This window comes from Sphingobium salicis subsp. salicis (assembly GCF_049472635.1).
GTDB lineage: Bacteria > Pseudomonadota > Alphaproteobacteria > Sphingomonadales > Sphingomonadaceae > Sphingobium > Sphingobium yanoikuyae_A.
Map to the genome: position 1 here is coordinate 336,663 of NZ_JAYRCS010000001.1, position 55,594 is coordinate 392,256.

The window sequence follows — 55,594 nt, forward strand, 5'->3', positions numbered from 1 at the left end:
CGATCCCGGCGGGCGAGACGCGCAGCTATGGTGAAATCGCCGCGGCGATCGGCCGGCCGGGCGCGGTGCGCGCGGCGGGGACGGCCTGTGGCGACAATGGCCTGGCAATATTGGTGCCGTGTCATCGTGTGCTGCGCAGCGACGGAAGCCTGGGCGGCTATGCCTATGGAGTCGACCGCAAGCGGAACCTACTGGAGCGGGAGCGACGTGCGAAGATGACAGCGAAGGCGACAGGTGAATGATCCTTTCTCGATCCGCTTGCGTCACAATATTCTCGTAATTTAACTTTTGATTAACTATAGGCTCGCGCCTTCTTCGATGGGGGCGGGTGGGCTTGCGTAGTCTGTTGTTCTGGCTGTTGCTGATGACACCGACCATGACAGTGGCCTTGCCGCTGGCGCGGCCGGTGGCGATGCCGATCGGCCCCGGTCCCGACCGGATGGCGGCCGGCGTGGCGCGCATGGTCGGATCCATCCTGGAATTTACCCGCTGGCCAACCGCGCGGCCGGTCGTGCGCATGTGCATGGCCGGTGTCGTCGCCCATGGCGACCAGTTGGATGAGATCAGCCTGACGAACGGGGCGCGGATCGCCACGGTGGCGCTGGCCGCCGACGAGGCCGTGCCGGCCGCGCGCTGTGATGCGCTTTATCTCGGAAGCCTGGACGCGGTGGTGCGCCAGCGTTTGATCGCCGCCATGCGTGGCAATGCGGTGGTGACCATCGCGGAAGATGATCGCGACTGTGCGGGCGGTGCGATGTTCTGCCTGTTGTTCGCGCCGCAGACCCTGTCCTTCCAGCTCAACATCGATGCGGTATCCCGATCCACGGTGCGGATAGATCCGCGCGTGCTGCGCGTGGCGAAGGGGGGCTATTGACCATGGCCGAACCAAGCCCGACCGCAATGCCGACCTTGCGCCAGTTGCTGGCGCGAGCGCATCTGCGCCTGATTTTGTTCGCCGTGTTGATGGCGGGCCTGACGCTGACGGTGACAGGTGTCACCGTCATTCGTGGCTATGCCGCACGCAACCTGACGCTGATCGCGCAGACCGTCGCCTATACGGTCGAGCCGGCCCTGGTGTTCGAGGATGTCGATGCGGCGCGGCGCGGGATCGCCACGGTGGCGGCATCCGAAAGCGTGCGATCGGTCGAGCTGCATGATCGTGACGGACGGTTGATCGCGGCCTGGAACCGGCCTGATCGCGGCATGGCCGGCAACCTGTTCCGGATCGTGGACGCGCTGTTCTGGCCCAGCCCGGTGCGGGTGCCGGTCCATCATGGGCCGGTCGTCGTCGCCGAAGTGCAGGTGTTCGGCGATGCCGGAGGGCTGGGGCGCTATATCCTGTCGGGGGTTGCCACTGCGCTGGCCTGCCTGGGGCTGACCATCGTCGCGACCCAGTTGCTGGCGCGGCGGTTGCAGCGCGACGTGACGGGACCGCTGGCTCATATCGCACAAGTCGCCCATGCAGTTCGCACTGACCGCCAGTTCGATCGGCGCGTGCCGGTCGCCGGCATTCATGAGGTCGATCAGTTCGCGCGCGATTTCAATGCGCTGTTGGATGAGCTGGACGAATGGCACACCGGCATTTTGAACGAGAATCGTATCCTGGAGCGCCAGGCGACCCGCGATCCGCTGACCGGCCTTGGCAATCGTGCGATGTTCGAGCGGGAGTTGGCGGCGACCATGGCGCAGGCCGATGAAGGCGACACATCCTTCGCGGTCATTTATGTCGATGTGAATCGGTTCAAGCAGGTCAATGACAGCCATGGCCATGATGCCGGCGACGTCATGCTGATCGTCATCGCGGCGCGGCTGCGCATGGCGTTGCGGCCGGGCGACATGGCCTTCCGCCTGGGCGGCGACGAATTTGCGCTGATCCTGGCGGCCGGGGCGACCCGAGCCGAAGCCGATCAGATGTCGGCCCAGATCGGGGCCGGCATGACCCAGCCGATCATGTTGCCGAGCGGCGTCAGCATCCGATCCTCGCTGAGCATCGGCAGCGCTCTCTATCCACAGGACAGTGTCGATCCGCGCGCACTGCTGCGCCATGCCGACGCGGCCATGTATGCGGCCAAGGCGCGGAGCGACGGCAGGAATTGATGATGAGGAACAATATGCGAAAGCTTCTTTCCCTCCTGGCGCTGACGTTGCTGGCGGCCTGTCAGACGGTGCAGCCGAATGATGGCTTCACCGAAGCACAGAAGACGGTGCTGCGCGCCAATGGCTTCCAGCCTGTCGGCAGCAACTGGGAATTCGGCATGGCCGACCGGCTGCTGTTCGCCACCGACCAGAGCGTGTTGATCCCGGCGCAGCGCGACGTGATCAGCCGGATCGCGAGCGCGCTGGTCGCCGTCGATGTGCGCGGCGCCAAGGTGGAGGGCCATACCGACAATACCGGAACGGCCGCCTATAATGAGCAATTGTCGCAGAAGCGGGCGCAGGCCGTCGCCGACGCGCTGGCAGCGGGCGGCATGGCACCAGCGGCTCTGCATCCGGTGGGCATGGGGCTACGGGCGCCGGTGGCGAGCAATGACAGCGAGGTCGGTCGCCAGGAAAACCGCCGCGTGGTCATCATTGTCGCACCAGGCGATGCGATGCCGCTTTAACGGCGGATCGGCTCGAAATCCTTCACCCGCGCCATGACGGCGGTGCTACGCGTCCCCGCTTGAGCTGAGTGCTCCGAATGAGGCTTCAGGGACGCATGTTAAGGAAGCGCAGCAGGCTGCTGATCCATAAGTCGGCCCCGCGATCCGGATGGATATGATGGTCGCCCAAATTGGGGTTTTTCAGATCATCCCGGATAAGCCGGGTTTGAGGGTCCAGCATTAGTTCTGCGATATCGAGAAAATCAATGCCTCTCGCGCGGCACCCCTGTTGCAATCTGTCATTATAGGTCAGTGTCAGATCCGTCCGCTCGCGTTGGGTCGCCTGGACTTCTTGCCGCAGGATATGAACCTCGCCCATTGTTGCAGGATTGTCGTCGATCGTCGGCAGAGTAGCGGACGTTACGATCTGTCGACAATAACCTGCGCTCTGCATTTCAGACAGGAAATTGAGGTAGGCGGCGAGGGAAGCATCGAGTTGTTGCTGAACCGACTCGCCGTGGCGTTGTGCCCTGACCCAGATCACAAAACCGCAATCCACCTCTCCAATTTGAAAAACTGGTATGCAATCCGGCCGAAAGGGGAGCAGCACATCGCGGAATCGTTGCAGCGCCTGGGTCTTTGACTTGGGATGTCGCAATCCGACGGCTGTTGCTCCCGGCACTTGGACGATGCGGCAATCATAGCCGCGGAGACGCCCCTCGGTGATTGGCTTCGCCAAACAGTTCATGTGGCTATCCCCCAGAAACAACAATTCTGTCATAGGGGTCCCGTCGTGTCGCTTGCCATGGTTGGCTCCGTAAATTTCCTACATGAAGCTGTAGGGGTCGACGTCCACCGCGACGCGGGTGGCGGATTTCCACACCAGATTGCCCAGCCATTCGCGGATCACCCACTGGATGTCGACCTGGCGCGTGGCATGGATCAGCAGCCGGTGGCGATGCCGGCCGCGCAGCACGGAAAGGGGAGCAGGGGCGGGGCCATAGACCCGCATGCCCTCCACCTGCGGCGCAGACTTGCCGATCAGTCGCGCAGTCTGTGCAGCTTCGTCGCTATCCTCGCTGGAAATGATGATCGCGGCGAAACGGCCGAAGGGCGGGGCATTGGCGCGGCGGCGGTTTTCGGTCTCGATCAGATAGAAGCGCTCGCTGTCGCCGGCGATAAGGGCCTGGATCACCTCTGCATCGGGCATGCGGGTCTGGATGAAGACATGGCCCGGCTTTTCGCCGCGCCCGGCGCGCCCGGCGACCTGCATGATCTGCTGGAAGGTGCGTTCGGACGCGCGCAAATCGCCACCCTCCAGCCCCAGGTCCGCGTCGATCACGCCGACCAGCGTCAGGTTGGGGAAATGATAGCCCTTGGTGATGAGCTGGGTGCCGACGATGATGTCGATGTCGCCGGCCTCTACCGACTTGACGAAATCGGCGGCGCGGGCGGGCGAGTGCAGCGTGTCGGACGTGGCGATGGCCACCCGCGCCTGTGGCCACAGTGCCTTTACCTCGTCGGCGATGCGCTCGACGCCGGGGCCGCAGGCGACCAGGCTGTCCTCTTCCTTGCACTCGGGGCAGAAGCGCGGCGCCGGGATGACATGGCCGCAATGATGGCAGGCCAGCCGCTTGGTCAGCCGATGCTCGACCATCCAGCTGGTGCAATTGGGGCATTGGAAGCGATAGCCGCAATGGCGGCACAGCGTTAGCGGGGCATAGCCGCGCCGGTTGAGGAAGAGCAGGCTCTGCTCGCCCTTGGCCAGGACTTCCTCCATCGCCACCACCAGCGGCGGCGCGATCCAGCGGCCGCGCTCGGGCGGATCGGTCAGCAGGTTGATGCCCTCGATATCGGGCATCTGTGCGCCGCCGAAACGGGCCGGCAGCTTGATCTCGCGATAGCGGCCAAGGTCGACCTGGTGCCGTGTCTCGATCGCCGGGGTGGCGGAGGCCAGAACGACCGGGAAATGTTCGATAAGGCCCCGCATCACGGCGACGTCGCGGGCGTGATAATGGACGCCTTCCTCCTGCTTGAAGCTCGCCTCATGCGCCTCGTCGACGACGATCAGGCCCAGATTGGGGTAGGGCAGGAACAAAGCGGAGCGGGCGCCGACGACGACCCGCGCCTCGCCCGCCGCGATCGCGCGCCAGGCGCGCCGGCGTTCGCTCTGGCGCAGGCCGCTATGCCAGTTGACCGGGGCCGTGCCGAAGCGTTTCTCGAACCGCTCCAGAAAGGGTTCGGTCAGGGCGATTTCGGGCAGCAGCACCAAGGTCTGTTTGCCGGCGCGGATGGCAGCGGCGATCGCCTCGAAATAGACCTCGGTCTTGCCCGATCCGGTGACGCCGTCGAGCAGGAAGGGGGCAAATTCATGGGCGTGCACCGCGTCCGCCATGTCGGTCGCGGCCGCCATCTGCTGATCGGACAGGGCCGGCGGCGCGTGGGCCGGGTCGGGCTCGGGGAAGGGGGTGTCGACGCTGACCTCGACCGGCTCGAACGCGCCGGCCTTCACCAGGCCGCGGATCACCGTATCGCTGACCCCGCCGATCATCGCCAGTTCGCGCACCAGCCCCTGCCGGTCGCCGATCCGCTCCATCGCCTGGGTCCGCTGTTCGGTCATGCGATCGGGCAACTGGCCGGTGGCACGATATTCGATGACGGTGCGCGTGCCCTCCAGCGCGGACATCGACGCCAGCGCCATGCGCAGCACGGCGGCCGGGGGGGCGAGATAATAGTCGGCGGTCCATTCGATCAGCCGGCGCAGCGTTTCGGGCAGAGGCGGCGCATCCAGCACTTCCAGCAGGTTGCGCAGGCGGTTGTCGCCGACCGTCTCGACATCCGGGAAGGATTCCTCGTCCCACACCACACCGACCAGCTGGCGGGGACCCAGCGGGGCGACCACGATGCTGCCCGGCCTGGCCGTCATGCCATGGGGGATGCGATAGTCGAGCGGGCCGAGGGCGGCATTGAGCAGGAGGACACGGGCGCGGGCCATTGAGCGTCCTTAACCGCTCTTGCCGTTCTGGCAAATCGTCAGAGCCGCCAGGCGATCGCCAGCCAGGGGACATGGACGACCTCATCGGGGCGGTCGTCGGGAAAACTATGCTGGCGCATATAGCTGAGCTGGATGCCGAGCTGCGGCGTCAGCACATGACGCAGGCCGATCAGTTGCCGCGTGGTGACAAGTTCGCTGTCCTGGACCGCGCTTGGCCTGTGCAGTTCGAAGAAAAATTCGGCGGAGGTCAGGAGGAACCATTTGCGCTGCTTTTCCAGCGGGATGTCGAGCTGGATGCGTTCGCGCAGGCGCCAGGCCGGACGGGCGGCGCTGTCGATATAGCGCTGCTCCAGCCGGGTGCGGCTCTGCAGCACGCCCAAGTCGATGATCAGCTGCTGGTGGAAGCGCATTTCCTTCTGCTTCCGGCTGGTAACGAAGGCGAAGCCGCCGCCCAGCTGCACGCCGTCGGCAATCCGATGATCCAGGGTGATCCGTTGCAGTAGCTGGTCGTCGGCCGGCCGCAGGCGATAGCTTGTTTCGATGCCGACGCGATCATTGTCGTCAATCTGCGCGACACCGCCAGCGCTGATCCAGGTCTGCGCCTCCTGATCCGCAGCGCGGGCAGAAAAGGGTAGGACGAGCATGGCGAGGGCAGTCGGGCAAATATATTCGCGCATCGCAAACATCATGGCCGCTCCCCCGTCACGGAAAAGGTAGAAGGCAGCGGGGGACAAGGCAATCGCCGTTCGCCCCGATGGCCAATCCATCGGTCAGCCGCTAAAGGGAGCCGATTCGCGAATCCTGCCCTGGAGCATCCCATGAAATTCTTCGTCGACACCGCCGACATTGCTGAAATCCGTGATCTGGCCGCCACCGGCCTGCTGGACGGCGTCACCACCAACCCGTCGCTGATCCACAAGTCGGGCCGCAAGTTTCTCGAAGTGATCGAGGAAATCTGTGGCGTCGTCGACGGCCCGGTATCGGCTGAGGTCGTCGCGCTCGACCATGAGACGATGATGAAGGAAGCCGCGGTCCTGCGGAAGATCGCGCCGAATGTCTGCATTAAGGTGCCGCTGACCATCGACGGCCTCAAGACCTGCAAGGCGCTGACCGACGATGGCGTGATGGTGAACGTCACCCTCTGCTTCTCGGCCAACCAGGCGCTGCTCGCGGCCAAGGCCGGCGCCAGCTTCATCTCGCCCTTCGTCGGCCGTCATGATGATAATGGCTTCGACGGCATGCAGCTGATCGAAGACATCCGCCTGATCTACGACAATTACGCGTTCGACACCGAAATCCTGGTCGCGTCGGTCCGTCACCCGATCCACGTGCTCGACAGCGCCAAGATCGGCGCCGACGTGATGACCGCGCCGCCGGCCGTCATCAAGGCCCTGTTCAACCATGTGCTGACCGACAAGGGCATTGCCGGCTTCATGTCGGATTGGGCCAAGACCGGCCAGTCGATCCTCTAAGCGACATTGCCGGCGGGCGGGCGATCGGCCTGCCCGCCGGAACTCCTGCCGCGGCCCGGCCATTGTCTCCGCACAAGGAGGTGGCCATGTTCGTTGCGGTCTATTGGTGGCGCGTCCACCCCGGCAAGGAGGAGCAGTTCCGCGCAGCCTGGCGCCGCGGCACCGACCTCATCCGTGAAAAATATGGCAGCTATGGATCGCGCCTGCACCGCGATGCGGACGGGCGGTTCGTGGGCTATGCGGAATGGCCGGACGAGGCGACCTGGCGCGCGGCGTTCGACGCGAAGATGGTCTATGATGATCCGGAAACCCGCGCCGCCTTTGTCGACGCAATCGCCGAGGTGCCTGCCGATGCCGATCCGATCTTTACCATGACGGTCACAGACGACCTGCTGGTTCGTGCGACGAGCTGAGCCGGACGGGAACCTTTTGTTCAGCATATTCGGCTAGATAGCACGCTCCTTTCCCCGATGAACCTGTCCATGCCGATCGACGCCGTCACCATGCTGCTCATGACCCAGGCCATCGCCCTCGTTGCGGCGCTGGTGCTGGCTGCCGAATGGCGTCTGGCGAAGGTGCGCTCGCTCGCCTGGTGGAGCGCGGGATTCGCGACCATCGTGGTGGGCAGCGGGATGTCGGTGCTGCGCACGGCGGACAGCTTCCTTCTCTATGTTTGGCTGGCCAACGGCCTGCTGGTGTTGGCGCATCTGTTGTTCGCCAAGGGCGCGGCGGCCTTTGCCGGGCGGCGCCTTCCTGGCATCTGGCTGGGCGTGCTGCTGGTCTGGGTGGCGCTGCTGGGCACCGATCCGGCAAGTGACCGCACCGCGCTGTTCGGCCTCGTCAATTCGGCGCTGGTCGCGATCCTGTCGCTCAAGGCCGCGTCTCTCCTGCTCTCACTCCGCCGCACCAGCGAGGTGCGCGATGCGGTGCGGCTGGGGCATATTTTCCTTGGCCATGGCATATTCTACCTCGCCAAGTCGGGGCTGATCTTCATGCCGGGCCTGTTCGTCAGCCTGGTCGGCTTCAAGGGGCTGCTGATCAAGGCTTCGCTCTATGAGGGCATATTGGTCGAGGTATCGCTGGCGCTGCTGATGCTGGCGGCGGTGCGGCACCGGCGCGAACGGCAGATCACGGCGCTGGCGGAGCGGGATTCGCTGACCGGCGCCTATAATCGCCGCGCGTTCGAGGCGAAGGCGGCCGCCGGGATGGCGCTGGCGCGGCGGGCCGGCCAGCCGGTGGCGCTGCTGCTGTGCGACGTCGATCATTTCAAGGCGGTCAATGACGGCTTTGGTCACGCCACCGGCGACCGGCTGCTGTCGGCGCTGGCCGGGATATTGACGGATTGCGTGCCCGCCGATGCACTGGTGGCGCGGCTGGGCGGCGACGAGTTCGCCGTTCTGCTCTTTGGCCTTCCGCCCGAAAATCTGCCGGCGCTCGGTCGCCGCATCTGCCATCGTTTCGCGCAGAGCGGGGCGGGTGTCGCCGGGGCGAGTTTGCAAGTGTCGACCAGCATCGGGGCGGCGGCCAGCATCACGGGCACGGAGGAACTGCCGCATCTGTTCGATCGAGCAGACCGCGCGCTCTACGACGCCAAGCGCAAGGGGCGCGATCGCATGTCGGTTGAATCGGGCGTGGACCTGAGCGTCGCGACTCCGCCGCTGCGCCTCGCCAAAGTGGCAAGTCGCGCCTGATTGGCGACCCCGAGTTATCTTTTCGTGTCGGTTGTCAGCAAGACTGCTCCTGACCCCCCAGAGTTTCCGGTGCTTTTGTCATCAGAGGATCACGGCTGATTTTCAACTTCTGCTCCTCTGGAAGGGGGGCATTGTCAACTTCTGCTCCGATCCTTGTTTTATGGGCGCGGCAAAGGGGTCTGCTGGCGGACAAGTGTCGCTGGCGGCCATGCCGACAAATCAGATTCACGAAGATCGCGGCGAGGTCCGGGGTAGATCGCGGACACGTTCGGCGCTCAGCGGCATCATATCAATGATGACGAATGACGGAGCGCTTCTGAGGTCCATGTAGGCATTGCCGATGAAGCGGCCTCACAAAGCCTCTGCCTGATGTGCTGTGTTATTCCGATGGTTCTGTAATGCCCATAAGACGGGGGTTGGCTATTTTGGCAAATTGCGCCTTGTGTCTGGGCTGGTATGTAAATTTATTCGCATGATACTTATCGGCGCCATGATGTATATTCGATCGCATCATAGTTTAGGTAAAGTTAATCCGTGATGATATGGTGTATCAGTGCGCTATCATGGCACAATGATCTGATGTAACATTCAGAAACAGTCCAATATGCCGCGATTTTACTTTTGCAGATGACATTCTGCGGAAAGCCTACTATGTAGCCTGTCATGCGCCGCTTGGGACGTTTCCTGCTCTGCCTGATTTCGTTGTCCATGCTGACGACGACGATGGTGCATGCTCAGGAAGTTCCTAACGCTCAGGCGCCCACGATCGAATGCTCCGGTTACGTGCATAGCGATGGCGATGCCGACCAGACGCAGGGTGATGCCGACAAGGGCATGCCGCACCATCATGGTGGTTGTCAGGGCGCTCCGGCGTTTGTGCCGGCTTCGGCCAGCGATGATATGCTCCCCTCCGCGGTGAACGCTCCTGCGTTCATTCCTGCGCCGATCCCGTCCAAGCGCTGGGCCATCGGTCCCGACCTACGCCCACCCATAGCCTGACAGAGCCATAGTGGACCGTTGCGCCTGAATTCAGGCCGCCGGTCGTCCATGACTCGTGTTCAGGATTCCTATTCATGTTCCGATCCATTGCAGCCTTATTGGCTGCCGTGTCCTGCGTCGCTGTGGCGCAGGCACAGGAGATGCCCGCTGCGGTAGCGGGGGCATCACCCTATACGCTTGATCAGGCGGTTGCCGCCGCTGGTGGCAGCGCCCCGGCGGCTGAAGCCGCGCAGGCCAATGTCGAAGCGGCCCGCGCCGCACGTACCGTCGCTGGTCTTCGTCCCAATCCCACCGTGCAGACGCAGGTGGAGAATATCGCAGGAAGCGGACCGTATCGCGGCGTTGGTAGCGCCGAGTCGACGGTCAGCATGGCTGTTCCCATAGAACTGGGTGGCAAGCGGTCCGCACGCATCGCGGTCGCTAATGCCCAGACCGACAAGGCGCTGCTAGTCTCGGCGATCACGCAGGCAGACATCAGGCTGCAGGTCACGCAGCTGTATATCGAAGCGGCTGCTGCCGAACGGCGTGTCCAGACGGCGCGCGATCAGGCGCGCATAGCCGGCGACGCCGCGAACGCTGCGAGTGTACGGGTAAAGGCCGGGCGGGCCTCTCCAATCGAGGAGCAGCGCGCCAATGTCGCGAAGATCAACGCCGATGCCGAACTGGTTCGGACTATCCGGCTGGCACAGGCCAGCCGCGCCAATCTCGAGCGTCGGATTGGGCAACCGATGGGCGGACCGCTCGATACGGCCTGGTTGGAGCGTTTGCCACGTGGTTATGGTCCCGAAGTCCCACCGAGCGCGGTAGGTACGCTGGCCCTGGCGGCCGCAGATGCGGACCTTGCCGTGGCTGATGCCAATGTTCGACTCGCCAATTCTCAACGAGTCCCCAATCTCGAAGCTGGCCCCGGTTTACGCAGGCTGTCAGCCACCAACGACACGGCCTTGATCTTCACGGTCACGATGCCGATCCCGATCTTCAATTCGGGCAAGGCAGCTGTCGCGCAGGCTCGCGCGCAGCGCAATCAGGTGGAAGCCCAGAAGCGGATGACAGTGCTCGATGTCGAGCAGGCAATCACCGACGCGCAGACATCGGCATCGAATGCCGCAGTCACTGCACAGACGGCTATTGGTCCTGCCCTTGAGGCGGCCCAGGAAGCAGCCCGTATTGCGCGCATCGGCTATCGCGAAGGCAAGTTCGGCCAGCTCGATCTGCTCGATGCCGAACGCACGCTGGCCCAGACGCGCCTCGCCGCCATCGACGCACTTGCCTCTTATCAGAATGCCCGCGCGCAACTGGAGCGCCTGACAGCGCCCGCGCCGGAACAGGGGAACTGATCCATGACATCCAAGAAGATCATCTACGCCGCCTTGCCCCTGTCCCTGATGCTGGCGCTCGCCGCTTGCGGAAGCGGTGCCGAGGAGAACCCGACCAACGAGGCGGCGCCCGCTGCTGAAGCAAAGACAGGGGATAAAGCCGAAGAGGGCAAGATCACGCTCTCGGCCGATCAGATCGCATCGGCTGGCATTCAGACGGCGCGCCCGATGATGGGCGGCTCGGGCACGATCGAGCTCCCCGCTACCATCGATGGCGACCCTCAGGGCACGCAGGTGGTATCGGCCGCGATCGGTGGCCGCGTGGTTTCGCTGACCCGTAACCTTGGGCAGTCGATCGGTCGCGGCCAGACGCTTGCCGTGATCGAGAGCCGCGAGGCCGCCTCGCTCAACGCCGAGACCGAAGCTGCTCGCGCACGGCTGTCTCTGGCGAACAGCAATCTCGCCCGCGAACAGCGTCTGTTTTCGCAGCGCGTCTCGCCTGAGCAGGATCTCATCGCTGCACGCACCGCAGCGACCGAAGCCCGCATCGCCCTTCGTCTGGCGCAGCAGCAGGTTTCTGCTGCGGGCACGGGTGGCGGCGGCCTCAATCGCATCGGCATCGTGGCGCCTATGTCGGGTCAGGTTATCGGCCGCAGCGTGGTGCTGGGGCAGACGGTCGCGGCGGATGCTGAATTGTTCCGCGTCGCCAACCTTTCGAGCGTGTCGCTTTCGCTCAACCTGCAGCCGCAGGATGCGGGCCGGGTGCGTCCGGGCGCAACGGTGAATATCAAGGCAGCTGGTCGACAGGCGACCGCGAAGGTGACGTTCGTGTCGCCGGCGCTCGATGCCAATACGCGACTGGTTCCCGTCATCGCGACTCTCGACAATCGTGATGGCCTCTGGCGCGTCGGCGAGCCGGTTACGGCATCGGTCGCGCTCACCGGCAGCGGCGGCGATGGCGCGATCCGTGTGCCGCTGACTGCCGTGCAGACGGAAGAGAGCCGGTCGGTCGTCTTCGTCCGGACCAAGACCGGGTTCCAGGCAACCGCCGTCCAATTGGGCGACAGTGCCGGCGACAGCGTGATCATCAAGTCGGGCCTGAAGGGCACCGAGGAGATCGCCACCGTCAATAGCTTCACGCTCAAGGCCGAACTCGGCAAGAGCGAAGCCGCGGAGGACTGAGCCGATGATCGCCCCAATCGTAACATGGGCGGTTCACAAGCGCTGGCTCGTCCTGCTGCTGACCGCCATTGCCGCCGTGATCGGCGCCGCCGCCCTGTCTCGCCTGCCTATCGACGCAGTGCCGGACATCACCAACAATCAGGTGCAGATCAACGTCCGTGCGCCCGCGCTTTCGCCCGAACTGGTCGAAAAGCAGGTGGCGTTCCCGATCGAGACTGCGCTCGCCGGCATTCCGGGCCTCGAATATAGCCGTTCGCTTAGCCGCAATGGTTTCGCGCAGGTGACGGCGGTCTTCTCCGATCAGACGGATATCTTTTTCGCCCGCCAGCAGGTCGGCGAGCGCCTGACAGGCGTGTCCGAGAACTTGCCCGATGGCGTAACGCCCGAAATGGGCCCGATCGCCACCGGTCTGGGCGAGGTCTATATGTGGACCGTCCGTCTGGAGCATCGCAAGGACGACAAGCACCAGCCGGGTGAACCCGGCATGCAGCCCGATGGCAGCTACATCACGCCGGAAGGCGAACGGCTGACGAACGACACCGACAAGGCGACCTACCTGCGTACCGCGCAGGACTGGATCGTTTCGCCGCTGCTGAAGAACACTCAGGGCTTGGCCGGCGTCGATTCGATTGGCGGCTATGCCAAGCAGTTCCTCGTCGTGCCCGACGTCCAGCGCCTGGCTTCGATGGGGATCACGCTGACGCAGCTCAGCACAGCCCTCGAACGCAACAACAACAGCGTCGGTGGCGGCTTCGTCAATCGCAATGGCGAAGGTCTGGCAGTCCGTGCGGACGCTCTTGTCCGTAACGCCGACGAACTTTCCAAGATCGTGGTGGCCACCCGGGAAGGTGTACCCATCACCCTTGGTCAGGTTGCATCTGTTCGTACCGGTCAGGCGATTCGCATGGGGTCGGCGTCCGAAAACGGAACTGAGGTCGTCGTCGGCACCGCCATCATGCGGATCGGCGAGAATAGCCGCACCGTCGCGACCGCAGTCGCCAACCGGCTGGAGGAGATCAACGCCTCACTGCCGCCAGACGTAATCGTCCAGCCTGTGCTGAACCGTACGGCGCTGGTGAACTCGACCATCAAGACGGTCGCCAAGAATCTGGGCGAAGGCGCGGTCCTTGTCATCGTGGTGCTGTTTCTGCTGCTCGGCAACTTCCGTGCCGCGCTGATCGCCGCCGTCATCATCCCGGTGACCATGATGCTGACCGGCTTTGGCATGTTGCGTGCCGGGGTGTCAGCGAACCTCATGAGCCTTGGCGCGCTCGACTTTGGCCTCATTGTCGATGGCGCCGTCATTATCGTCGAAAATGCCCTGCGACGCATGGCTGAGCATCAGCATCACGAAGGGCGTCTGCTCACCGTGAAGGAACGGCTGGATACGGTCGCTTCTGCTGCCCGGGAGATGATCAAGCCGTCGGTCTATGGCCAGGCGATCATCATCCTCGTTTATGTGCCGCTCCTCACCCTGACCGGTGTCGAGGGCAAGACCTTCGTGCCGATGGCGCTTACCGTCATCATCGCGCTGGTCTGCGCCTTTATCCTCTCCCTGACCTTTGTTCCCGCCGCGATCGCCCTGTGGCTGTCCAAGCGGATCGAAGAGAAGGAAGGACGGATCATGAGCTGGCTCAAGGCCCGCTACGAACCCGGTCTCGACCGGGCGATGAAGCGGCCTGTCGTCACTGTCGGCGCGGGTGTCGGCGGCTTCGTCCTTGCAATCCTGGCCTTCATGTCTCTGGGACAGGTTTTCCTGCCGCAGCTCGATGAGGGCGACCTGTTGATCCAGGCCCTGCGTATTCCGGCGACGTCGGTACAGCAGAGCCAGGCGATGCAGGTGCCGCTTGAACAGATGATGTCGAAGCAGCCGGAGGTGAAGTTCGTCTTCTCCAAGACGGGTACGGCCGAACTGGCATCCGACCCGATGCCGCCAAATGCCACGGACATGTTCGTCATCCTCAAGGACCGGAAGGAATGGCCGGACCCCAGCCTGAAGAAGGAGGAACTCATCTCTCGGATCGAGGGTGAGCTCGCCAAATTCCCGGGCAACGCCTACGAGATCACTCAGCCGATCCAGATGCGCTTCAACGAGCTCATCGCCGGCGTGCGCGGTGATATCGCGGTCAAGGTCTTCGGCGACGACTTCAACTCGATGAATGCGACGGCGGAGAAGATCGCCAGCGTCCTGCGCCGCACGCAGGGGGCGGCTGACGTGAAGGTCGAGCAGACCACGGGCCTTCCGATGCTCGACATCCGCGTCAATCGCGATGCCATGGCCCGCCTCGGCGTTACCGCTCAGGACGTGCAGGACATCGTGAACGCAACGCTGGGCGGCCAGCAGTCGGGCATGATCTTCGAAGGCGACCGCCGTTTCCCGGTGGTGATCCGTCTTTCCGAAGCGCAGCGCGCCGACATATCGCTGCTGAGCCAGGTTCAGGTGCCGACTCCGGGCGGGCAGTTTGTCCCGCTGGCCAGCGTGGCGGATATCCGCGTCGTTGACGGTCCCAACCAGATCAGTCGTGAGAACGGCAAGCGTCGCGTCGTCGTCCAGGCGAACGTGCGTGGGCGTGACGTCGGCGGCGTGGTCGCAGATGCGCAGGCTGCCATTGGTAAGGAAATGCGTGTTCCTCCAGGCAGTTATCTCGAATGGGGTGGCCAGTTCGAGAATCTGGCATCGGCTCAGGAACGCCTGCAACTGGTGATCCCGGCCTGCTTTGTCCTGATCCTGCTGCTCCTCTATGGAGCGTTGGGGTCGGTCCGTGATGCAGCGATCGTGTTCACCGGCGTTCCGCTCGCTCTGGTGGGTGGCGTGCTGGCCCTCTTCTTGCGGGGCATGGACTTCTCCATCTCCGCAGCGGTCGGGTTCATCGCGCTGTCCGGCATCGCGGTCCTGAACGGCCTCGTCATGGTGTCCTCCATTCAGGATCTCATGCGAACCGGCATGGACCGCGCCGAAGCCGCTCGGGTGGGCGCGCTTCAGCGTCTGAGGCCGGTGGTCATGACGGCGCTGGTTGCGAGCCTTGGCTTCGTGCCGATGGCCCTGGGCAGTGGTGCTGGCGCCGAAGTCCAGAAGCCGCTGGCGACGGTCGTAATCGGCGGCCTGATCTCCGCGACGCTCCTGACCCTGTTCGTCCTGCCGACGCTCTACGCGCGATACGGCCGCACGACGATGGACGAGGAGGATGATCCAGAGATCGAGGTCTCCCCGTCTGTTCAACCGCAGCACTGATGTGACGGGAGGGCAGCAACTGCCCTCCCGCCTCTTCCTGATCGAAGGAAAGGATCAGACCGATGAGAGAGGAAACCATGTTCAGTCCTCAGATCTCGCGTTTGCGGGCGTGGACGCTGTTGGCCGACCTCAATCGCTATGAAGCATGGCATCCCCACTATCGCTTTGGCGCGGGGGTCGTCGAACTTGGGAACAAGATCGACATGACCTGGACGCTGATGGGCAAGCAGGCATCGCTGGAAGCCAGAATTGTAGCCAATGATAAGCCCGATATCATCCGCTGGAGAGCAGCCACATTGCCGCTTTTCAGCATCGAAGAGGGGTATGAAATTTATGAGGATGAGACCGGTCTGCATGTCCGGCATAGCTTCGAATGCAAGGGTATCCTTGGATTGTTGGCACGCCCGCTAGCTACAGGCCTTCGCCGTCAAATGAGAACGCAGGACGCGAGTTTCATGGCGGCGGTGAAGCGCACGGTCCGCGCAGTCTCTCCAGCCAATCGCCACAAGCGGCGCTCGCTCAGCGTGATCAAGGGCAGGGGGAAGAGCGATGGTTGAGACCAAACCTGCCGGTGATCAGAGGATGGAGCGCAAAACGCTCTGGATCGTGCTGATCTTGAATGTCCTCATATCTGTTGCCTTCTTTGTCGTGGGCTTCACTGGAGACTCCAGCGCGCTCATCGCCAATGGCGTCGACAATCTGTCGGATGCTCTCGTCTATGCGCTGAGCCTTGTAGCTTTGAGCCGGGGACTCTTGTGGAAGAGCAGGGCGGCAATGTTCTCCGGCTCCATGCTGCTGGTCTTTGCAGTCGGCATCCTCATCGATGTCGGTCGTCGATATGTCTATGGCAGCGAGCCCATCGGCACGGCGATGATGGCGATGTCGGCAGTGGCAGCCGTCGTAAACTTCATTTGCCTGAGGCTTCTGCAACGGCTTGAGCAGCCCGACGTCAACATGCGTGCTGCGACCACCTTCAGCTTCAACGACTTCATCTCGAATGGCGGGATACTGATCGCAGGCGTGCTGGTCTGGTGGCTCGGCACAAACTGGCCGGATCTCCTTGTCGGCGTCGCGACTGCGCTGATCGCCATCAAGGGCGGGGTCGAAATCCTTCAGGACGCTCGTAGCGAAATTCGGGAGGCCAAAGGTCGCCCAGAAACCAAGGAAGTCTGACATGACGAACCGTACTTCTTCGAATGGACTTCCCTGTCCGGTCTGCAAAGTCGACCTCCTCATGAGCGAAAGGCAGGGTATCGAGATCGATTATTGTCCCCAGTGCCGCGGGGTTTGGCTCGACCGTGGTGAACTCGACAAGATCATCGAACGCAGCATCAGCGAAACTCAGCCGGCCGAACGGCGTGAAGGCACGCTGGGTGTGTTCGGCTCAAAGCATGGAAGCGATCGTGGCGATAGCCACGGATCTCGGGGCGGCCATCATGGTCGTCGCAAGGGCTTCCTGCGGGAACTGTTCGACTGATGACCAGCTTGGCCGCCGCACCTACCCCTGTGTGTGAGAACGGCCCGCGCCATGGGCGGCTTCCCTCGCCGTCCATGGCGACAGTTTATCCTCCGGATCCGGGAAACAATATGCGCCTGAAACAATATCGTTTGAGCCGTCTCTCCCTGACTGGAGGAGCCCTGATGCTCAGCCTGATGGGATGCCAGCAGAATAGCGGCGGTGATGAAAGTCGCCATGATCGTAACTCAACGCCAGCGTTAGTAGGCGAGCATCTCTATGTCTGCGAGGATGGCACCCAGCTCGATGGGGATTTCCTGGTCGACGGACTGACACTCGATCTGGCCATCCTACCGGATCAGAAGCCTATCCGGCTCACCGCGCCCGACACGGGCCTGACCTATGTCGGCAACAAGCTGAACGTCAGCCTGACCGGCGTAGACACGTTGAAGCTGGTACGCGCGGATCAGAAACCGCTGATCTGCAGGAGAACTCGGACGATCAGCAAGCAGGGACGCCTGCATCCACCCTGATGGTAACTGCTTTTACCGAAGATAGCGTGCCCCAACCAGGATGATGGTCATGATTGAAAAACTCCGCCTCGATGTCCCCCTGCTGCTCCCCGAAGTCATCGACACGGCTGATGGCTGCGTTTCGCGCCTGATATCCTTGATCGAAAGCCGTCCCGGCGTCTCTGAAGTGCATGTAACGAAGGAGCCAGCCGGTACACTGCCGCAGTTGTGCATCCACTATGATCCGGACGCGATCTCACTTCCGCGTATCCGGGAGCTGGCGAAGGCGGCGGGGACGCAGATCGCAGAGCGCATCGGCCATGTGGTGTGGGAGGTCGACGGCATCGGCCACCAGAGGCGGGCCAGGTCCATTGGCGAAACGCTTCGCGCGCTGTCAGGCGTGCTCGAAGCCGAAGCCATTCTTCCTGGGACAGTGCGGGTCGAGTTCGATCGTATGCTCACTTCGGAAGATGGAATTCTTACGGCGCTTCGCGATGCAGGTGTAAGCCCGAGGGCTCTCACCGCTCCGGACAAGAAGCCGTCGGCACATGACCATGACAAGGATCACGATCACCCGGCTGGCGAGAAGCACGACCATGATCATGGGCACGGCGGATTGCTTGGACCCAACACCGAGCTGATTTTCGCTTTGGCCTGCGGCGGCGCGCTGGGCGTGGGTTACCTCATCGAGACGTTCCTGCAGGCACCCGCCTGGGTTCCGTTCGCTCTCTTCATCGCTGCTTATGTCTTCGGCGGTTTCTACACCGTGCGTGAGGCTATCGAAAATCTGCGCCAGAAGCGCTTCGAGATCGACACGTTGATGCTTGTGGCAGCAGCAGGTGCGGCCGCTCTTGGGGCATGGGCCGAAGGTGCTTTGCTGCTGTTCCTCTTCAGTCTGGGGCATGCGCTAGAGCACTACGCCATGGGCCGCGCCAAGCGTGCAATCGAAGCGCTGGCCGAACTGGCGCCGCGGACGGCCACTGTTCGGCGCATGGATGGTGGCTCCAGTGTCGTGCCGGTCGAGGAACTGGTCCTCGGTGATGTCGTCATCATCAAGCCGGACGAACGCATCGCGGCCGATGGCTTCGTCATCAAGGGGAACTCTGCCGTCAATCAGGCGCCGGTTACCGGCGAAAGCATCCCCGTCGATAAGGAGCCTGTAGAAAGCCCTGAGGCGGCCCGAACCAATCCCGACCGTGTCGCGGCAGCAAGCCGGGTCTTCGCCGGCACAATCAATGGCAGCGGTTTGATCGAGATCGAGGTCACGCGGCTGTCGAGCGAAAGCACGCTCGCCAAGGTCGTGAAGATGGTCAGCGAAGCGGAAACGCAGAAATCGCCGACACAGCGGTTCACCGATCGTTTCGAGCGCTTCTTCGTGCCTGCGGTGCTTGTATTGGCGTTCCTGTTGCTGTTCGCATGGGTCGTCGTCGACGAGCCTTTCCGCGACAGTTTCTATAGGGCGATGGCCGTCCTTGTGGCCGCCAGCCCCTGCGCGCTGGCCATCGCGACGCCGAGCGCCGTGCTGTCGGGTGTTGCCCGTGCAGCGCGTGGCGGCGTCCTGGTGAAGGGCGGTGCCCCGCTCGAATTGCTGGGTTCGCTCGACGCTATCGCGTTCGACAAGACCGGCACGCTGACGATGGGTGAGCCGCGCATCCAGCAGATCATCCCGGCGCCTGGCGTCACCAGGGACGAGCTGATGGCGCTGGCGGTGGCTGTAGAAAGCCTCAGCGACCATCCCTTGGCCCAGGCAATTGCGCGAGATGGGCGCGAGCATATTGGCGATCATCCAGTTCCGGAGGCTGAAAATCTGAAAAGCCTCACGGGGCGCGGCATCTCGGCTCTTGTCGGTGAGGACGAAGTTCTCATTGGCAAGGCCGAGATGTTCGGCAGCGATGGCATCGCCCCGCTGTCCACCGAGATGGATGCTGCGATCAAGACGCTCCGGGAGGCAGGACAGACCAGCATGGTCGTGCGCAGCGGCTCGCGGGATATGGGGGCTATCGGTCTTCTGGATACGCCGCGCGAAGCAGCCCGCGCGGCGCTGGAACGCCTGCGCGAGATCGGCATCAAGCGGATGGTCATGATCTCGGGCGATCACCAGCGTGTGGCTGATGCCATAGGCAAGCAGGTCGGGATCGATGAAGCCTGGGGCGATCTCATGCCTGAAGACAAGGTCGAGGCCATCAAGAAGCTGCGAGCCGAGACCAAGGTCGCCATGGTCGGCGACGGCGTGAACGATGCACCAGCTATGGCGACCGCAACCGTGGGTATCGCCATGGGCGCAGCCGGCTCAGATGTTGCTTTGGAGACAGCCGATGTGGCGCTCATGGCCGACAATCTGTCGCACCTGCCGTTTGCGGTGGGCCTCAGCCGGAGCACGCGCTGGGTTATCAGGCAGAATGTGTTCGTCAGCCTGGGTGTCGTCGCCTTCCTCGTACCGGCGACCATCCTGGGTCTTGGCATCGGACCGGCTGTCGCCCTTCATGAAGGATCGACTCTGTTGGTGGTCATCAACGCGCTGCGGCTTCTGGCATATCGGGATCCGGTCCGTGCCTGAGCAGGGCGCGGGCCACCATCGAGACGCGACGTGAGGATCGGACGATTCGACGCCATCTTCGTCGGGACAGGCATATTGATATGCGTCGCGCTCGCTGTCGTGGGAGTGTGGGTGGTGTCCGGCGTACTGCACGCACTGCCCAATGATCCTCCCGCCGCGAAGCGTATGAACTTCACGATCCGGCCGGGCGAAACGCAGCGGGTAGCAGTCTATGTGGCGGGCGAGGGGACCGTACGGTTCGTGAGCGACAGTCTCGGGGCGAAGGTCCGCTATCGCCTTCGCCTGGAAGATGGGCACCAGGGCTCCATTCTTGCCGATACGATTGCTTCAGGCGCTCAGCGGGGGGAGTTACGCCCCCAGCATGGCAGCTTGTACGAATGGTCTTGGAACAACCTATCGCCCGGGCCGGTGCATGTAGGCTTCTTTGCCGAGGGCAATTTCGACATCCTGAACCGAACAGGCGCTCGTCAGCCTGAATCCTTGGTGGCCCCCTGATTTTAAGAATTGGGCGCTACACCTCTCACATCATAGACAATGGAGCACCGCGATGATCGTCGGAGCGCGTCCCCGCCTGCAGCAGATAATCCTCGAAATCTGGAAGCCACTGACCATCCTGTTTGCTTGGGATGTGGCAGTCACCATCTTCCACCGGTTCATGCCAATCAAGGAGCCCGCGCTGCCAGTCGCACTGTTCGGCACGGCCATAGCTTTGTTTCTCGGCTTCAGGACGAACGCCGCTTACGCCCGCTGGTGGGAGGCGCGCACCTTATGGGGCGCCTTGATCAATGCATCGCGCAGCATTGCCCGGTTGTGCCGCAATGTATTGCCAGCTGGCCCGGAAGCGGAGGCCATTGTGCTGCGGCAGATCTCTTTCGCGCACGCGATGCGGTGCCGGCTGCGGGGGCAGGATCCGACAGAGGATATTGAGCGGCTGGCGGGCAAGGAGGCGGCCGAAGTCGCTGCCGAGCGTACGAACCGCCCCAACGCGCTGCTCGAGGACATGTCTCGCATCGTGTCTGGAGCGCGGGCTGATGGAAAGATCGACACCATCCAGCAGTCCCTGTTCGAACGAGTGATGATCGACATCGCCAATGCCCAGGGTGGCATGGAGCGGATCAAGAACACGCCGCTGCCCAGCGGCTTCGAGTTTATGCCGAACTTCTTCACGCGGCTGTTCTGCGTGCTGTTACCGATCTCGTTGGTAGAGACGCTGGATCTCTACACACCGATAGGATCGACCCTGATCGGGATGATCTTCCTGGCTGCGTTGCGGATCGGGCAGGATCTGACGGACCCGTTTGCCAACACCGTCCATGACGTGCCGCTATCAACGATGTGTCGGACGATCGAAATCGACCTTTTGGAGTCTTTGGGGCGGAAGAGCCCGGGGCCGCTTCCTCCTGTGGCGGGAACGCAGTGGTAGGGTAGGGGATCAAAGGCCGGACGTAGCCGTTACACCCTCCAACAGGCCGTAAAGGGGCGGAAATCAATCGTTACGATCGAGTTGGGCGCCGGCGACAGACGGTTCCTATCTGCCTTGCGCCCCCATTCATTTGAAGGAGTATGAAGTGGCAACAGCAAGCGTAATCAACACGCAACCGACACCGGACGAGGCCCTGCAGCGCCTGGTCGATGGCAACGAAGCTTTCGTGGCCGATGCGCCGGTGCCGGCCGACTTGTCACGCGAGCGGCGCTTGGCGCTGGCAGAAGGTCAGCAGCCGTTTGCGACGCTGGTGGGCTGTTCGGACTCTCGCGTTGGCCCAGAACAGCTGTTCGGCGCCGGCCTCGGCGAACTGTTCATTGTCCGGACTGCCGGTAACAACGTGGACACCGCCGGCATGGGGTCAATCGAATATTCGGTGGCCGTGCTGAAGGTGCCGCTCATCGTCGTGCTGGGGCATGAAAAGTGCGGTGCCGTTGCGGCAGCCGCCGACGTCGTGACGAAGGACACACGGTTTCCGGGCAGCATCGCTCGTATGATCGAGCCGATCGTGCCGGCCGTTTTGGCGGCTCAGCGCAACGTTGGCGAAGACAAGCTGGTCGATACCGCGGTCGAGGAAAACGTCCGGCGCATGGTCGAACGTCTGCAGAAGTTTTCGGAGCCGATGCTGATAGAGCCGCAAGATCGTGGAGAGTTGAAGGTCGTGGGCGCTGTGTACGAGCTGTCAACGGGCCGGGTGCGCTGGCTATAAGGCGGCAAGCATCCCTGACGGACGTGATCGGAAATTGAACCGATCATGTCCGTTAAGATGGCATGGATATTGGAAGTGTAGGTAAGCTTTGATACGATTTCTCCAGTGGCATATCGTAACATGATCGATATCCACAGTTTTCGGCAAGAAAAGGGACGTCGCAGCCGAAAATCACTGTAGCGTCGTTGCCAAGATGTTCTATCATTGGCTCATGGGGAAGAAGATCACCGATAATCAGCTCATTGGCGAGCTGGGAGAAGCGGCCGTTCGCAAGCGGTTCCTGTCCATGGGCTTTCAGTTTGACCATCGCAGTCGACTGGAAGCCGGTATCGACGGGCTAGCTGAGGTCATGATTGAGGGTGAGCCGACAGCGCGGATGATCGCCGTCCAGATTAAGTCGACCAGGGCTGGTAAATACACGTCCGAGACGGAAACTGGGTTTACGTATCTCCTCGACGTGAAAGACCTTCAATATTGGAAGACGTCCAATTTGCCGGTCATCGTGGTGATGTATCGCGAAAGCGACGATAGCCATTATTGGGCTCAGGTTCAGTCGCAACCAGGCGTTGAGCAGCGCCGCCTCACTTTCGATAAGGCTCGGGACGTTCTCGACAAGTCATCTCTTGATAGGCTTGCGGCCCTGACGGTCCCTATCAACGGTTTTGGCTACTATGTGCCGCCGTTGGGCGGTGGTGAAACCGCATTGGTCAACCTGCTGCCGATCAAACTGCCGGCCGAGATATTCGTCGCGAGCACCCCTTTCGATCGCAAAAGCGCGATCAAAGAGATGTACGACACGGGTGAAACGGTGCGGTACGACTGGGTGATCAAGGATGGGACGTTTTGGTCGTTCCATGATCCCCGCGAAGCGGTGACTGGCGCCATAGTCGATCTGGACCAGGTGGAAGCCGTCGAGACCCGCATGATCGGATATCATGAGGACATCGACGAGCAGAACAACTTCGCGTTCCTGTTGCGTCAGACGCTCCAGCACCAGATGCAGGACGACCTGGCATGGGACAAAGATGGTCGGGTGTTTTATGTCAGGGCGCTTGAAGACAGCCAGCCTCGCACGTTCCATTATCAGTCCGCCAAGGTGAAGACGAAGGCCGACGTGGTGAACGTCATCATGAGCACCAAGGTGAAAGACAAGGTCGGCTTCGTGCGGCATCACGCCTTTGCACCCAAATTCGAGTGCATGATGGATCAGTGGTTCTTGATGGTCAGCCCGACCTACCACTTCACGACAAACGGCTACTATCGCCATCCATTCCCCGACGCGTTGCTGTCGGGGAAGAAGCGTTTGGAAAATAATGCGGCGATACGGGGGCAGGTGATCATGTGGCATCGTTTCCTCACAAAGAATGAGGAAGGTGGCACCGATCTGTTCGCCGAGCCTGTCGGGCCAGCAGTGGTGTTGCGCTTTGATCCACCCCCGGAGATCGAACTGCCAACGACCGTACCGGATGATGTCTGGGGACGGCGGCCGGCCGCAGAGCAAGATGATGGTGAGACGTCGGGGTCATTGTTCGATGAAGTTTGAATGTCGGATATTCGACGAGCCGCTGCTCGAGTTCGGCGACCAGCATAGCCATCAGGATCCTCGCCTCGGCCTAACCGACGCTGGTCCTTTACAGGCTCCGTTGGGCGATAAAATTCGCGTAGGTGTCGTAGGCGATGCCAAGACCGTCGAGGGCTCTAAGCAGTTCTTGGTGGCGGCGGCTAGCGGCTTTGCGTCGAAGGCGGAAAGCCATCCAAACATGAATCCCCATTTTCCGGGCCTTCATAACAACAACCCTTTCCGCTGTGGCTTTGAAATTGACGATGACGCTTGCAGCACGCTGACTAGAGCGCAGATCGATCGCATCCTGAAAGAGCCTCATCACGGCAAAGCCGTTGAGATGGCAGTTGATGCCATCATGGATAGTCTCCAGGCGATCGATGACAGCGGAAATCGACCTGATGTCGCATTAGTTGCGCTTCCGGTTGCCCTCATTGAGCGGGTCTGGAACGCCAAAACGGATGCCGATGGGACCACAGAGCAAGAAGATGCGGGCGGCTCTGATGCTCCTAATTTCCGGGGCCTGCTCAAGGCCAAGGCGATGCCGCTCAACTTCCCGATCCAGATCATCTGGGAAGACGTCATTGACGAGAAGGCCAAGATCCCTCGGAAGGTGAAGGTCAGCAGCGATCGGAAGATCCAGGATCAGGCCGGGCGGACCTGGAACCTGCTAACCACCCTCTACTACAAGGGAACGGGGCGTATCCCGTGGCGTCGTTTGCCGAAGGAAGGCGAGTTTCGCGCCTGTTACATCGGGGTCAGCTTTTACCGGGATGTCAGCGGCCAACAGCTTTGGACCAGTGCGGCTCAGATGTTCGACGAACGTGGCCGTGGGTTCATTTTGAAGGGCAAGCGGGCACAGACGGAGACGCGAGGCCGGCATCCTTACATGACCGAAAGCGACGCCTATGATCTGGTGAAGGGCGCGCTCAAAGCCTATCGCGACCATCACAAGCATCCGCCAGCGCGGGTGATCATTCTGAAAACATCGCGCTTTCGGGCTGAAGAGGCCGATGGCATCCTTCGCGCGCTCGACGAAGCAGAAACCGAGTTTCGCGATCTTGTCTGGGTCCAAGAGTCGTATGACGCCAAAATCCTAAGAGATGGCGATTATCCGGTTCTGCGAGGTACGTTCGTCGAGCTGGACGGCAAAGGGTTACTCTACACGAACGGCAGCATCCCGTATTACGGCACATATCCAGGCCTGTATGTGCCGCGGCCGCTGCTCCTATGTCCTCATCCTAGCAGCGACAGCACAGTGGCACAGATTGCTGAAGAGGTCTTTTCGCTGACCAAGATCAACTGGAATTCAACCCAGATGAATCAGCGTCTACCGGTCCCCATTCGCGCTGCTCGTAAGGTCGGCGAGGTGCTGAAGTATCTGGAGGAGGGGCAGTCGGTTAGCGCTGACTATCGACGGTACATCTGATTTGGCGTTCAGGTGAGAGGCGCCGATCGTATGTTGTCATAAATTTATCCCACATTTTCTCGAATCGTAAAAATGTGGGATAAATTGCGATATTCCTGTCGGTTATGCCACTGTCGCGACTTCGACGGTAAGGTGCTGGAGCTCATGAACGGGCACCAGGCGCCGCCGGATTTCCGTCGCATCTACACCCGGATGGGCAGCGACGCCGACGATCGCTGAGTGGGCTTCGGGGCCGACCTTCCAGACGTGCAGATCCGTGATCCGGGCATCGCCTGTCGTTTCGACCAACTCGCGGACTTCATCGGCTACGTGGCGATCTGTGCGGTCCAGGAGAATGGCGGCCGTGTCGCGCATCAGCGACCATGACCAGCGCGCAATCACGATGGCGCCGACGATGCCCATGATTGGATCCATCCACACCCAGCCCAGATAGCGGCCGGCCAACAGAGCTGCGATTGCCAGCACCGATGTCAGGGCATCAGCGAGAACATGCATATAGGCGGAACGCAGGTTGTTGTCGCCACCATGGCTGTGGCCATGCGAATGCCCATGATCGTGGTGGTGGTGATGACCATGGTTGTGTCCATGACCACCAGATAGGAGGAAGGCCGACGCTATGTTCACGAGCAGTCCGAGGATTGCGATCCATGTGGCTTCCGCGAAGGCGACGTTGATAGGCTCAAACAGCCGCATGACGGACTCAACGCCGATAGCGAGGGCGATGATGCCCAGGACGAGGGCCGATGCGAAGCCGGCGAGATCCCCGACTTTCCCGGTGCCGAAGCTGAAGTCGCCGTTATGAGCATTGCGTTTCGCGTAGGCATAAGCCGCGGCTGCAACACCAAGCGCTCCGGCATGGGTGGCCATATGGAAGCCGTCAGCCAGTAGGGCCATCGATCCAGTAGTGTAACCAGCGACAATCTCTGCCACCATCATGAGGGCGGTGAGCACCACGACCCAGAGTGTCCGGCGGGCATTGTCGTCATGGCTGGCGGCCAGGAACATATGTTCGTGCGTCAGATGGCCGGTATCGGCCAGCACGGCGGTCTTGGTGCTCACTTGCTGTACCTCCGGATGATCGTGACGAGATCCTCTGCGCCCTGCTGGCGTTCTTCTGCCGACAAGCCGTCGCGAGCGACGTGCGACTCTAGATGCTCGACGATGATCTCATCGAGAAGCCCATTCACGGCGCCGCGAACGGCTGCGACCAGATGGAGGACTTCGGTGCAATTCGCATTGCCGCCAAGCGCGCGTTCTACTGCGCCAACCTGACCCGCGATGCGCTTGATTCGCCCGAGTAGCGCGTCTCGGTTCTCATTGATGTGAGCCATTTTCCCTCGGCAGCCTCGGTGTCACGCAGCAAATTGCTGCTGGTCGGATGATGCCTTATAGGGTAGGGGGGTAGGGTATTCAAATAAATTCGATGGAACGATCTGTGCGCTCGCCTTGCATTGAACTTTGTGGTTTTGACGCCTCGTCCGGCTGGTGCCGTGGTTGCGGCCGTTCTCGTGAGGAAGTGCGTCGTTGGCGCAATCTGCGCCCGGGCGAGGCGTGTAAGGTTTCGGCGGACTTGCCACAGCGCCTGTCCAAGCTGCGCGCAAAGAGCCTGACGAATGATCGCACCGACGACTGACTAACTTCTCGGCTGATGTCGTCAGTGCGATGGGTGGCAAGCTGAAGCTTTTAGCCAGGCGCGACCTTTAACTGATGATCGTCTCCGTATCGAATGCGGCAGGAATAGCCATGGCCGCACTCAGCGTGCATCTGTGACACGGCGGCTTTGGTCAGCCGCTGTGTCTGGCCGCTATCTTCGATTTCGATCCGTTCGACCGATTGGAAATCGAATGGCGCGACAGGGACGTTTTCCCGACCCTGTTTGATGAGCACCCCATAGTGCGATGTGCCTTTGAAATAGGTCACACGGATGTCGTGGGAGCTTTCATTCTTCCATCTGGGGTGGACCGGCCCACAGGCGGACAGGGAGAGGGCCAAGGCGGTCAGTAAGATCGTCGGTCTCATGATTTCTTCTTATTCGCTAGAACCGCGCATAATAAAAAGCCCGGCCTAACGGGGCGTGAACAGCGATGTCCTGAAGGCGATCGAGCGGCGTTCGTAGCTGCTCCGACGCCCGCTCTCGTAGCAGGGAAGAGTAAACTCTCACCGGAATAGCGGAAGCATTAAAAAACTCGTTTCGCATTAGAAATCATGCTGCTAGAGTTTTGTTACGGGGTTCTCCCCTCGCATACGCGCTGTAGCAACTGCGGCGTAAGAGTTAATGTCTGCGCATATCATACGCGCCATGATTTTCCGTTATCTCATGGTGACTGGAAGGGAGACCCCGTGCCACCGGCTCATATTTTTGGACCGATGAGCTTCGTAAAGTTGCCGCCACAATTGACGACTGAAGCAAGTTTTCTTGCTTATCTTGGCGTCAGTCCCGCGGAGCTGAGCGTCATTAGGTGGTACGCCGGCAGGATGTACCATAACTTTGACATCAAGAAGAGGTCGGGCAAGTCGAGGGTTATCAATGCACCCGATTATCGACTCAAGATGCTGCAGCGAAAGATCGCCGATTTGTTGACGCCTCTCTACCGGAGGCGCAACCCCGTTCACGGGTTCGTTATCGGTCGGTCTGTGAAGACCAATGCTCAGTCCCATCTGGGCAGCAAGTTCATCGTCAACTTGGATTTGAAGGATTTCTTCCCGTCCATTTCGTACGGACGTGTGACGGGTGTGCTGCGCTCGCTTGGTATGAAGCGGGAGATTGCGGAGGCGATCGCGACTATATGCTGCTTGAATGGGACGTTGCCCCAAGGGGCCCCTAGCAGTCCGATCTTGTCCAATATGGTTTGCTTCCGCATGGATAGGAGGCTGCGGGAGTTCGCTAAGGACGCCCGTTGCATTTACACCCGCTATGCGGACGACCTGAGCTTTTCCAGCTACCAGCCGCTAATGGGATTGTTCGAAACGACACCACCGGCATCAGGGCATTTCTCACCGGATCTGTTGTCGGAGAAACTCAAGCAGATTTTCAGCGGTAATGGGTTTGTGCTGAACCCAGACAAGGCTCACTATGCGGATAAGCATTCGCGCCGCACCGTGACAGGCATCCGGATTAACGAGGCTCTCAATGTCGACCGGCGGTTTGTGAGGAATTTGCGGGCGGCCCTTTACTCTGTTGAAACGCTGGGACTGGCCGCCGCCCAGGCAAAATTCAAATCCTCGCATGGTGGTAAAGCTGACGTCGGCCAGCACTTGCAAGGCAAGGTATCGTGGCTGGGATACATCAAAGGCGCATCTGACCCGGTCTTTCGCAGTGTCGCATCCCGTTTCAACGCTGCATTCCCGCCGCTCGCGCTCGACATTTTGCCCAGTCCCCAGGAAATACGAGAACGATCAGTGTGGCTGATTGAGCATTGGGAAACAGGGGGTGACCAAGGCACGGCTTTCTTCATGAAAGGCGTTGGCCTGGTTACGGCAGAACATTGCGTATCGCCGTCCGGGCTAGTCGAGCTTTATCATCCATCGAAGCCGTCGAATAAATTCCCGGCGTATGTGAAGCATCGTTGCCCAAATCGAGATCTGGCGGTTCTCGACCATGCAATCCCAAGTAACGAGTTCTATGAGCTCGAGACCGCCGCCAAGGCGGCCGCGACAGGTGAGGCCACGACCGCGATCGGGTATCCCGGCTACGGCCCCGGCGATAGACTGAACATCCGACCTGGTGCGGTTACATCCCTGCCAACCAAAAGCGCGGTGAAGATGGTGGAGGTTCAGCAGATGCTGACACCGGGGATGTCAGGGGGGCCATTGCTGGATGTGGATGACCGCGTTGTTGGCGTCGTTCACAAGGGTGGCCATGATCATGGTCGGCAGCTCGCCATTGCCATATCTGAACTGCATGCTTGGCTGCCCTGACCAGGTCCGCCGTTCAGCTAATCGCGCAGGCGCCGAACCAGTCGTTTCCAACTAGCTTCGCTGTTCATCCAGTCAGGCCGGTCTGGCTGTCGAGGCGTTGGAGCAAATCGTTCAGGATGTCCCCGACAGCGCGTGCAGCGCAGGTGCGATCCGACGGTTTCCATAGCGGTGTTCCAGCAATGCGCGAGGAACCAGCGGTTGAGTTTTTCAGCATCGATTACTCCTGAGTGGCCGCATTTGCAGATGATGAAAAGATTGGCGTTTCGGTGGGCATAATCGCCGAGGTTTCGCAGGGGGACGTTCGCCCCCACGTCAAAGGGGAAGGGTCATATGCCTGCGATCAAAGTGAGGCGGCTGACGTTCCATGGCCACGATAATTGTTTGGGCCAGTTCTACAGCAGCTTGCTCCCGCAACCGTTCGTTTGGCGCCGTCAGTGCCACTCGTGCCCACCCAGGGGCGTTAAGAAGGCTCTGCGCGAGCCAGAGAGAATCGGGCTGTGTCATGTCCGGCGATATGCGAACAAAAAGAGAACATGGCAAGAGCCTGTTCTTCGGCAAACGAGGTTGATGGATGGGCTTGGACTAGCCGAAAGGGGGCGGTCCCTCATCCCGGTGCAGCAACAGGTTACGCTGAGGACGTGCCTATTTTTGTCAGTCGTCGGCAAGGAGAGACGCGAAGCCGTGGATCGTGAATGGCATGGCGGCGTCAGGCACCTTCGCCTCGCTTGGAACCTCATGCATGAGTAGCAGCATGCCCTCATGTGGAAGATAGGCGCAGCCGAAGCCCTCCTCCCGTCGCTGTTTTGCGGCTTCGAGAACAGCTGCGCGGTAGGCGTCATGAACCTTATTTCCGACATGCAGCTTGGTGAGATCGATGAAGCCCAGTGCATCGCCATTCGGGCCCTCTTCGCTGACGCCGAAGATCATGGTTTCATCGGGCATTTCGAATCCTCATTTCATTTCGCGAACATTCGCGAAGTGTGTTTCCAAGCATGACGACGTCGGCGCGCGGGGCCTCAATGATCATCTGGTCGCGCGCTATTGCGCCTTTAATCGCGGCCTCAACCGCGAGGCATAGCAAAGCTGTGCTGTTCGCTTGCATCTGGATCTGTGCGGCCTTTCGGCTTGATGACTAATTCGAACTTGATGTCGCTCGCCTGCGAAGCGATCCCGCGAGTAACTGCCTCAGATAGGTAGGTTCCCTCCGCATCGCCCCCGGTGATTTCAGATTCCCGATCGAGGCCATTGGGCACTGGCTCTAGCGCTTGTGAAGCAAGGCGTTCCAACCGCGCATCTAATGCTGCGGCGCCAGGGCCACTGGCTCGCGCTAAAGTAGCCCCTAAATCGATCCCTGCTCGATGGAATTCTGACACTCGCTCATAACGGCCGACGGCTGCCATGGCGATGTCCTGCTGACCCAGGCCGTCCTTCTCCAGCGTTCGGATGCCCATGCTGGATACGAGCTCCTGAGCGGGCTTGGCGATCGCCATGCCTCGGCTGACACTCAGGGCTCCGCCTCGGCCGATCAGTTCGAGGCCACGCGCCTCTTCCTGAGTGGCGACGTCGTAGAGGATCATCCGGGCCTTTTCATTTGGCGAAAGGGCCCCATTCGCCGCCTCGTAGATTTCTGCACTATAGCGCGGCGATCTGGATGAGAAGCTGGCGTCAATCAGGATGAGAACTGATCGTCGCGGTGTTCATGTGGTGCCTGCTTTGATTGACGCTGGCAAGCGCTACTCGCAGGTTTGATTGTCGCTGCGCGACATTTCCTCGGTGGACTTGATTGTCGCGAAGGTCGCTGGCCGGCCAGCGCGTGATTGTCGCTGGATCGCCGAGCGGCGGCGGTAGCTCTCGACGTTCATTTCGAAGATCGTCGCGTGATGCACAAGGCGGTCCACGGCGGCGAGCGTCATGGCGGGATCGGGGAAGACCCGGTTCCATTCACCGAAGGGCTGGTTGGCGGTGATGAGCGTGGAGCGCCGTTCGTACCGCGCGCTGATCAGCTCGAACAGGACGGACGTTTCGGCCTGATCCTTGGTCACATATGCGAGGTCGTCGAGGACCAGCAGATGATATTTGTCGAGCTTGGCGATCGCGGCCTCGAGCGCCAGTTCGCGGCGGGCGACCTGAAGTTTCTGGACCAGATCGGAGGTGCGAGTGAACAGGACACGCCAGCCATTTTCGATCAGCGCGAGACCGATTGCCGCTGCCAGATGGGTTTTACCCCCGCCCGGTGGACCGAACAGGATGAGGTTGGCGCCTTTTTCGAGCCAGCCATCGCCGGAACACAGCGCTGTGACCTGGGCGCGCGAGATCATCGGCACCGCGTCGAAGGCGAAGCTGTCGAGGGTCTTGCCCGGTGGCAGGCGGGCTTCGCCCAGATGCCTTTCGATCCGGCGACGATCCCGTTCTGCGATCTCATGCTCGGCGAGCGCCGCGAGCAGACGGGCGCCAGGCCAGCCTTCCTTATCGGCCCGCGTGGTGAAGTCGGACCAGACCAGTTTGATCGCCGGCAGGCGCAGGTCGTTGAGGATGAGGCTCAGGCGCTGGGCGTCGATAGCGGGTGCGTTCCGGCTCATGCGGCTTCTCCCGTCAGGAGAACATCGTAGGTGGCAAGGGGGACCAGTTCCACCACCACATCGGGAAGCGCCGCTGGATCTGGAGCAAAGCGTTTCCGCAAGGCATCCATGTCAGGGAGACGATCGGCAGCCACGTCAGCGGCCAGCAGTTCCGCGAGTTCCGCTTCGCAGGCTCTTTCGTGCGCCATTGCCAACAGCTCTACCATCTGCCGGCAAGCGGTCCGTTCGGGCAACGCGGCGATGAGCCGGTCAAAGGTCTGATGATACGGCTCCCTTGGGAACAGCTGGTCACGATAGACCAGCTTCAGGAGCGCCATGGGTTTGCGCCGCAGGCTATGGATGACGTGCCGATAATCGACCACATGGCCGTGGGCGCCATTGTTGAAGGACCGTCCGCGCCGCAACGTCATCAGGTGGGTGCCGCCGATGAAGAGATCGAGCCGGTCATCGTAAAGCCGGACCCGTAGCCTGTGTCCGATCAGCCGTGAGGGCACGGTGTAGAACACCTTGCGAAGGGTGAAGCTGCTGCTCGAGGTGACCGTGACGATCGTCTCCTCATAATCGCTGGTGCGCGCGCCAGGCAGCGGCTGCAATACCGCACGCTCGGCGTCGATGCGCGGGCCATTGCGGCGGTTCTTGCGGCTGACGACCTCGTCGATGAAGTGCCGGTAACTCGCCAGATCATCGAAGTCCCGCGATCCGCGCATCAGCAGCGCGTCCTTTATAGCCGCCTTCAAATGCCCGTGCGGGCTCTCGATCCCGCCATTCTCATGGGCAATGCCGCGGTTGTTGCGCGTCGGCGTCATGCCATAATGTTCGCACAGGGCGTCATAGCGCAGCGTCAGATCCTGCCGGGCGTCGGCATCCAGGTTACGGAACGCGGCCGACAGGCTGTCGCTGCGATGCTCGGTCGGGGCGCCGCCGACGGCCCACAGGGCGTTTTGCAGCCCCTCGGCCAAAGCGACATAGCTCTCGCCGCCCAGAATGACATGGGCGTGTTCGAAGCCCGACCACATCAGACGGAAATGGTAGAGGCGATGGTCGAGCGGCACGCCAGCGACCGTTACCTCCTCATCCTTCATCTCGGTGAAGTCCGACAGGCCGAGCCGTCCTGGTTCATGCGTCTGTCGGAAGATCACTTCCTGTTCAGGGCCATGAATGGCCCGCCACGCCCGGATACGTCGCTCCAATGTTCGTCGGATGCCCGCATCGAGATCAGGATGCCGGCGCAGCATCTCCTCGAAAATGGCAACCACCCTGATGCCAGGCGCCGCCTGAAGCAAGGGCACGACCTCTTCCTCGAATATCCCGGCTAACGGATCCGGGCGCCGCCGCTCTCGCTGGGCCTGTTTCTGGGATGGAAGCCGAGGATCTCCCTCAATGCGATAGGCTGTCGCCGTGCTGATCCCGGCCTTTGCAGCGGCCACCGGCACGGCATGGGTATGTCGGAACTTCATGTAGAGCCTCATCTGATGATCGTTGACGTGGCGGCCCGGCATCCGCGGCATCCCCTCTCTCGAAGTTATGCCTCTGAGTACCTGACCGGCCGCAACCACCAGAAACGCCCCCAGAAAGGGCGCAATCGCCACCTGCTGATCCGGCTCCGGGCTACGCCCTACGCCGGATCAGCAGGTGGCGATTCTCATCTTGATTGACGCTGCTCTCTCATCCTGATTGTCGCGCGGCACTGCACGGACAAAGGCGCGTTCGGTCGCCGCAAAGCGGTGCTCATTGAGAGGCATCCCGGCATCGCCAAGGGTCAGGACCGCGCGTTCAAGGGCTGGATCAACAGCGATCGTTGCGTCGCGGTAGCGAAGCTTGTCCTGAACGGTCCGAATTTCAGTGGCGGCGCGGACCAACTCAGCAAGCGTCAAAGTCCGGAAAGGGCGATACTCTTCCGCCTGAGGGCCGGTGGCCATCTCCAGCCGCGCCAAATCGAACGCTTCAACGCCGGAAGCTGCGGCTGTCTTCGCCGCAGCGCCTATGGCAGCCGTCGTGGCATTCTGTCGTTCCTTCGGCATCGCGTGCCGTTCAGGCGCATCAGACAGCCATTCCTCAATTGCTCTGAAGTCCATTGTAATGCTTCCCTGCAAGACCGGGAGTAATTGTCTCAGACCGATTGGGCAAATTCCAGACCCCCTTCACCACAGGTTGCATTGAATATGGAACAGGCCGCTTCGAATCTTACGGAAAGCGGCTTATGCGCCGCAGTTATCGGCGGCGTTGGATTGAACCGATGGGCTGGCCAGGCTAGTCCAATGGGGGACTATTCTTTATGGACTTCAGTGCTTCCGATGCAAGATAGAGTTCGTCTTGGGCTGCCTCCCATTCACGGCGGGCTTCATCCCAGCGCCGCTTAGCGATGAGCAGGCGATCTTGCGCTTCCTGTTGTTTATTCCGTGCACGGATGCGGATGCGTTCCCCCGTTCGGCTTAGCGGCAACCGATAGACGTCGTTGTCGGTCAGCTTTCGACCGCACGACTTTGGGCTATGTTGATTGCGTATGTGGGCCCATGATCCTTGCAGCTTGTGGACGGAATTACCGCAGCGCTTGCAAAACCATTCGCGCTCAATGCGATCGGCCCTCACAGCAGCACTCCGATCATCAGGCCGACGAGCATCCATGTGTGGCCGGTCATGACTTGCACGGGATCGCGCCAGTATGCGCGTTCAATTATGGCAGAGCTGCCGCTGGCCACATCCCTGAGATCGTCGCGACACCCGGGATAGGGATATTCCTCATCCAGATGGTTTGCGAGACGTTCGAACGCGGCTTTCTTGTCGGGGGGAATATTCCCGGGCATGCTTTCCTCAATCGCTATCGGCTATACGATAGTAATCGTCGGATTTCCCGGCGAGACCCTCGTTGAGCTTTTGCACTGGTCTGCAGCAGGACCGCGGGTTCGGATTTGCGGCAGTCAGGCATCGCACCTGGGCAGTGGACGTAGCTGGCACATGCATCTTGCATGGGATATTATCGGTACCGGAGCAGGGATGTCGCAGGCGGGCTGCACATTTCTAAGATGGACCGGGATCCACGGAAGGGATGGAGCGGTATGATCATCACCCTCTCAGACCTTTTAGCGGGAATCCGAGAGCGCAAGGCTGCCTTGGGCATCATCGATACCCCAGAGCGTACCGATGCCATGCGCAATAGCGGATCGCGCCGAACAGCGCGCAAGCGTGCTATGTTGGCCCGGATCGAGGAGCGCTCACGCGACGCAGGCGTCGTCTAGGCTGACCAAGCGCCTTGTTTCATGATGTTGGCGAAGCGCATGCGGCAGTAGCCCGCATCATGTATCGTGGGCAAACCGACCTTCCGCGCCCACTTTTGTGCTGACTGGGGAGGCAATCCCATCCTGTAGCCGATCTCGACCGATCCTATGATCTCTGCTGCAGCCTGAAGAACATCCGCTGCGAGATATGCTTTACCCTGGCGACGTATGCGGCCGGTGGCGACGAATCTGAGAAACTGATTGGTGGCCAGGTTGAGTATCTCGCTGGCATCGGTGCCTGATAGCTCATCCTCGACATGGGCGCCGGACAACGGGTTTTCCAACATCCGCAAAGTGTCGATGAGGTCGGCCGGGATTAGTATCTGGTGGGACAGGTCTGTCGCTTCGGGGGCCAGACCAAATCGACCATCCGGCCCCAGAAGCCAGGCGAAGATGCCGGCCCAAGGCTTGGCGCGACCGCCAATGGCCCTAGCTGCGATTTGTAGCGGTATGCCGTCAACTATAGCAGGATCGGCTTTGGCTTGGATTTTTGCCTCGAATGCCGCCCAGGCCTTGGTGGTGGTATTGCGGACGCCATATCGCGCCTCCCAATAAGGGTGGGTCAGCGGGGCGAGTAATCCAGATTGCATCAACTGCGCTATGGCATAGCGGGGCAACTGAGTTGACTGCGACACGGCGGTCAAAGGCAGACGGTCAGGCTTGGTACGTGCCAGTTCCTCGATTTCTTCGGGATCATGGAACGGTCGAACCACGCCATGAACTCGCACGTCGGTTAGCTTGAAGACGCCAGCGGCTCGCAGCTTTGCGATGATGGTATCCGTCTCGCGCAGCACACGCACGGCTGATTTGGCGGAGATCAGTCCAATTATGTCATTCCCCTCGTCGGCCGACGGGAGGTCGGTCAGATCAGGGCTTTGACTGAGATCGGGTTGCTCTTGCTGCAGGCCATGTAGAAACATCGCGAACAGGGCTTTGACGCGGGGCGAGGAGCGGCCGATCCGGGCTTGCTTGACGGCGTGCCCCAGCTTGTTCGACCAGTTGTCCCCTTCGCCTGGAGTTGGAAGTAGCTGGGCTGGAACGATGGGCCATTGGCGCAGCAGCGTTACAGCGTCATGAAGCGCGCTGACGACCGCCATTGTAAGGTCAGGATTGGTCAGCCATTTTCCGCGCAGTTGGTCGTTTAGCCAGGGGGAGAGCTTCAAGGCCAAGTCGGCAATGTCGTGCGGCTCCAAACTCGCAATCGGGTCAGGAAACTGTGATCGCGAAGCGGCACGTACATCGGGATCATGGCTGAAGAGGCCAGCATAGATGCCCAAATTGTCGCGCATCTCGAGAGGGATGAACTCGGCCGGTCCCTCACGCAGGTCCGCGCTGCAGACATCTTGGTCGCAGGTGGCAATGCCGTTGGCATACCGCCATCGTTGGGTGACGCCGCATTCGTGACATTCGCTGCGCAGGATCTGAAAGGTTTCCGGGCAGAATGGGACGGAGGCCAACTGCCAAATCGCACGATGATGAGCCGATAGGGCAAGGCTGGCCGGTGCGTACCTGCGGATGGTGGTTCTCAGTTCGCTCTGCCATGCGCGTCCACCAAACCAGTGTATTATAGCGCTGCCGTCTTCTGGGCCGTGGGCATGGTGGAGTAACTGGGGGTATGGCACCACCAGAATGTCGGCCAGCGCCGGTAGATGTTCGGCATTGGTTGTGGCCGCCGTCGGCTTGTTGTCGTAAACCCAGCCAGCCTCGGCCAATAGCGTTCCCGTCCGCGGATACCCGTTCTCGGCAGTCACACGGGCGACAAGGCCCATGAGACTTTCGCCAGCGATCGGCGCGAGCGGGTATTTCACTTGGCTCAAGCTTCGATCTCCACGAACGGATTATAGTCGATGAAGCTATGGGCAATGGCCCAGCTGTTCACTGCCATGGCGAGATCGTTGCGGGTAATCGCATGCCGACCTTCACGCACGACATTTATCGCCGCCGTTTCCACGATGCGGCAGGTGCGGCCGATGATTCCGCTGCTTGCGAGGCAAAGGGGGCGAGCAATGTCCTCTTCGACCAGGCCGCTGGCGACCTTCATGATCTGCTTGTCGACCATGGCGGTATCGAGGTCTTCGACGAAGTCCAGGAATAGGTCTCGATCGTCATCCGCCCACCAATCAAGGGGAGGAAGCGTGAGGGGAGGGAAGAGCCGGCCGTTCAACTCGTGGCTGGAGTGGAACAGCTTGTCCGCGTCGTGGGTGCCGAAAAAGGCGATAGGAACAAGGCCAGAATCAAGGAACGTCTTCAGGCTATCCGTGACATGGGTTGCCGCCGATGACCGGCGCGACAGATGTTGGATTTCATCGATGACGAGCAACTGCACGTTATCCCGTTTGATGGCTTGCACGGCGCGCTTGTGCAGGTTGGGTTCGGTGCCGCGGTCATAAAAGGGGTCGTCCAGGGCCTGCAGGATGGAAGAGAATAGCGACCTGGCGGTGCCAGTGCTCATGAGCTTGACGATCAGGACGGGCCGGCTGCCTTCGGGAAGTTCGCCCAGGCGTTCGATGCCGTCCCGGAAATGTTCGGCTGCTGTCGTTTTGCCGGAACCGCTTTCAGCCAGGAGGGTGATGCCATATTGCCGCTCGCCACGGGTGGCGATGCCAGAGCGCCGGACCTCATCCAGCCCTGCAATGATAGCCTCTTGGCGAGGATGAACAATCTTAATCTGGCGGAACGCGCTGCGGGCATCTGCCACACGTTGAGAGCGGGCAGCGGCTTCATTCGGCCGTACAACGGGCGGGTTTGATGTGGTGGTAGTCATGTGTTGCCTTTCGGGTAGGGGTTAGAAGTAGCTGCTGTCGTTCGAGCGCTTTTTGCGTTCACGGCGTGGTTCGGGGTCGGTGGTCGACGCGTCCGGGGTGGGTGGCGGCGCAGGAGCACGCCGGTCGCGCTCTGGCATGTCCTCTGGCGTCGCCTCTCGGGCATTGGCAGCTTTCGCCTTCTGCCGGTTGCTCCGCCGTTTAGATGCGGTAGGGGCAGCTTTCTGTGGAGCGGGGCGACGAGACAGGGTGTCGGCATCGTGCATCTCGTGCTCGATCACGTCTACATAGATGATCGGGATATCGACCGGCTCGGGGCGCTCGCGCTGCAGGCTGGCGAGTTCACCGGTGATGCTGCGGATGCGCTTGTTTTCGTACAGCTTGGCCAGAAGCTTGCGTTCACGCTCCTTGGCTTCGGGCGTCAGCTGGTCGATGGCGTCGAGAAGCTCGGCGCGGCAGGCGTCACGCCATTCCCGTGAGTTGAAGTCGGCGGCTTCCGCTTTGGCCTTCTCACGGATCTGTTCGTGCATCCACAGGCTGATCGGCTCATCGCTATAGCCGGCCGTCTGGCAGTACAACTCGACGTCCTGATTGGTTTTGCGGTTGATCACCCAAATCTTGCGCAGATCGTATGGGTCATAGCGGAACGACACCGTTGCAGTGGCATTCTTCAGGCGCTGACGCTTGCCTTCCAAAGGGACAAGATCGGCGAGCAGGTCAGGCACGGCTTTGAAATCGCCGAAGCGCAGGCCATTCCACTCGATGCCAGCGTGGGTCAGCCGGTGCGAATTGATCTTGGGGAGGAGGGCCTTCTCGAAGATGCGAGGGTCACGCGGTAGAACGATCCCGTACTGGGCGGTGCCCTGTTTCCAACAGAGCAGAGGCTGTTTCTCGTTCAGGCCGCCATGCGGGGTCGTGTGATAGACCGCGATGGCGAACATGATGAGTGCCTCGAGTTCGTCGAGCGTCAGCACGGCATCCACGGCGGGGTCGTAATCATACTCGCGGGAGAGGGCGATCGGCAGATGGGCGCCGGCCACCTTCGATGACACGTAATTGTGGATGGTGAGGAAGATGCGCTCAACAAGGGCTCGTTCGCGCGGCTTTTTCCGACCACTGATGCGGATCGTTGCACCGGTCGCCTTGCTCATGCTCTCCATATCGTGGCTGCGGAATTCCATACCGCCATCCACGTGATATGTGCTGCACAGGCCGCAGACGTCCTGGGCTTCAGGGTGCTTGTTCTTGATGATCGGCGGCACGATCTTGGGCAGAACAGACCGGCGAAGCAACTCCGACACGGTGGCGTATGATGGGGCATTGAAGGACAGCATGTGCGAGAGCACGACCCTGCTGAACCCATCAACAAGTGCGGAGAAAGTCGGGCGGCCCAGAATGATGGCGCGTTCCACGTCGATGACGAGGAGAGCGGGTATGGGGGTGTGATCCATAAGCCCGAATTCCAGAGGACGCTCCGCCTCATGCCCTTTCCCTGCGCCACGCCACCGAGAGTAGGCTGCCTGCTTGCCGTGGCGGGCAGCGACCGTTTGCTCGCACTCAAGCATTTTGATGTCGCGATATGTGGTGCTCAGGCTCACCGGGAGGAGCGGCTCCGTAGGCATCTCGTATTCGAGCGAAGTGCCATCGTTGACGCGGCTAATCTCAGCGTTGGTCAGCACATTGATATCGGTGACGCTCTTCTTCGACGCATAGTAAGTCAAAGCCAGGCGCTGGCGGATTTCCATGCGGATGCCATCTTCATCATAGCAATGGCGCCCCTGGGCGCTCGTGGCCTCACGAGCATCGCGGTCGCCGACTTTACCGCGCTCCCGCATCCAGCGTTTCACGGTGTGTGGATTGGGTGCCTCGCCATATTTGGTGTGCAGCTCGGGGGTCCAGTGCTCGGCAAGTCCTTCAGAGATTGCCTTCACGCCGGTCATTACGCCGTTCCGATCGAGCAGCCGTAACGTTGCCAGCCGGAGCGCGCTGTCGGCGTCGAGTTCCTCGCATTCGGCAGGCGTCAGATGTGATTCAGCGATCTTGTTCTTGGCCGGCGACTGCCCACGGTCTGCCATCTGGAAGAATTGACCGTTCTGAAGCAGCGTCCGGAAGCGATCCTGGTCCATTGGACGGACGACGCCGGCGTCATCGAGATATTCGACGGGCTTGCCTGTGGCAGCATGTTCGAAGTTCAGGCGTGTGCGATATCCATGTGATGTAAAAACACAGGGTTGACCTTCGATACTGTATAGCTGATTGCGTTTGAGCTTATAGGGGAAGTAATTCACGTATCTCTCCCGAGATTTGGGTATTCTGAGGGCGCGCAAAATCCATCAGCAGTAGATATTTCTACGCTGCGAATGGCATTGCTTCTGTTGTGATGGGTGCCTGCGGGTTCGTCAGGCAGTTATGATTTCACTCTAGGTCACGGTTGAATCCTTCCTGGGGTATTTGATCTATGATCAGATAAAGCTGACAGGCATCTCATCGATGAGAGGCTGCGTGAGATCGAGCGACACGATGCGCCTCACCAGCATGGCGAAAGTGATTGCCCGCCCTTGGACAAAATTTCCGGGCGCCATCAGCTCAGCGAATTCGCCCAACTGCATGTCATCGCCTTTGCTGCGGAGGCTTTCGACGAGCCGCTTCTGCGACGATGAGATGGCCGTGCGGCGCATCGAGCTGGCGAGGCGTACGTTGAAGCGGTGGCGGCTATTCTCGAAAATTTCGGAACCGAAGGTGATACGGAACTCATGGCCCACCCGGCGGCAAATCTCGGCGACGCCGGCGAGTTTCAGCCGATATTCTGGATCTCGGAGGTCCGCATCGTCGCCTTTGACTTCGACGACCGCCAGGCGGCCATCGGCGTCCAGTATGTCGACGTCACTGGTGTACCGCTCCTTCCTCCGCAGGATGAATTCGAAGCGGCGAGCCTCTGATTGGTAGTGGACGACATTGGGGTCCGTCTCGCACCGCTCGATCAGTGCAAGCTGATGCAGGCTCTCATAATGCTGTGTGCGGCCGACCTTCACGGAAGGGTACCAGCCACTCGCATGGTGTGTTCCGCCAGAGACTGTTCGGAGTGAACCATTGTCGTTGGCGACCACGATGCGAGCCATGGTGTTGACCAGGCTGTTGTGCTTCCTGAGCAAGGTTTCGGCGCGCAACCGGCCAGCGGAGGGTTCGTATGACGGGTTGCGCAGCATGAGGTTGATAGCGGCGCGAACGTCGATCTCAGCCAGTTCTTCATATGCGTCAGTCATTCCAGAACGTCCAGCCGCGACGGTTGCTGTTGGGCCACTTGGAGCGAGAACGACTCCACGTCTTAACGCGCTGCTGTCGTTCAAAATGTCGGATGATCTCGATCAGATACTCTGTATAAACGATTGAAACGAGGTTGTTTCGATCTGCACTTCGCGGTTTAGTCGTCATCGCACTGTCTCCATGTTGGTCACGATACTGTGCATTTAGGAACGCTAAAATGACCGTGATGGCAACAGGAATGTGGTTTCAACTGCACAGTATCGTGACCAACTCACTTGACGATGCGTGCCTTACTGTTCTAATAAGTCATGGATGAACAGTAAGAAAAACGGCACGCGCGACGTTGGTTCGGACCGGTCGGCCCTCGAAACTGACGAGGAGTTGATCAAACGGCATGCCGCTTCAGGCTTTTCTGGCGAATCAGAGTACGCCCTGTTCCTGTCTCTGGATGATTCTAAGCGGGAGGCGGTGATTGCCAGACTGAGGACGATGGACCTCTATCTTCGCGACGATGACCCTATGCCCGTGGGCGACGCGTGCAGCGCGCTCGATATGGAGCAGCGCAATTTTTACCGACTGCTGAAGAAGCTGAAGGATCTGGGCCCAACACGAGGTCTGTCACCGAGCTTCCGGGTGAAGGCTGTCGCGGCACCAGCACAGAAAGGCTTCGCACCCGTTGCCGAGCGTGCGCTGCGCTGGAAACTGCAGCATGAGCCCGCGGCTTCGCCCGCGTCGATCATACGCTGGATATTTGAATCCTGCGCGGACGCGGGCGAGGCGCCTCCGTCCGCATCTTCGATCCAGCGACGCATAAAGGTACTCCGCCGGGAAGGTGTCGCAGAGCCGGCGGCTGGGGCTGCTGGTCTTCAGATCCTGGTGGACCAGACCGCAGTCGATGTGATGGTTCAGATCAGCGGCCGGGTGGAATTGGCTACGGCTACGTTCATTGTCGATACCAGCTCTAGGATGATCCTTGGATTGGGGGTGGGCGATCCGCTGATTCCGGAAGACGGGCTTATGCGCGCTACCCGCAATATGGATGACGACCTCATGCGCCATCTCGTGCAGCACACGCAGGTGCATTTCGATCGCGTGGAGTCGATCGACTTTATCGCGCCTCCAGGCGGGGCGCGGCAGAGCAAGCAGTTGCAGAAGCGCTTTCGGGTCTTCAACCGCCGAGTGTCGTTTGACATTCATGCAGGCGGAAAGTGGCGTCACGGTACGCAGCTGGTCCGCTACCTGGGTGACACGCTGGGGCCATATCAGTTCAAACCGAGATTTACGGAGGAAGGGGCTCCTCTCAGCAACTCGATCAGCGAGGGGATTGAGCAAGAGGTTCTCGAGCGGGCGCTGCTCGTAGAGGCGATGCGCTGGAACGAAAGCCAGTGGCAGCAGGCGGAGCCGACGGTCGAGAAGTCTCAGCGCATGCGTGAAGAGCGGGCGAATGCGATCACCGCCCTTTTCCGTGATGTAGTCATGCGGCCCGAGTTCTAGTCGGGCCCGAGCAACGCGATTATTGCGATGTTACGATATGTCGATTTCTAGCAGATACGCTGGAACGGTGCGTTTCAACGTTTCGTAGTGCGGGCCAACTTTGGAGGCGGTGACGTCGGCAATGTGGGTTTCGCGGGTTAAGGTCAGTTGTGCGCCGGTGGCGAAAACGACCTCCTTCTCGTTGCCGAGGTCTCCATCCCGACTGTAAGCGTAGGCTTTGGTTTGTGGCTGGATGACGTGGACGACCATCAGGTCCATCCGGCCAGCGTCATAAGCTTTGCTTTTCCACTCTGCATTCCTGCGTGCCACTTGCGGGCAGAAGGATGTGGAGAATGGGCGGGTCGTCGTGAAAGTTTGTACGCCGAGCGGCCATAAGCCACCGTGGAACAAGAATTGTCCATTTGGCATCGTCACCCCGATAGCTTTGATCGCGCTATCCGCCGCAGATAAGTCAGCCTCTGAGAACTCAGCCTGATAAGCACTTAGGGCTTGAGGCACGTTTGACGGCATCAGGTTGCGGAGATCGCGATATTCAGAGCTTGCTGACAGCGCTTTGTCTATGTGACGCTCGAGCGCGTTATCTGCACCCTCACGAAGCATGCGCGCCGCGGCCTGGACATGGTTCGAGACTTCCTCAAGCAGCTTGTCTTTCGTGGTGAAGGATTCGGCTAACGAATAACCCTTTTGGCAAAGGGATAGCGCTTCTTCATCGGTGGACTGGCGGTAACTCCATGCTTCGTATGGGGTGGAAAATACGTTCACAACCCGAGCGATCTGATTCATTTGGCTTGGTCATCCACCCTGTGAGGTTTTCTTAAAGCGATCGGCCCTCAGGCTTCAGAAAGCTCTATGAGGAGCGCTTCCGCGTCTCCGACGCCGACTATGGTTATGACTTCAACATCGTTGATGAGAATTCCGTCGTTGCGGTTGGCGACAACATCACCGACCTGAACAGCGCCGGCGAGCGGCACGACATAGCCGAAATTGCCTGCTTCAAATCGGTAGTCCGCAGTGCCACTGTCGGTCAGCACAATGCGCGAGAGGCGGGCATTGGTTCGCATTGGCAGTGAATTGCCTTCATTGTCGAACCCGCTGGCCAATGTAACGAACTGCCCCGGCTCACCATCGTCAGCGAACCCATTCGTGAAGGAAAATGGCTCGCCAGCCTGATGGTTGGGCATCAGCCAGATCTGGACAAATTCGACTGGTTCAGCTTCGTCTGGATTGCCGCGCCTGATAAAGACACCAGTTCCAGCTGACATGATCTGACAATTGCCTGCCTGGAGCATCCCGACATTGCCCAGGTTATCTTCGTGATAGAGGAACCCACTGGTGACGTAGGTCAGTATCTCGGTATCGGCATGCGGAGTTTGCGGCAGGGCAGCGCGGGGAGAGATCGTCTCGTGGTTCCACATGATCATATCGCCCCACTGCATCGGATGTCCGCCGCAGCTCTCAGGCCCGAAATGCTGAAGGCTTTGGAAATGATCCAAACGGAAGCTGCCGAAGTCGCGGGAGGGGCGTAAGGTGATCATCAGGGTTCCAGTGCGAATATGAATGGCTAAAGCGGGTTTGAAAAAAACCAAACTGGCTTTGGACAGGCAGTTGCTATGCAAACGCGCTGCATTTCCGGGTGGACGCGCAGCTAGACGCTGGCGTTGGGCAAAACCTTGCCCACCCTGCGACCCAAAGCGGCCGCATGCGCGGAGAGACCGCGCGCAAGGATGTTGATTGCGTTGTTGGTGCCTCGTGGGACATCGGCGCCGCAGGCACAGATGTGCCGGTCAGCATCGTTACTTTCAGAGGTTGGTGATCCGCATGCATTGCACGTTTGCGTAATGTGTCTCGGATCGACAACGACGACTTTGCCACCAGCTTTTTCAGCTTTGTAGCGGATCATCTCAAGAAGGCGCTTTGGTCTTGGCTCGGCCAACACCTGACCGTTTTCTCGTATCGCGATTGCGCCAACGCCGTCTGATGGGCGTCGTGTGCGTGTTGGTCGGGGAAATTGTTTGAGCGCGAGATCTTCGACCACGATCGTTTCAAATCGATTAGTGATCGCCGCCGAGATCTGATGCAGCCGCGTGGAACGGAGGTGTATCACCCGTTGACTGGCGCGGTCTTGGCGTTCGCGCAGCTTTTTACTTCGGCGGGAGTCTTTCTGGCATCTTGCCAGTGCCCGGTAGGCCCGACGCAACGCGGAACTCTGAGTGGTCTTACGGGGTGTGTCGTCGAAGAGAGAGCTATCTGACAGCGATGCTAGTTGCTCTATGCCGAGATCGAGGCCGCATGCGCTACCGGGTTTCTTATGCTCTTGATCGCCGACTTTGCAATCAATCAGGATGGCAACATGCCATTGGCGGGCTCTGCGGGTGAAGGTGAGTCTGGCGAGGCGAGCGTCAGCCGGCAAAGGGCGATGCATGCGCATGCGCAATTTCCCGACGATGCCATCGACCGTTAGGTAGCCGTCGGCAATAACACATCCTCGTACGCCGTGGACGCCAAAACTGCGCCAACGCTCTTCGGAGCGGAAGCGCGGGAACCCGGCGTTGGGGTTGGCCGTCAGGCGATCGCGATACCTCGTCATTGCGGTATCGACGCAGCGCAAGGTCCAGTTGTTAATGCCCCAGGGCAGGGCAGTATGCTGGCGGTTGGCCATTCTATACGCAGGGAGAGACTTGGTATCGTCTTCGTATGTGAGATGGACGCCGCGCTGAAAGGCTGCACGCCGATTTTGGAGCGCGTCGTTGTATAAATTTCGCTGCAGCTGCAGGATCGACGCCAGGCGCGCATGTTGCGCCCGGCTTGGCTCGATCGGAAATTTATACTGCAAGAACATGCGCTTGCATCTGACGTGCAAAAGTTAACGCAAGGTGGATTTTCAAAGATCAATCGTAAGCGCGAAAACCTCCCCACATTTTCGTAGGCGCTGATCTGTCTATGTTTCGCCCCTCGTCTGAGGGGTATCGTAGTGGCTGATGATGTAAGAACATTCGAAACAGGTTTCGAAAGGCAGGAGGGCCAGCGGCCCTCGCGTATGGACGTCATTCCAGCAGGACCGATGCGGCGGCGCTGGTCGGCCGAGGCCAAGGCACGGATCATCGCGTCGAGTTTTGAACCCGGCGCCAACATCGCGGAAATTGCACGAACGCATGGACTGCTACCGCAGCAGCTCTACGCATGGCGGCACGACAGCATTCCGGGCAAGCGGCTGTCCAGCAAGAAGCTGGGCTTTGTCCCGGCGGTGATCGAAGATGCGGGCGGCACCGGCTCCGCTGATGGTGGAGGCGATGAGATCGTGATCCGCACGACCGCCCTCGCGATCCATGTGCCGCCGGGCGCGAGCGAGGAACATATCGCCCGGGTGCTCGCTGTTGTGAGCCGGTCTGGATGATCATCCCGCCAGGGCCACTCAAGGTGATGGTGGCGACAAAGCCGGTCGACTTCAGGAAAGGAGCCGTCAGCCTGGCGGCGCTGGTCGAGCATGAACTCGGACTCAAGCCTTTCTCGGGGGTGGTCTTCATCTTCCGCTCGAAGCGGGCGAACAGGATCAAGCTGCTGGTCTGGGACGGCACCGGCCTGGTGCTTGTGAGCAAGGTCTTGCAGACCGGAGGCTTTCATTGGCCCCGGGCGCACGATGGCGTGATGCGGCTGTCGGCATCGCAGGCTTCAGCCTTGTTCGAAGGGCTGCAATGGTCGAAAATGCACACGCCGCGCACCCAGGTTCCGGTGACGACGCGATAGGTCGCACGCCTGATTCCCCTGATCGAAAGGCCATTGCGGACCGCTCCAAAACTGCCAGAAATGGGGCATGTCCGCCACGGCAGCCGACCTTCCTGACGATGTCGCCACCCTCAAGGCGATGGTCCTGGCCGGCCTCGAGCGTGAAGCTCGGATGCAGCATATCATCGACCAGATCACCCGCACGACATTCGGGAAACGGTCGGAGAAGCTGAGCGAAGATCAGTTGGCGCTTGCCTTCGATGATCTCGACGTCGCCCGTGCTGAACTGGAGGCGCTTGGTGAGCAGGCAGCAGGCCAGAAGAAGGAACGGGCGCGAAGGGAAAGCGGGACAGCGCGGGCGTCGCTGCCGGCGCACCTGACCCGCATTGAGGAAGTGATCCTTCCAGACGAGCAGGAATGTCCCTGCTGCGGAGGCACGCTGCACTGCATAGACAGCGATATATCGAGCCGGCTCGATGTCATCCCGGTCCAGTATCGCGTGATCGTCACGTCCCGACCGAGAATGGCGTGCCGCGCATGCAGCGAGGGGGTGTTCCAGGCGCCCGCGCCTAAGCATGTGGTGCCAGGCGGCCTGCCCACCGAGGCGTTGATCGCCGATGTTCTGGTCAGGAAATATGCCGATCACATGCCCTTCTATCGTCAGGCGCAGGCGCTTGTGCGTCAAGGTATCGAGATCGACCGGGGAACCATGTGCAACTGGGCGGGCCGAGCCGCGGGTTGGCTCGGGCGCCTGACCGGCCGGATGAAAGCGGACCTTCTGACGGGCGCCAGGCTGTTCGTCGATGAGACCACCGCCAAGGTCCTGGCGCCCGGCACGGGCAAGGTGAAGACGGGATATCTCTGGGCGATCGCTCGTGATGATGGCGCACATGGCGGCAGCGATCCACCGGCGGTCGCCTACACCTATATGCCGGGGCGCGGGAAAGTCTGGGCGGAAAAGCTGCTCGGGGACTTCACCGGCATTGTCCAATGCGATGGCTATGGCGCCTACAAGCATATCGAGGCGCCGGACCGGAAGGGCGGCCCGGGAACGCTCGCCTTTTGCTGGGCGCACGTTAGGCGTGGCTTCTTCGACGATGCCAAGGGCGGCAACGCCCCCGTCGCCGATGAGGCGCTAAGGCGGATAGCCAACCTCTACAAGATCGAGGGTCGTATCCGAGGTTCCAGTCCCGAACACAGGTTGGCGATCCGCCAGGCTGAATCCGCTCCCATCATCGCCGGCATGCGCCCCTGGCTCGAGGAGATGCTGCCCAAGCTGCCCCGAAGCTCCAATACGGCCGAGGCCATCAGATACACCCTCAACCACTGGAACGGCCTCGTCCGCTTTCTCGACGATGGGCGGATCGAGCTGGACAACAACACCGTCGAGCGATCAATCAGGCCCATTACGCTCCAGCGGAAAAATGCCCTGTTCACTGGCCATGACCTGGGAGCTGAAAACTGGGCGACCTTCGCCAGCCTCATCGAAACGTGCAAACTGGGCGGCATCAACCCTCAGGCCTACCTCACCGATGTCCTCACCCGTATCGTCCTGCGCGGCGACGCAGATCCGATCGATGATCTGCTCCCCTACAACTGGGTAGATAGCCGCCCCGCCGCCAACACCGTCATCGATCAGGCCGCCTAACGCCTTCAAGTGAGGCTGTTTTAGCGCTTACGATCAATCGAACGGCATGACGGTGGGGATCCATTCGGACAGAATGATGAGATGCCTACTGTTGGATCGAATTCTGTGATCTGCGGGTGCGCGAAATCTTCAGCGTCGGAAGCGTCGCTTCGCCGGTAATTGCCGGGCAGCCAACGCTGTGCCGCGGACGTTGATCTCGATGCGCCTGCGGCCGATAATCCGACCCCACTGGTAGACGGTGAGATCCATTGCGTGGTTGCCATTATACGCTGAATGCTCGGATACTTCGTAACCATCGCCTGAGCAGTGTCCAATATCATTCTTGGTCCACGCTTCATGTCCGCGGTTCCTAACCGTCCATCGTACCGAAGCGCCCACTGGGAGCGAGGCTGCGTTGACCAATGTAAAGTCGATGGAGCAGTCTTTCAGGATCGTGGGAAGCTCGTTCACCCCGAAGCGCTCGTAATTCTCATTGTTTTGGGACCAAGCCCGAACGTGAATTTCGGGGTCGAAGCTGTAAGCGACCAAAGCGTGATTTTTTGCAATATCGCTGCGTGCTGCAGTGGTGGCGTTTGCTTCACCCTCAACATCCTCCGGCATAGGGAAGAAATGCTCAAAGGCCTCCGTCCAGATCTCGGCCGCCGTCGCCTCGCTGGTCGCAGCGTTCGCTCGGCGCGCGGTGTCTTCGAACTCGCGGAGGAGTTCGCGGAGATTGTCGTTTGCGTCGTCAGAAAGACGGTTCAAATTTTCTTGGGTATCGATCGGGTTTTCGACCTCAGTATCGTCATCAAGGCGATCTGCGATGATCGTGATAATTTCCGCGAGGACGTCGTCGTCGTCTCTGGTCTCTGAAAGATCAATCCCATCCAGAGCTTCGGCGACCAGAACCGTAAGTGTGATCGATGAAGGTCGGCTTGCCTCGTCTTCGATCTTCAACGCTGCCCACATCTTGAAATAGCAAACGAGTCGACGCAGCTGAGCCCGAATGGCTTTGTCGTCGTGGAGATCCTTGAACCACACATAGATCGCCTTGGGGTCGCTTGCCTCCCAGCCTTTGGTCTCTGTTGCCAGCGCGCGCCGGTCCTTGGCACGATCAAGGTGATAGCAGGGCACATCGATGTGAAAGTCGGGATTGAAGGCAATGCGGCAGCATCGCTCTTTGGGCTCTTCGACCCCTGAGGCGTCGTTGTCCTCGTCGTCTGCATAATCGAGGAGAGCGTTCTGGATCAGCTCTTTGAAACCTTCAGGATCATAGTCGCCGTCATCGTCAGAGCCGGCCCATTCGAAATATAGTCCGAGGTCTATGTCGAACTGGGCGCCCGTCGTCCACGGCCTGATCTGAGTGTCGAATTTGTAGGAACCCTGCAGCCAGGTGCTGATCGGATAGCCGGTGTCGTCTTTCATTCTGGATTTCAGAAAGTCGGCAAGGTCATTCCAGCGGGCTTGTTGAGTCGCGAACTGATCGGTTGATGGGGTGATGCGCTCGTAAAGCGTCTGATCGGACTTCGAATGAAAGAGGCGTGCAGCAGTGGACATCGGACACTCAAAGCTTAGCGTTGACGAAAGCGAATGGCGGGGCCTCGTGTGACAGCAGTTGCCGGAGGCGAGGGTCGGCTGACACCTCGGCAAACGAGCCCTTGGCGATGGAAAGTAAATTGCTGATGGCGCTGGGGGTGGCGGCATCCAAGGCAAGTTCTTGCCGTTGTTCATCTGCCTGTCGACGGTCAATCCGTAGGTAACGATCTTTCAGCAAATGCTTCATCATGTCATCGGCCAACGCCTGTTGTGATCCGATCATCACATCGGTCAGGCGCTGGTTTTTCATCCAACCCATCACCCCCATGTTGGGATTGAGCGAACTGGACATGGCGAAGTCTGTGGTAGTGGTGCCGACGCTTAAGACTGAGATGTCGTCACGGTTAATGCCCAGAAACATGTCGGCCTCATGAAGGGCGATCATATCGGGTGAGTTGGCGAACATCCCTCCGTCCGAAAACAACTCGTCGCCGATCCGATGTGCAGGGAAATAGGTCGGCGCTGCCGAGGTAGCCAATGCGACGTCTACGACCTTCAACTGCCAATCGAGGACAAATCGCTTGTGATGTCCTGTCTTGAATACCTTAGGTCCGCCCTTGGTAAGGCTGACAGAAGGGATGACCGTCGGCCGGGCGAGGTCCGACATCAACGTTTGGGGACCGACGATTTCTTCGATCGTCTCGCGCAGCGCGTCCTGCTTGTAGAGAGGGGCAGGCAAATTTCTGGTGAAACGGATCAACCAAGCCAGTTTGGAGTTCGCTGGCGCGCGAGGGAAAATTTTAGGACCGTGCTCGATGAAGGCATCACGGATTTCAGTGGCACTCTTCCCAGCTGAAAGACCCAGAGCAATAATGCCGCCAATCGACGTGCCGGCGAACATATCGAAGCACTCGTTCAGGCGCTTGCCCGAACGCTGTTCTAGTTCTGCAAGAACTGCGGCGGTGTAGAGGCCCAGAAAGCCTCCTCCCGACAAGGATAGGATTTGAAACGCCAAGCGACACCCCCTCTTGCAAGTTAGAGAGGCGCCTCGAAGTTTCAAGCTAAGCTATCATGATAAAAGAATGCACCTGGGCGGGCACATGACCAATGGCCTATCTACTTGCGTGGAGAGATGGGGGATAGGCGTTTCCAATCGGCGTCGCTTTGGCTGGCCCCTTGGTAATCGCTTGGACCGCTGCCGCGGCTGATACGGCAGGCTCGGCCTCTCGATTGATCTGCAGGCCAGCGTGATAGCGCTCCAGAAGCAGAGCGACGGCTGGACGCACGACAGGCAGAGGCAGAGTTTCGCGAATTGCGAATGGGATGGAAGGATTGCGGCGCGGATTGAGAGGCACGCGGCCGAGCTTGGTGCCGAACATGGCAGTGAGGGCCAATCCTGGCCGACGAGAATCCACCTGAACGTCTGACTTGGCGATGCCGATCGAGCGCAACTGGGCTTTCGTGCGTAGGTCATCGACAGGAGCGTTGCGGTATATTGCCAAAGACGCGCGTGCGGGTGATGCGGAACTCATCTGTTCAGCGGCCTCGGTGACCAACTGGAGGATGTCGTCGGCAGTTGGCCTATCTGCAGTCACCACATGGGCAAGAGCGATACCACGGCTGACGTCGATGAACGCGGTGAGGACAGCGTGATAGGGGATGTCATCAGGGCCATCGACCGCCACATCGAGTGGCGACATATCGATGGCGTAATCGGTATTCATGCCGGTGTAGGACGCGATATCGGTCACTTCCATGGGCAGATTGAGTCTCGTGCGGACTGCCCGTTTGCTTGGTGGACTTATTTTACGCTTCTCGCACAAGGCTTCGGCGGCAGCCTGGATCGCCCCTGGCCGAGCGCCCGGGCCGGCGTGCGCGATGGCTTCTTCGAGAGCTGCTCTCGTTTCAGCAGGAAGCTGGCGGGGGTAGTTGGACAGAACCTGATCGTTCAGCTGGAGCGAGTCCTTGTACGCCCGAATGATCTTGAAGAAGTTGCGCTCCTTATACCCCAGCCGAGTGGCGGCAGCGGTAACAGCTGCTGCCATTCGCCGACCGCCCTTCCTGGGGAGCTCTTCAACTTCCAGAGCGCGCCGATAAGCTTCCGGCCACTGCTGAGGCGTGAAGGTCACCATGTAGTGGGCAATGCGATCTTCCATTTTTCTTCACTCCTGAGTTTCGAGGAGCGAAGCTGAGCGTATTCAGAAAATTCAGGGCGTCACTGAGGCCAGACCATTGAGGTATGTGCTGATGGACGACGCTGCGGCTGTATCAGCCCGATAGATCACCTGTTTTCCCGCACGGCGTGAGGAGACCAGGTGGGCACGCGATAGAATTCCCAGGTGGGAAGATAGCGTGTTTGCAGCGACATTGAGGTGGCGCGCGATTTCTCCCGCCGGCAGGCCTTCAGGCGCCCGGGCGAGGAGGCGGTAGATATCATGCCGAGTCGGTTGCCCCAGCGCAGCCAGGGCCTCGACCATTGCTGATGAGTCCATGGACCAGACTATCAGCGATCCATCCCAACCGGTCAAACGGTTAGTGACGGACAGATCCGTCAGCCAAACCAACAATGTACCGGCCGATGTCCGTTTCGACGTCCGTTGAAACAGCAAATCGGACACCGTTCAATTCTACAATTCCAGAATCATTGAAATGAATGTACAAGTCTGCAAGTGGAGCAAGCGACTCGCGCAGGCTTCTTCTGAAAAGGATGGTGACAGAAAGGGTATCGCAATGCTGACGCATGAGATGTACGAACAGAGAATAGCTGCACGGACCCAGCGCTCAGCGCTGGATTACTTTACCACTTCAGCTCTGTTGGGACGCCCTGATCCGCTAGCCAGCGATAGCCCCGACGATGTGTCATTCGATTTGACCTACAAGATGGTCGATCGCCTCGTGATCGCGGCCGTTGAAACCGGCGCTCGGTTTGAGCGTGACAGCTTGCCGTCCGATCCATTGGCCTGGCTGTATAGCCCGCAGCCTCCGTTTGACGGGGCGCGACCGCTGGAAGCGTGTTTGACAGCGCCGGGGTTGATGAGGTGCATCATGTTCCACTCGCTCGATCTGGAACTGGGCATGCCAAGTGATCTGGTCGATCAAATCCTCCGTCGTGACGCGGGCATGACCGGAGAGACGGTGGCCGGGGGGCTCTGGAATACCGGCAGGGACCGGGACAGTGTCGAACATGGTCGGACGCTTTACACCGCGACGATCGTCGATGTGCAGGTGAGCCAAATCCATCATGTCTACCATGCGATGATGGCCTGCGATCTCGCTGAGGCGAGAGGATTGCTCAGACTTCGTTATGGAAGACAGTTGGCGGACCAGGCTGAGGTCCGCAGAGGGTACGACGCGAGCAACCCGCTGGCGGTCTCTATGGTGTCGGACGCGATGGGGGCGATCTTGGCGATGGTAGCCAGCAATCCTCAAAGTGCGTTGGCTGAAGGGCTGGACCTGCAGCTCGAGTCTAGGTTCGCGCCGTAGAGAGGCGCGCAGGCCATGATGGTCGTCACGATCACAATCTGGCCGGGTGGCGATGAGGCAGCGGCTTTCGATATCGCTCAGATGAAGATCGAGAACGAGAGTAGGCTGGCGGACGTCAGCGACTATACCGCCCGCATCGTCCAGCGGGAGAATTCCCGGATAGGAGTGCTAGGGATGGATACCTGGGTGGGAATATCATCGCATCCGCGCCGGGATGGACCTTGGGCATTGCTCAAGCGGATACTCGATCGCCTCGATTTGCCATCCTGAATGGACGTTCCTAATTCCTCGCTGACGGCGAAAACCCCTACTTCGCTACACCCTCTAAGAACCGGAATGGCCGAAATTGGCCATTCTTGCAGCTCAGAGGATCACGAAAATGAAGTAAAGGAGCAGTCTTACTGACAACCGAAATTTTCGTTGGCGACCCCGGCAGGATTCGAACCTGCGACCATTCGCTTAGAAGGCGGAAATGCCGCGAAAAACTGTCCAGCCCTACCGTGTCCTAAGCGATCCTTGGTGAACATGCGCGAACATTAAAACGGCGTAAAATCAGTGAGATAACTGGTTGGCCTGGTGAATAGACCATTCGCTACTTGTTCGCTTTTGTTCGCGCGTGTAGGTCTATGTTCGCGCCAACCGTGTCCTAAACGTGTCCTGGAAATGGACTGGGATACGCTAAGAGGCTGTTTGGGAAATCGGCGGCAGGGGTTGTCATAGGCGTATCTGCGTGATTCAGGCTCTGGATGTGGACGCAGCAGAGCCGGGGGCGGATGGCCCAGATTGCGAAGAAGACGAAGCGTTATCCCAGTGACCTGACCGATGAGGAATGGGATCGCCTTGCGCCGTTGATGCCCAAGCCGGGTCGTCGAGGCCGTCCCCGCGAGGTGGATTTCCGCGAAGTGATCAACGCGGTCCGCTATCTGGTGCGATCGGGGTGTGGTTGGCGGATGCTGCCGATCCATTTTGGCGCCTGGCAGACGGTCTATGGCTGGTTTCGGGAGCTGGCACGCAGGTTCCTGTTCCAGACGATCCACGACATCGAATTGATGTTGGACCGAGAACGTGAGGGGCGAGAAGCCAGCCCCAGTGCGGCGGTCATCGACAGCCAGTCGGTCAAGGCGCCTTCCGCAGAAAAGCGCGGTTTTGACGCAGGCAAGAAGATCGTCGGTCGCAAGCGGCATATCGCAGTCGACACCGATGGACGCTTGCTGATGGTCAACCTCACTACCGCCGATATCTCCGATAGTGCAGGCGCTCAGGCGATCCTCGATGGCATCCGCAAGCGCTGGCCGTGGGTGAAGCATCTCTTTGCCGATGGCGCCTATGATCGCCTCAAGCTCATGGACAAGGCCAGCTACCTCGACTTTGTCGTGGAGGTCATCCGTCGAAGCGATCGCCAGCAGGGCTTCAAGGTGCTTCCGCGCCGCTGGGTCGTCGAACGCACCTTCGGATGGATGACCCGATGGCGCCGTCTGGTCCGCGACTACGAAAAGCGCATCGACGTCTCACAGGCGATGATCCTCGTCGCCATGGGTGGAAACCTACTACGCCGAAACGCTCATCCCTGATTTTCCAAACGGACTCTAAGGAGGGACGAGATGGGTTTAGAAATCGCAGCGAACGTCAAGTCGATCGAAGGACTGAAAGCGACCGATAACGACGAGCGTTATTCGGTGGTTGGAATCGACAATCTATGGCTCCACGTTTCCGCGAAGGGACGGAAGGTTTGGGTGTGGCGCGGGCGCATCGCGGGAGGCGCAGCGAAGAAATATACGCTTGGGCCGTTTCCGGCATACGGTCTCGGCCAGGCGCGCGAATGGGCAGGCGAGATCAACCTGGCTAAGGGGCAAGGTCGCGATCTCCTCGCTGAGAAAAAAGCGGAGAAGGTTGCGGCGGAAAAGGTCGAAACCGAGACGGTCGATTGGCTTTTCGGCATTTACATGGAGGCCGAAGGCGAGAGCAATCGAACAGCGGGCGAAAAGCGGAGGTGCTACGAAAAGGACATCTCGCCGATTATCGGTATGAAGTCGATCCATGATATCAGTCACGACGATCTGGACGATGTAATTGCAAGGAAAGCGGAAACGGCACTGACCCAGGCCGGTCACGTCTGCAACATCCTCAAGCGCCTGTTTAGGTGGAGCGTCACTACAGGGCGTCGGCAATCAGGGATGAAATTGAATCCTGCGGCGGACTTGGTCCGGCCGCGACCTATTCAAAAGCGGGATCGATACCTGACCGATTACGAGATCGGCCTATTTCTGCGGGCTGTCGAGGAACCTGCGTCGTCATACGCTGCATACGCGGCTGCTTGGTGGCTGATCCTTCACACGGGCGTTCGGCGGGATGAAGCGTTTGGCGCGACGTTCGACGAATTCGATTTTCGAAAGGGCGAGTGGCTGATTCCAGGCAATCGGACGAAGAACGGCGTCGATTTGTTGCTTCCGCTCCCGGCCGTTGTCGTGGATCGACTGCGTGGAATTAACCGTAAGGACGGTCAGAATCTGCTGTGGTTCGCTACGAACAAGGATGGAGACGACAAGAAGCTGAGCGGCTGGACCAAAGCACAAAACGGGTTGATCAAGCGTATGGGCGAACTGGCTGCGGCAGACGGCAAGACCATTGAGCGCTTCACGACGCACGATCTTCGACGGACGCTATCGACCGGAATGAACGGCCTGCTCGATGAAAATGATGACCCACTTATCGCGGAGACCACTGTCGAGCGGGTCATCAATCATGTCGTCGGGGGCG

At 60.3% G+C, this 55,594-nt stretch carries 56 protein-coding genes and 1 tRNA gene (2 of these 57 only partly in view); 32 read left to right on the forward strand and 25 right to left on the reverse strand.

Translation table 11 applies throughout. The features are described 5' to 3' along the window. The 4 genes from ada to VHN57_RS01640 form a co-directional block, all read left to right on the forward strand. Positions 1-242: the final stretch of a bifunctional DNA-binding transcriptional regulator/O6-methylguanine-DNA methyltransferase Ada gene (gene ada, locus VHN57_RS01625; RefSeq protein WP_278985958.1), read on the forward strand. It extends 847 nt beyond the left edge of the window; only the last 242 of its 1,089 coding nucleotides appear in the window; the start codon falls outside the window, past its left edge; the stop codon is at positions 240-242. 86 nt (positions 243-328) lie between these two features. Beyond that, positions 329-874 carry a YfiR family protein gene (locus VHN57_RS01630; protein ID WP_278985959.1) on the forward strand — a complete coding sequence of 182 codons (546 nt, stop codon included), beginning with the start codon at positions 329-331 and terminating at the stop codon, positions 872-874. Between the two features lie 2 nt (positions 875-876). Further along, positions 877-2,097 carry a diguanylate cyclase domain-containing protein gene (locus VHN57_RS01635; RefSeq protein ID WP_278985960.1) on the forward strand — a complete coding sequence of 407 codons (1,221 nt, stop codon included), beginning with the start codon at positions 877-879 and terminating at the stop codon, positions 2,095-2,097. Between the two features lie 14 nt (positions 2,098-2,111). Beyond that, positions 2,112-2,603: an OmpA family protein gene (locus VHN57_RS01640; protein WP_278985961.1), complete on the forward strand. Its 492-nt coding sequence runs from the start codon at positions 2,112-2,114 to the stop codon at positions 2,601-2,603. A gap of 85 nt (positions 2,604-2,688) precedes the next feature. Here VHN57_RS01640 and VHN57_RS01645 read toward each other — a convergent pair whose 3' ends face one another. From VHN57_RS01645 to VHN57_RS01655, 3 genes are read right to left on the reverse strand one after another with little or no spacing between them, the layout of a single operon-like run. Next, entirely contained in the window at positions 2,689-3,363 is a 675-nt protein-coding gene (locus VHN57_RS01645; RefSeq protein WP_004210775.1) for an SGNH/GDSL hydrolase family protein, read from the reverse strand. Positions 3,364-3,408: 45 nt separating this feature from the next. Continuing rightward, positions 3,409-5,577 (reverse strand): primosomal protein N', encoded by a 2,169-nt coding sequence (locus VHN57_RS01650; protein ID WP_278985965.1) that lies wholly within the window; start codon positions 5,575-5,577, stop codon positions 3,409-3,411. Positions 5,578-5,615: 38 nt separating this feature from the next. Continuing rightward, positions 5,616-6,266 carry a DUF2490 domain-containing protein gene (locus VHN57_RS01655; RefSeq protein WP_423282454.1) on the reverse strand — a complete coding sequence of 217 codons (651 nt, stop codon included), beginning with the start codon at positions 6,264-6,266 and terminating at the stop codon, positions 5,616-5,618. Between the two features lie 129 nt (positions 6,267-6,395). On the opposite strand from VHN57_RS01655, the gene fsa reads away from it, so the two are divergent. The 17 genes from fsa to VHN57_RS01740 all read left to right on the forward strand — a co-directional run bounded on the left by fsa (position 6,396) and on the right by VHN57_RS01740 (position 25,176). Continuing rightward, a complete protein-coding gene (fsa, locus tag VHN57_RS01660; protein ID WP_004210778.1) occupies positions 6,396-7,049 on the forward strand; it encodes a fructose-6-phosphate aldolase in 654 nt (217 codons plus the stop codon). Positions 7,050-7,135: 86 nt separating this feature from the next. After that, complete coding sequence (locus VHN57_RS01665; protein WP_278985968.1) at positions 7,136-7,462, forward strand: antibiotic biosynthesis monooxygenase family protein; 327 nt, start codon at positions 7,136-7,138, stop codon at positions 7,460-7,462. A gap of 69 nt (positions 7,463-7,531) precedes the next feature. Further along, a complete protein-coding gene (locus tag VHN57_RS01670) occupies positions 7,532-8,740 on the forward strand; it encodes a GGDEF domain-containing protein (protein ID WP_423282457.1) in 1,209 nt (402 codons plus the stop codon). A 663-nt stretch (positions 8,741-9,403) separates the two neighbouring features. Then, a complete protein-coding gene (locus VHN57_RS01675; protein WP_037480035.1) occupies positions 9,404-9,739 on the forward strand; it encodes a hypothetical protein in 336 nt (111 codons plus the stop codon). Between the two features lie 74 nt (positions 9,740-9,813). Beyond that, positions 9,814-11,076 (forward strand): TolC family protein, encoded by a 1,263-nt coding sequence (locus VHN57_RS01680; protein WP_125986064.1) that lies wholly within the window; start codon positions 9,814-9,816, stop codon positions 11,074-11,076. Between the two features lie 3 nt (positions 11,077-11,079). Continuing rightward, positions 11,080-12,237: an efflux RND transporter periplasmic adaptor subunit gene (locus VHN57_RS01685; RefSeq protein ID WP_125986063.1), complete on the forward strand. Its 1,158-nt coding sequence runs from the start codon at positions 11,080-11,082 to the stop codon at positions 12,235-12,237. A 4-nt stretch (positions 12,238-12,241) separates the two neighbouring features. Continuing rightward, a complete protein-coding gene (locus tag VHN57_RS01690) occupies positions 12,242-15,469 on the forward strand; it encodes an efflux RND transporter permease subunit (protein WP_278986000.1) in 3,228 nt (1,075 codons plus the stop codon). A gap of 62 nt (positions 15,470-15,531) precedes the next feature. Next, positions 15,532-16,026: an SRPBCC family protein gene (locus VHN57_RS01695; RefSeq protein ID WP_048938607.1), complete on the forward strand. Its 495-nt coding sequence runs from the start codon at positions 15,532-15,534 to the stop codon at positions 16,024-16,026. Continuing rightward, positions 16,019-16,642 carry a cation transporter gene (locus VHN57_RS01700; protein WP_048938608.1) on the forward strand — a complete coding sequence of 208 codons (624 nt, stop codon included), beginning with the start codon at positions 16,019-16,021 and terminating at the stop codon, positions 16,640-16,642. Before VHN57_RS01695 ends, VHN57_RS01700 begins: the two co-directional genes overlap by 8 nt. Positions 16,643-16,703: 61 nt before the next feature. Then, positions 16,704-16,946 (forward strand): TFIIB-type zinc ribbon-containing protein, encoded by a 243-nt coding sequence (locus VHN57_RS01705; protein WP_048938609.1) that lies wholly within the window; start codon positions 16,704-16,706, stop codon positions 16,944-16,946. A 164-nt stretch (positions 16,947-17,110) separates the two neighbouring features. Continuing rightward, positions 17,111-17,458 (forward strand): hypothetical protein, encoded by a 348-nt coding sequence (locus tag VHN57_RS01710; protein ID WP_037510780.1) that lies wholly within the window; start codon positions 17,111-17,113, stop codon positions 17,456-17,458. A 49-nt stretch (positions 17,459-17,507) separates the two neighbouring features. Next, positions 17,508-19,994 (forward strand): heavy metal translocating P-type ATPase, encoded by a 2,487-nt coding sequence (locus VHN57_RS01715; RefSeq protein WP_182115411.1) that lies wholly within the window; start codon positions 17,508-17,510, stop codon positions 19,992-19,994. A gap of 30 nt (positions 19,995-20,024) precedes the next feature. Next, the gene (locus VHN57_RS01720; RefSeq protein WP_423282462.1) at positions 20,025-20,489 is read left to right on the forward strand and encodes a hypothetical protein; all 465 of its coding nucleotides are present in this window, start codon (positions 20,025-20,027) and stop codon (positions 20,487-20,489) included. Positions 20,490-20,541: 52 nt separating this feature from the next. Further along, positions 20,542-21,417, forward strand: a complete 876-nt coding sequence (locus VHN57_RS01725) for a bestrophin family protein (protein ID WP_037510716.1) — start codon at positions 20,542-20,544, stop codon at positions 21,415-21,417. A 145-nt stretch (positions 21,418-21,562) separates the two neighbouring features. Then, positions 21,563-22,186, forward strand: a complete 624-nt coding sequence (locus VHN57_RS01730) for a carbonic anhydrase (protein ID WP_037510777.1) — start codon at positions 21,563-21,565, stop codon at positions 22,184-22,186. 211 nt (positions 22,187-22,397) lie between these two features. Further along, the gene (locus VHN57_RS01735) at positions 22,398-23,729 is read left to right on the forward strand and encodes a DUF4365 domain-containing protein (RefSeq protein ID WP_037510774.1); all 1,332 of its coding nucleotides are present in this window, start codon (positions 22,398-22,400) and stop codon (positions 23,727-23,729) included. Further along, the gene (locus VHN57_RS01740) at positions 23,719-25,176 is read left to right on the forward strand and encodes an argonaute/piwi family protein (RefSeq protein ID WP_037510712.1); all 1,458 of its coding nucleotides are present in this window, start codon (positions 23,719-23,721) and stop codon (positions 25,174-25,176) included. The genes VHN57_RS01735 and VHN57_RS01740 overlap by 11 nt, the downstream gene beginning before the upstream one ends. 102 nt (positions 25,177-25,278) lie before the next feature. On the opposite strand, the gene dmeF is transcribed toward VHN57_RS01740, so the two are convergent. Both dmeF and VHN57_RS01750 read right to left on the reverse strand, forming a co-directional pair. Continuing rightward, a complete protein-coding gene (dmeF, locus tag VHN57_RS01745) occupies positions 25,279-26,181 on the reverse strand; it encodes a CDF family Co(II)/Ni(II) efflux transporter DmeF (RefSeq protein ID WP_052076666.1) in 903 nt (300 codons plus the stop codon). Between the two features lie 50 nt (positions 26,182-26,231). Continuing rightward, positions 26,232-26,507, reverse strand: coding sequence for a metal/formaldehyde-sensitive transcriptional repressor (locus tag VHN57_RS01750; protein ID WP_080727059.1), 276 nt, complete (start codon positions 26,505-26,507; stop codon positions 26,232-26,234). 92 nt (positions 26,508-26,599) lie between these two features. Between VHN57_RS01750 and VHN57_RS01755 the strand changes: the two genes are divergently transcribed. Further along, entirely contained in the window at positions 26,600-26,809 is a 210-nt protein-coding gene (locus VHN57_RS01755; RefSeq protein WP_318276624.1) for a DUF1289 domain-containing protein, read from the forward strand. A gap of 50 nt (positions 26,810-26,859) precedes the next feature. On the opposite strand, the gene VHN57_RS01760 is transcribed toward VHN57_RS01755, so the two are convergent. Beyond that, positions 26,860-27,195, reverse strand: coding sequence for a hypothetical protein (locus VHN57_RS01760; protein ID WP_029547811.1), 336 nt, complete (start codon positions 27,193-27,195; stop codon positions 26,860-26,862). A gap of 348 nt (positions 27,196-27,543) precedes the next feature. Here VHN57_RS01760 and VHN57_RS01765 point away from each other — a divergent pair, with 348 nt between their 5' ends. Continuing rightward, the gene (locus tag VHN57_RS01765; protein ID WP_063141230.1) at positions 27,544-29,094 is read left to right on the forward strand and encodes a reverse transcriptase domain-containing protein; all 1,551 of its coding nucleotides are present in this window, start codon (positions 27,544-27,546) and stop codon (positions 29,092-29,094) included. 312 nt (positions 29,095-29,406) lie between these two features. Here VHN57_RS01765 and VHN57_RS01770 read toward each other — a convergent pair whose 3' ends face one another. The 7 genes from VHN57_RS01770 to VHN57_RS01800 all read right to left on the reverse strand — a co-directional run bounded on the left by VHN57_RS01770 (position 29,407) and on the right by VHN57_RS01800 (position 34,477). Next, positions 29,407-29,598 carry a DUF6771 family protein gene (locus VHN57_RS01770; RefSeq protein WP_081215279.1) on the reverse strand — a complete coding sequence of 64 codons (192 nt, stop codon included), beginning with the start codon at positions 29,596-29,598 and terminating at the stop codon, positions 29,407-29,409. A 147-nt stretch (positions 29,599-29,745) separates the two neighbouring features. Then, on the reverse strand, positions 29,746-30,036 hold the full coding sequence (locus tag VHN57_RS01775) for a hypothetical protein (RefSeq protein ID WP_063141233.1): 291 nt from the start codon (positions 30,034-30,036) through the stop codon (positions 29,746-29,748). 119 nt (positions 30,037-30,155) lie between these two features. Next, positions 30,156-30,671: a hypothetical protein gene (locus VHN57_RS01780; protein WP_423282467.1), complete on the reverse strand. Its 516-nt coding sequence runs from the start codon at positions 30,669-30,671 to the stop codon at positions 30,156-30,158. A 156-nt stretch (positions 30,672-30,827) separates the two neighbouring features. Then, positions 30,828-31,673 carry an IS21-like element helper ATPase IstB gene (gene istB / locus VHN57_RS01785; RefSeq protein ID WP_380798881.1) on the reverse strand — a complete coding sequence of 282 codons (846 nt, stop codon included), beginning with the start codon at positions 31,671-31,673 and terminating at the stop codon, positions 30,828-30,830. After that, positions 31,670-33,172, reverse strand: coding sequence for an IS21 family transposase (gene istA, locus VHN57_RS01790; protein ID WP_380799335.1), 1,503 nt, complete (start codon positions 33,170-33,172; stop codon positions 31,670-31,672). Before istA ends, istB begins: the two co-directional genes overlap by 4 nt. Positions 33,173-33,298: 126 nt before the next feature. Then, the gene (locus VHN57_RS01795) at positions 33,299-33,748 is read right to left on the reverse strand and encodes a hypothetical protein (RefSeq protein WP_423282470.1); all 450 of its coding nucleotides are present in this window, start codon (positions 33,746-33,748) and stop codon (positions 33,299-33,301) included. A gap of 510 nt (positions 33,749-34,258) precedes the next feature. Next, the gene (locus tag VHN57_RS01800; RefSeq protein ID WP_423282472.1) at positions 34,259-34,477 is read right to left on the reverse strand and encodes a hypothetical protein; all 219 of its coding nucleotides are present in this window, start codon (positions 34,475-34,477) and stop codon (positions 34,259-34,261) included. Between the two features lie 252 nt (positions 34,478-34,729). On the opposite strand from VHN57_RS01800, the gene VHN57_RS01805 reads away from it, so the two are divergent. Then, positions 34,730-34,909 carry a hypothetical protein gene (locus VHN57_RS01805; RefSeq protein ID WP_009821120.1) on the forward strand — a complete coding sequence of 60 codons (180 nt, stop codon included), beginning with the start codon at positions 34,730-34,732 and terminating at the stop codon, positions 34,907-34,909. Here VHN57_RS01805 and VHN57_RS01810 read toward each other — a convergent pair. From VHN57_RS01810 to VHN57_RS01825, 4 genes are all read right to left on the reverse strand, one after another. Continuing rightward, positions 34,906-36,756 carry a TniQ family protein gene (locus tag VHN57_RS01810; RefSeq protein ID WP_234780507.1) on the reverse strand — a complete coding sequence of 617 codons (1,851 nt, stop codon included), beginning with the start codon at positions 36,754-36,756 and terminating at the stop codon, positions 34,906-34,908. The genes VHN57_RS01805 and VHN57_RS01810 overlap by 4 nt on opposite strands. Before the next feature lie 5 nt (positions 36,757-36,761). Then, positions 36,762-37,712, reverse strand: a complete 951-nt coding sequence (locus tag VHN57_RS01815; RefSeq protein ID WP_063141240.1) for an ATP-binding protein — start codon at positions 37,710-37,712, stop codon at positions 36,762-36,764. A gap of 21 nt (positions 37,713-37,733) precedes the next feature. Next, positions 37,734-39,998: a transposase gene (locus VHN57_RS01820; RefSeq protein ID WP_423282475.1), complete on the reverse strand. Its 2,265-nt coding sequence runs from the start codon at positions 39,996-39,998 to the stop codon at positions 37,734-37,736. 174 nt (positions 39,999-40,172) lie between these two features. Continuing rightward, a complete protein-coding gene (locus VHN57_RS01825) occupies positions 40,173-40,973 on the reverse strand; it encodes a hypothetical protein (RefSeq protein ID WP_037510701.1) in 801 nt (266 codons plus the stop codon). A 313-nt stretch (positions 40,974-41,286) separates the two neighbouring features. Here VHN57_RS01825 and VHN57_RS01830 point away from each other — a divergent pair, with 313 nt between their 5' ends. Then, positions 41,287-42,468: a hypothetical protein gene (locus VHN57_RS01830; RefSeq protein WP_037510700.1), complete on the forward strand. Its 1,182-nt coding sequence runs from the start codon at positions 41,287-41,289 to the stop codon at positions 42,466-42,468. 30 nt (positions 42,469-42,498) lie between these two features. On the opposite strand, the gene VHN57_RS01835 is transcribed toward VHN57_RS01830, so the two are convergent. The 3 genes from VHN57_RS01835 to VHN57_RS01845 all read right to left on the reverse strand — a co-directional run bounded on the left by VHN57_RS01835 (position 42,499) and on the right by VHN57_RS01845 (position 45,307). Then, entirely contained in the window at positions 42,499-43,251 is a 753-nt protein-coding gene (locus VHN57_RS01835) for a hypothetical protein (RefSeq protein ID WP_037510698.1), read from the reverse strand. A 47-nt stretch (positions 43,252-43,298) separates the two neighbouring features. Then, positions 43,299-44,003, reverse strand: a complete 705-nt coding sequence (locus VHN57_RS01840; RefSeq protein WP_063141244.1) for a pirin family protein — start codon at positions 44,001-44,003, stop codon at positions 43,299-43,301. Positions 44,004-44,113: 110 nt separating this feature from the next. Next, a complete protein-coding gene (locus tag VHN57_RS01845; RefSeq protein ID WP_423282478.1) occupies positions 44,114-45,307 on the reverse strand; it encodes an RNA-guided endonuclease InsQ/TnpB family protein in 1,194 nt (397 codons plus the stop codon). Positions 45,308-45,529: 222 nt separating this feature from the next. On the opposite strand from VHN57_RS01845, the gene tnpA reads away from it, so the two are divergent. From tnpA to tnpC, 3 genes are all read left to right on the forward strand, one after another. Next, positions 45,530-45,862 carry an IS66-like element accessory protein TnpA gene (tnpA, locus tag VHN57_RS01850; RefSeq protein WP_423282480.1) on the forward strand — a complete coding sequence of 111 codons (333 nt, stop codon included), beginning with the start codon at positions 45,530-45,532 and terminating at the stop codon, positions 45,860-45,862. Further along, complete coding sequence (gene tnpB / locus VHN57_RS01855; RefSeq protein ID WP_037487421.1) at positions 45,859-46,212, forward strand: IS66 family insertion sequence element accessory protein TnpB; 354 nt, start codon at positions 45,859-45,861, stop codon at positions 46,210-46,212. Before tnpA ends, tnpB begins: the two co-directional genes overlap by 4 nt. Positions 46,213-46,279: 67 nt before the next feature. Continuing rightward, the gene (gene tnpC, locus VHN57_RS01860) at positions 46,280-47,839 is read left to right on the forward strand and encodes an IS66 family transposase (RefSeq protein ID WP_423282483.1); all 1,560 of its coding nucleotides are present in this window, start codon (positions 46,280-46,282) and stop codon (positions 47,837-47,839) included. A 129-nt stretch (positions 47,840-47,968) separates the two neighbouring features. Here the strand turns inward: tnpC and VHN57_RS01865 are convergent, their stop codons facing one another. From VHN57_RS01865 to VHN57_RS01880, 4 genes are all read right to left on the reverse strand, one after another. Next, positions 47,969-49,375: a CBASS cGAMP synthase gene (locus tag VHN57_RS01865; protein ID WP_423282485.1), complete on the reverse strand. Its 1,407-nt coding sequence runs from the start codon at positions 49,373-49,375 to the stop codon at positions 47,969-47,971. A gap of 7 nt (positions 49,376-49,382) precedes the next feature. Beyond that, on the reverse strand, positions 49,383-50,369 hold the full coding sequence (locus VHN57_RS01870) for a CBASS cGAMP-activated phospholipase (protein ID WP_037510693.1): 987 nt from the start codon (positions 50,367-50,369) through the stop codon (positions 49,383-49,385). A gap of 97 nt (positions 50,370-50,466) precedes the next feature. Beyond that, the gene (locus tag VHN57_RS01875) at positions 50,467-51,510 is read right to left on the reverse strand and encodes a hypothetical protein (protein ID WP_063141247.1); all 1,044 of its coding nucleotides are present in this window, start codon (positions 51,508-51,510) and stop codon (positions 50,467-50,469) included. Between the two features lie 51 nt (positions 51,511-51,561). Further along, on the reverse strand, positions 51,562-51,972 hold the full coding sequence (locus VHN57_RS01880; RefSeq protein ID WP_201038968.1) for an ArsR/SmtB family transcription factor: 411 nt from the start codon (positions 51,970-51,972) through the stop codon (positions 51,562-51,564). A 112-nt stretch (positions 51,973-52,084) separates the two neighbouring features. Here VHN57_RS01880 and VHN57_RS01885 point away from each other — a divergent pair, with 112 nt between their 5' ends. Next, positions 52,085-52,837 carry a hypothetical protein gene (locus tag VHN57_RS01885; RefSeq protein ID WP_234780504.1) on the forward strand — a complete coding sequence of 251 codons (753 nt, stop codon included), beginning with the start codon at positions 52,085-52,087 and terminating at the stop codon, positions 52,835-52,837. 15 nt (positions 52,838-52,852) lie between these two features. Next, positions 52,853-53,107, forward strand: a complete 255-nt coding sequence (locus tag VHN57_RS01890; protein WP_063141252.1) for a hypothetical protein — start codon at positions 52,853-52,855, stop codon at positions 53,105-53,107. Between the two features lie 151 nt (positions 53,108-53,258). On the opposite strand, the gene VHN57_RS01895 is transcribed toward VHN57_RS01890, so the two are convergent. Then, positions 53,259-53,327, reverse strand: a tRNA-Ser gene (locus VHN57_RS01895). A 256-nt stretch (positions 53,328-53,583) separates the two neighbouring features. Between VHN57_RS01895 and VHN57_RS01900 the strand changes: the two genes are divergently transcribed. Both VHN57_RS01900 and VHN57_RS01905 read left to right on the forward strand, forming a co-directional pair. Next, positions 53,584-54,408 (forward strand): IS5 family transposase, encoded by an 825-nt coding sequence (locus VHN57_RS01900; RefSeq protein WP_125990377.1) that lies wholly within the window; start codon positions 53,584-53,586, stop codon positions 54,406-54,408. Positions 54,409-54,438: 30 nt separating this feature from the next. After that, a protein-coding gene (locus tag VHN57_RS01905) for a tyrosine-type recombinase/integrase (RefSeq protein ID WP_423282489.1) crosses the window boundary here: on the forward strand, positions 54,439-55,594 show its 5' portion. It continues 122 nt past the right edge of the window; 1,156 of the gene's 1,278 nt are visible here — the first part of the coding sequence; the start codon lies at positions 54,439-54,441; the stop codon falls past the right edge of the window.

Bases quoted from the DNA above. Each gene is read 5' to 3' on its own strand.
- VHN57_RS01635 (WP_278985960.1), top strand. From the start codon at position 877: ATGGCCGAACCAAGCCCGACCGCAATGCCGACCTTGCGCCAGTTGCTG.
- VHN57_RS01640 (WP_278985961.1), top strand. From the start codon at position 2,112: ATGCGAAAGCTTCTTTCCCTCCTGGCGCTGACGTTGCTGGCGGCCTGT.
- VHN57_RS01645 (WP_004210775.1), bottom strand. From the start codon at position 3,363: ATGACAGAATTGTTGTTTCTGGGGGATAGCCACATGAACTGTTTGGCG.
- VHN57_RS01650 (WP_278985965.1), bottom strand. From the start codon at position 5,577: ATGGCCCGCGCCCGTGTCCTCCTGCTCAATGCCGCCCTCGGCCCGCTC.
- VHN57_RS01655 (WP_423282454.1), bottom strand. From the start codon at position 6,266: ATGATGTTTGCGATGCGCGAATATATTTGCCCGACTGCCCTCGCCATG.
- fsa (WP_004210778.1), top strand. From the start codon at position 6,396: ATGAAATTCTTCGTCGACACCGCCGACATTGCTGAAATCCGTGATCTG.
- VHN57_RS01665 (WP_278985968.1), top strand. From the start codon at position 7,136: ATGTTCGTTGCGGTCTATTGGTGGCGCGTCCACCCCGGCAAGGAGGAG.
- VHN57_RS01670 (WP_423282457.1), top strand. From the start codon at position 7,532: ATGCCGATCGACGCCGTCACCATGCTGCTCATGACCCAGGCCATCGCC.
- VHN57_RS01675 (WP_037480035.1), top strand. From the start codon at position 9,404: ATGCGCCGCTTGGGACGTTTCCTGCTCTGCCTGATTTCGTTGTCCATG.
- VHN57_RS01680 (WP_125986064.1), top strand. From the start codon at position 9,814: ATGTTCCGATCCATTGCAGCCTTATTGGCTGCCGTGTCCTGCGTCGCT.
- VHN57_RS01685 (WP_125986063.1), top strand. From the start codon at position 11,080: ATGACATCCAAGAAGATCATCTACGCCGCCTTGCCCCTGTCCCTGATG.
- VHN57_RS01690 (WP_278986000.1), top strand. From the start codon at position 12,242: ATGATCGCCCCAATCGTAACATGGGCGGTTCACAAGCGCTGGCTCGTC.
- VHN57_RS01695 (WP_048938607.1), top strand. From the start codon at position 15,532: ATGAGAGAGGAAACCATGTTCAGTCCTCAGATCTCGCGTTTGCGGGCG.
- VHN57_RS01700 (WP_048938608.1), top strand. From the start codon at position 16,019: ATGGTTGAGACCAAACCTGCCGGTGATCAGAGGATGGAGCGCAAAACG.
- VHN57_RS01705 (WP_048938609.1), top strand. From the start codon at position 16,704: ATGAGCGAAAGGCAGGGTATCGAGATCGATTATTGTCCCCAGTGCCGC.
- VHN57_RS01710 (WP_037510780.1), top strand. From the start codon at position 17,111: ATGCTCAGCCTGATGGGATGCCAGCAGAATAGCGGCGGTGATGAAAGT.
- VHN57_RS01715 (WP_182115411.1), top strand. From the start codon at position 17,508: ATGATTGAAAAACTCCGCCTCGATGTCCCCCTGCTGCTCCCCGAAGTC.
- VHN57_RS01725 (WP_037510716.1), top strand. From the start codon at position 20,542: ATGATCGTCGGAGCGCGTCCCCGCCTGCAGCAGATAATCCTCGAAATC.
- VHN57_RS01735 (WP_037510774.1), top strand. From the start codon at position 22,398: ATGGGGAAGAAGATCACCGATAATCAGCTCATTGGCGAGCTGGGAGAA.
- VHN57_RS01740 (WP_037510712.1), top strand. From the start codon at position 23,719: ATGAAGTTTGAATGTCGGATATTCGACGAGCCGCTGCTCGAGTTCGGC.
- dmeF (WP_052076666.1), bottom strand. From the start codon at position 26,181: ATGTTCCTGGCCGCCAGCCATGACGACAATGCCCGCCGGACACTCTGG.
- VHN57_RS01750 (WP_080727059.1), bottom strand. From the start codon at position 26,507: ATGGCTCACATCAATGAGAACCGAGACGCGCTACTCGGGCGAATCAAG.
- VHN57_RS01755 (WP_318276624.1), top strand. From the start codon at position 26,600: ATGGAACGATCTGTGCGCTCGCCTTGCATTGAACTTTGTGGTTTTGAC.
- VHN57_RS01760 (WP_029547811.1), bottom strand. From the start codon at position 27,195: ATGAGACCGACGATCTTACTGACCGCCTTGGCCCTCTCCCTGTCCGCC.
- VHN57_RS01765 (WP_063141230.1), top strand. From the start codon at position 27,544: ATGAGCTTCGTAAAGTTGCCGCCACAATTGACGACTGAAGCAAGTTTT.
- VHN57_RS01770 (WP_081215279.1), bottom strand. From the start codon at position 29,598: ATGACACAGCCCGATTCTCTCTGGCTCGCGCAGAGCCTTCTTAACGCC.
- VHN57_RS01775 (WP_063141233.1), bottom strand. From the start codon at position 30,036: ATGCCCGATGAAACCATGATCTTCGGCGTCAGCGAAGAGGGCCCGAAT.
- VHN57_RS01780 (WP_423282467.1), bottom strand. From the start codon at position 30,671: ATGATCCTCTACGACGTCGCCACTCAGGAAGAGGCGCGTGGCCTCGAA.
- istB (WP_380798881.1), bottom strand. From the start codon at position 31,673: ATGAGCCGGAACGCACCCGCTATCGACGCCCAGCGCCTGAGCCTCATC.
- istA (WP_380799335.1), bottom strand. From the start codon at position 33,172: ATGCCGGGCCGCCACGTCAACGATCATCAGATGAGGCTCTACATGAAG.
- VHN57_RS01795 (WP_423282470.1), bottom strand. From the start codon at position 33,748: ATGGACTTCAGAGCAATTGAGGAATGGCTGTCTGATGCGCCTGAACGG.
- VHN57_RS01800 (WP_423282472.1), bottom strand. From the start codon at position 34,477: ATGCCCGGGAATATTCCCCCCGACAAGAAAGCCGCGTTCGAACGTCTC.
- VHN57_RS01805 (WP_009821120.1), top strand. From the start codon at position 34,730: ATGATCATCACCCTCTCAGACCTTTTAGCGGGAATCCGAGAGCGCAAG.
- VHN57_RS01815 (WP_063141240.1), bottom strand. From the start codon at position 37,712: ATGACTACCACCACATCAAACCCGCCCGTTGTACGGCCGAATGAAGCC.
- VHN57_RS01825 (WP_037510701.1), bottom strand. From the start codon at position 40,973: ATGACTGACGCATATGAAGAACTGGCTGAGATCGACGTTCGCGCCGCT.
- VHN57_RS01830 (WP_037510700.1), top strand. From the start codon at position 41,287: ATGAACAGTAAGAAAAACGGCACGCGCGACGTTGGTTCGGACCGGTCG.
- VHN57_RS01835 (WP_037510698.1), bottom strand. From the start codon at position 43,251: ATGAATCAGATCGCTCGGGTTGTGAACGTATTTTCCACCCCATACGAA.
- VHN57_RS01840 (WP_063141244.1), bottom strand. From the start codon at position 44,003: ATGATCACCTTACGCCCCTCCCGCGACTTCGGCAGCTTCCGTTTGGAT.
- VHN57_RS01845 (WP_423282478.1), bottom strand. From the start codon at position 45,307: ATGTTCTTGCAGTATAAATTTCCGATCGAGCCAAGCCGGGCGCAACAT.
- tnpA (WP_423282480.1), top strand. From the start codon at position 45,530: ATGCGGCGGCGCTGGTCGGCCGAGGCCAAGGCACGGATCATCGCGTCG.
- tnpB (WP_037487421.1), top strand. From the start codon at position 45,859: ATGATCATCCCGCCAGGGCCACTCAAGGTGATGGTGGCGACAAAGCCG.
- tnpC (WP_423282483.1), top strand. From the start codon at position 46,280: ATGTCCGCCACGGCAGCCGACCTTCCTGACGATGTCGCCACCCTCAAG.
- VHN57_RS01865 (WP_423282485.1), bottom strand. From the start codon at position 49,375: ATGTCCACTGCTGCACGCCTCTTTCATTCGAAGTCCGATCAGACGCTT.
- VHN57_RS01875 (WP_063141247.1), bottom strand. From the start codon at position 51,510: ATGGAAGATCGCATTGCCCACTACATGGTGACCTTCACGCCTCAGCAG.
- VHN57_RS01885 (WP_234780504.1), top strand. From the start codon at position 52,085: ATGCTGACGCATGAGATGTACGAACAGAGAATAGCTGCACGGACCCAG.
- VHN57_RS01890 (WP_063141252.1), top strand. From the start codon at position 52,853: ATGATGGTCGTCACGATCACAATCTGGCCGGGTGGCGATGAGGCAGCG.
- VHN57_RS01900 (WP_125990377.1), top strand. From the start codon at position 53,584: ATGTGGACGCAGCAGAGCCGGGGGCGGATGGCCCAGATTGCGAAGAAG.